Origin of the sequence: Streptomyces sp. NPDC050617 (assembly GCF_040654795.1) — a bacterium.
Taxonomy (GTDB): domain Bacteria; phylum Actinomycetota; class Actinomycetes; order Streptomycetales; family Streptomycetaceae; genus Streptomyces.
In genome coordinates this window covers 1-56,144 of the sequence record NZ_JBFAIS010000039.1, presented here as the reverse complement: position 1 = coordinate 56,144, position 56,144 = coordinate 1, and the positions used below count along the sequence as shown (strand labels likewise).

At 72.0% G+C, this 56,144-nt stretch carries 49 protein-coding genes, 2 pseudogenes and 1 riboswitch (1 of these 52 running past the window's edge); of the genes and pseudogenes, 20 read left to right on the top strand and 31 right to left on the bottom strand.

Annotated elements, in window-relative coordinates; all coding sequences use genetic code 11:
* Positions 1-116 carry the 5' portion of a decaprenyl-phosphate phosphoribosyltransferase gene (locus AB0I49_RS34665; RefSeq protein ID WP_363231178.1) on the bottom strand. Its footprint begins 841 nt before the window's first position, so only the first 116 of its 957 coding nucleotides appear in the window; it begins with the start codon at positions 114-116; the stop codon falls past the left edge of the window.
* Complete coding sequence (locus tag AB0I49_RS34660; RefSeq protein WP_363231177.1) at positions 109-762, bottom strand: phosphatase PAP2 family protein; 654 nt, start codon at positions 760-762, stop codon at positions 109-111. The genes AB0I49_RS34665 and AB0I49_RS34660 overlap by 8 nt, the downstream gene beginning before the upstream one ends.
* A gap of 132 nt (positions 763-894) precedes the next feature.
* On the opposite strand from AB0I49_RS34660, the gene AB0I49_RS34655 reads away from it, so the two are divergent.
* Both AB0I49_RS34655 and AB0I49_RS34650 read left to right on the top strand, forming a co-directional pair.
* A complete protein-coding gene (locus AB0I49_RS34655) occupies positions 895-2,286 on the top strand; it encodes an FAD-binding oxidoreductase (RefSeq protein ID WP_363231176.1) in 1,392 nt (463 codons plus the stop codon).
* Between the two features lie 66 nt (positions 2,287-2,352).
* Positions 2,353-3,108, top strand: a complete 756-nt coding sequence (locus tag AB0I49_RS34650) for a decaprenylphospho-beta-D-erythro-pentofuranosid-2-ulose 2-reductase (protein WP_363231199.1) — start codon at positions 2,353-2,355, stop codon at positions 3,106-3,108.
* A gap of 14 nt (positions 3,109-3,122) precedes the next feature.
* Here the strand turns inward: AB0I49_RS34650 and AB0I49_RS34645 are convergent, their stop codons facing one another.
* From AB0I49_RS34645 to AB0I49_RS34635, 3 genes are all read right to left on the bottom strand, one after another.
* Positions 3,123-3,707 (bottom strand): 2'-5' RNA ligase family protein, encoded by a 585-nt coding sequence (locus AB0I49_RS34645; RefSeq protein WP_363231175.1) that lies wholly within the window; start codon positions 3,705-3,707, stop codon positions 3,123-3,125.
* Between the two features lie 167 nt (positions 3,708-3,874).
* Positions 3,875-4,888 (bottom strand): tryptophan--tRNA ligase, encoded by a 1,014-nt coding sequence (gene trpS / locus AB0I49_RS34640; RefSeq protein WP_363231174.1) that lies wholly within the window; start codon positions 4,886-4,888, stop codon positions 3,875-3,877.
* 227 nt (positions 4,889-5,115) lie between these two features.
* Positions 5,116-5,502 (bottom strand): ATP-binding protein, encoded by a 387-nt coding sequence (locus AB0I49_RS34635; RefSeq protein ID WP_363231173.1) that lies wholly within the window; start codon positions 5,500-5,502, stop codon positions 5,116-5,118.
* A 353-nt stretch (positions 5,503-5,855) separates the two neighbouring features.
* On the opposite strand from AB0I49_RS34635, the gene AB0I49_RS34630 reads away from it, so the two are divergent.
* The 3 genes from AB0I49_RS34630 (at position 5,856) to AB0I49_RS34620 (ending at position 8,211) form a co-directional block, all read left to right on the top strand.
* The gene (locus AB0I49_RS34630; RefSeq protein ID WP_363231172.1) at positions 5,856-7,208 is read left to right on the top strand and encodes a transcriptional regulator; all 1,353 of its coding nucleotides are present in this window, start codon (positions 5,856-5,858) and stop codon (positions 7,206-7,208) included.
* An 85-nt stretch (positions 7,209-7,293) separates the two neighbouring features.
* A complete protein-coding gene (locus AB0I49_RS34625) occupies positions 7,294-7,512 on the top strand; it encodes a DUF397 domain-containing protein (protein ID WP_363231171.1) in 219 nt (72 codons plus the stop codon).
* Positions 7,513-7,635: 123 nt separating this feature from the next.
* Positions 7,636-8,211 (top strand): HD domain-containing protein, encoded by a 576-nt coding sequence (locus tag AB0I49_RS34620; protein ID WP_363231170.1) that lies wholly within the window; start codon positions 7,636-7,638, stop codon positions 8,209-8,211.
* Between the two features lie 105 nt (positions 8,212-8,316).
* Here AB0I49_RS34620 and AB0I49_RS34615 read toward each other — a convergent pair whose 3' ends face one another.
* The 4 genes from AB0I49_RS34615 to AB0I49_RS34600 all read right to left on the bottom strand — a co-directional run bounded on the left by AB0I49_RS34615 (position 8,317) and on the right by AB0I49_RS34600 (position 12,194).
* Entirely contained in the window at positions 8,317-8,715 is a 399-nt protein-coding gene (locus AB0I49_RS34615; protein WP_363231169.1) for a phage holin family protein, read from the bottom strand.
* Between the two features lie 96 nt (positions 8,716-8,811).
* A complete protein-coding gene (glyA, locus tag AB0I49_RS34610; RefSeq protein WP_363231168.1) occupies positions 8,812-10,119 on the bottom strand; it encodes a serine hydroxymethyltransferase in 1,308 nt (435 codons plus the stop codon).
* Between the two features lie 37 nt (positions 10,120-10,156).
* A riboswitch (ZMP/ZTP riboswitch) is annotated at positions 10,157-10,247 on the bottom strand.
* A 115-nt stretch (positions 10,248-10,362) separates the two neighbouring features.
* Positions 10,363-10,698 carry an inner-membrane translocator gene (locus AB0I49_RS34605; protein WP_363231167.1) on the bottom strand — a complete coding sequence of 112 codons (336 nt, stop codon included), beginning with the start codon at positions 10,696-10,698 and terminating at the stop codon, positions 10,363-10,365.
* Positions 10,699-10,880: 182 nt separating this feature from the next.
* Entirely contained in the window at positions 10,881-12,194 is a 1,314-nt protein-coding gene (locus AB0I49_RS34600; RefSeq protein WP_363231166.1) for a hypothetical protein, read from the bottom strand.
* A 137-nt stretch (positions 12,195-12,331) separates the two neighbouring features.
* Between AB0I49_RS34600 and rocD the strand changes: the two genes are divergently transcribed.
* Positions 12,332-13,543, top strand: a complete 1,212-nt coding sequence (gene rocD, locus AB0I49_RS34595; RefSeq protein WP_363231165.1) for an ornithine--oxo-acid transaminase — start codon at positions 12,332-12,334, stop codon at positions 13,541-13,543.
* Between the two features lie 135 nt (positions 13,544-13,678).
* Here the strand turns inward: rocD and AB0I49_RS34590 are convergent, their stop codons facing one another.
* Positions 13,679-14,803 carry a questin oxidase family protein gene (locus AB0I49_RS34590; protein WP_363231164.1) on the bottom strand — a complete coding sequence of 375 codons (1,125 nt, stop codon included), beginning with the start codon at positions 14,801-14,803 and terminating at the stop codon, positions 13,679-13,681.
* Positions 14,804-14,862: 59 nt separating this feature from the next.
* Between AB0I49_RS34590 and AB0I49_RS34585 the strand changes: the two genes are divergently transcribed.
* Both AB0I49_RS34585 and AB0I49_RS34580 read left to right on the top strand, forming a co-directional pair.
* A complete protein-coding gene (locus AB0I49_RS34585) occupies positions 14,863-15,354 on the top strand; it encodes a MarR family transcriptional regulator (protein ID WP_363231163.1) in 492 nt (163 codons plus the stop codon).
* Between the two features lie 121 nt (positions 15,355-15,475).
* Positions 15,476-16,315 carry a hypothetical protein gene (locus AB0I49_RS34580; protein ID WP_363231198.1) on the top strand — a complete coding sequence of 280 codons (840 nt, stop codon included), beginning with the start codon at positions 15,476-15,478 and terminating at the stop codon, positions 16,313-16,315.
* A 142-nt stretch (positions 16,316-16,457) separates the two neighbouring features.
* On the opposite strand, the gene AB0I49_RS34575 is transcribed toward AB0I49_RS34580, so the two are convergent.
* Positions 16,458-17,912 (bottom strand): PLP-dependent aminotransferase family protein, encoded by a 1,455-nt coding sequence (locus AB0I49_RS34575; protein WP_363231162.1) that lies wholly within the window; start codon positions 17,910-17,912, stop codon positions 16,458-16,460.
* A 47-nt stretch (positions 17,913-17,959) separates the two neighbouring features.
* On the opposite strand from AB0I49_RS34575, the gene AB0I49_RS34570 reads away from it, so the two are divergent.
* The gene (locus tag AB0I49_RS34570) at positions 17,960-18,433 is read left to right on the top strand and encodes a carboxymuconolactone decarboxylase family protein (RefSeq protein WP_363231161.1); all 474 of its coding nucleotides are present in this window, start codon (positions 17,960-17,962) and stop codon (positions 18,431-18,433) included.
* Positions 18,434-18,492: 59 nt separating this feature from the next.
* On the opposite strand, the gene AB0I49_RS34565 is transcribed toward AB0I49_RS34570, so the two are convergent.
* Together AB0I49_RS34565 and AB0I49_RS34560 are read right to left on the bottom strand one after the other, a co-directional pair.
* A complete protein-coding gene (locus AB0I49_RS34565; RefSeq protein ID WP_363231197.1) occupies positions 18,493-19,542 on the bottom strand; it encodes a chitinase in 1,050 nt (349 codons plus the stop codon).
* A 157-nt stretch (positions 19,543-19,699) separates the two neighbouring features.
* A complete protein-coding gene (locus AB0I49_RS34560) occupies positions 19,700-20,695 on the bottom strand; it encodes an SDR family oxidoreductase (protein WP_363231160.1) in 996 nt (331 codons plus the stop codon).
* Between the two features lie 572 nt (positions 20,696-21,267).
* Between AB0I49_RS34560 and asnB the strand changes: the two genes are divergently transcribed.
* Positions 21,268-23,118: an asparagine synthase (glutamine-hydrolyzing) gene (asnB, locus tag AB0I49_RS34555; protein WP_363231159.1), complete on the top strand. Its 1,851-nt coding sequence runs from the start codon at positions 21,268-21,270 to the stop codon at positions 23,116-23,118.
* Between the two features lie 369 nt (positions 23,119-23,487).
* Here the strand turns inward: asnB and AB0I49_RS34550 are convergent, their stop codons facing one another.
* The 6 genes from AB0I49_RS34550 to AB0I49_RS34525 form a co-directional block, all read right to left on the bottom strand.
* Positions 23,488-24,471 (bottom strand): ABC transporter substrate-binding protein, encoded by a 984-nt coding sequence (locus AB0I49_RS34550; protein WP_363231158.1) that lies wholly within the window; start codon positions 24,469-24,471, stop codon positions 23,488-23,490.
* Positions 24,472-24,487: 16 nt separating this feature from the next.
* Positions 24,488-26,461, bottom strand: a complete 1,974-nt coding sequence (locus AB0I49_RS34545) for an ABC transporter permease subunit (RefSeq protein ID WP_363231157.1) — start codon at positions 26,459-26,461, stop codon at positions 24,488-24,490.
* Positions 26,458-26,889, bottom strand: coding sequence for a hypothetical protein (locus tag AB0I49_RS34540; protein ID WP_363231156.1), 432 nt, complete (start codon positions 26,887-26,889; stop codon positions 26,458-26,460). Before AB0I49_RS34540 ends, AB0I49_RS34545 begins: the two co-directional genes overlap by 4 nt.
* Positions 26,886-27,980, bottom strand: a complete 1,095-nt coding sequence (locus AB0I49_RS34535) for a betaine/proline/choline family ABC transporter ATP-binding protein (RefSeq protein ID WP_363231155.1) — start codon at positions 27,978-27,980, stop codon at positions 26,886-26,888. Before AB0I49_RS34535 ends, AB0I49_RS34540 begins: the two co-directional genes overlap by 4 nt.
* Positions 27,977-29,512 carry a GMC oxidoreductase gene (locus tag AB0I49_RS34530; protein WP_363231154.1) on the bottom strand — a complete coding sequence of 512 codons (1,536 nt, stop codon included), beginning with the start codon at positions 29,510-29,512 and terminating at the stop codon, positions 27,977-27,979. The genes AB0I49_RS34535 and AB0I49_RS34530 overlap by 4 nt, the downstream gene beginning before the upstream one ends.
* Positions 29,513-29,627: 115 nt before the next feature.
* Positions 29,628-31,130 carry an aldehyde dehydrogenase family protein gene (locus tag AB0I49_RS34525; protein WP_363231153.1) on the bottom strand — a complete coding sequence of 501 codons (1,503 nt, stop codon included), beginning with the start codon at positions 31,128-31,130 and terminating at the stop codon, positions 29,628-29,630.
* Positions 31,131-31,300: 170 nt separating this feature from the next.
* Here AB0I49_RS34525 and AB0I49_RS34520 point away from each other — a divergent pair, with 170 nt between their 5' ends.
* Positions 31,301-32,074 carry a hypothetical protein gene (locus tag AB0I49_RS34520; protein WP_363231152.1) on the top strand — a complete coding sequence of 258 codons (774 nt, stop codon included), beginning with the start codon at positions 31,301-31,303 and terminating at the stop codon, positions 32,072-32,074.
* Here the strand turns inward: AB0I49_RS34520 and AB0I49_RS34515 are convergent.
* On the bottom strand, positions 32,049-32,342 hold the full coding sequence (locus tag AB0I49_RS34515; protein ID WP_363231151.1) for a hypothetical protein: 294 nt from the start codon (positions 32,340-32,342) through the stop codon (positions 32,049-32,051). The two genes, AB0I49_RS34520 and AB0I49_RS34515, sit on opposite strands and share 26 nt — an antisense overlap.
* A gap of 70 nt (positions 32,343-32,412) precedes the next feature.
* Between AB0I49_RS34515 and AB0I49_RS34510 the strand changes: the two genes are divergently transcribed.
* A complete protein-coding gene (locus tag AB0I49_RS34510) occupies positions 32,413-34,449 on the top strand; it encodes a hypothetical protein (protein ID WP_363231150.1) in 2,037 nt (678 codons plus the stop codon).
* Positions 34,450-34,541: 92 nt separating this feature from the next.
* Positions 34,542-34,892, top strand: coding sequence for a hypothetical protein (locus tag AB0I49_RS34505; RefSeq protein WP_363231149.1), 351 nt, complete (start codon positions 34,542-34,544; stop codon positions 34,890-34,892).
* Between the two features lie 39 nt (positions 34,893-34,931).
* Here AB0I49_RS34505 and AB0I49_RS34500 read toward each other — a convergent pair whose 3' ends face one another.
* Positions 34,932-35,762 (bottom strand): alpha/beta hydrolase, encoded by an 831-nt coding sequence (locus AB0I49_RS34500; protein WP_363231148.1) that lies wholly within the window; start codon positions 35,760-35,762, stop codon positions 34,932-34,934.
* A gap of 69 nt (positions 35,763-35,831) precedes the next feature.
* Here AB0I49_RS34500 and AB0I49_RS34495 point away from each other — a divergent pair, with 69 nt between their 5' ends.
* Positions 35,832-36,305 carry a MarR family winged helix-turn-helix transcriptional regulator gene (locus AB0I49_RS34495; protein WP_363231147.1) on the top strand — a complete coding sequence of 158 codons (474 nt, stop codon included), beginning with the start codon at positions 35,832-35,834 and terminating at the stop codon, positions 36,303-36,305.
* A 281-nt stretch (positions 36,306-36,586) separates the two neighbouring features.
* Here the strand turns inward: AB0I49_RS34495 and AB0I49_RS34490 are convergent, their stop codons facing one another.
* From AB0I49_RS34490 to AB0I49_RS34475, 4 genes are all read right to left on the bottom strand, one after another.
* Positions 36,587-37,576 carry a malate dehydrogenase gene (locus AB0I49_RS34490; RefSeq protein WP_363231146.1) on the bottom strand — a complete coding sequence of 330 codons (990 nt, stop codon included), beginning with the start codon at positions 37,574-37,576 and terminating at the stop codon, positions 36,587-36,589.
* 355 nt (positions 37,577-37,931) lie between these two features.
* A complete protein-coding gene (locus AB0I49_RS34485) occupies positions 37,932-39,263 on the bottom strand; it encodes a DUF2690 domain-containing protein (protein WP_363231145.1) in 1,332 nt (443 codons plus the stop codon).
* Between the two features lie 227 nt (positions 39,264-39,490).
* The gene (locus AB0I49_RS34480) at positions 39,491-40,678 is read right to left on the bottom strand and encodes a helix-turn-helix domain-containing protein (RefSeq protein ID WP_363231144.1); all 1,188 of its coding nucleotides are present in this window, start codon (positions 40,676-40,678) and stop codon (positions 39,491-39,493) included.
* Positions 40,675-41,484 (bottom strand): peptidoglycan-binding protein, encoded by an 810-nt coding sequence (locus tag AB0I49_RS34475; RefSeq protein WP_363231143.1) that lies wholly within the window; start codon positions 41,482-41,484, stop codon positions 40,675-40,677. The genes AB0I49_RS34480 and AB0I49_RS34475 overlap by 4 nt, the downstream gene beginning before the upstream one ends.
* Before the next feature lie 347 nt (positions 41,485-41,831).
* Here AB0I49_RS34475 and AB0I49_RS34470 point away from each other — a divergent pair, with 347 nt between their 5' ends.
* A complete protein-coding gene (locus AB0I49_RS34470; RefSeq protein ID WP_363231142.1) occupies positions 41,832-42,227 on the top strand; it encodes a hypothetical protein in 396 nt (131 codons plus the stop codon).
* 80 nt (positions 42,228-42,307) lie between these two features.
* Here the strand turns inward: AB0I49_RS34470 and AB0I49_RS34465 are convergent, their stop codons facing one another.
* The 3 genes from AB0I49_RS34465 to AB0I49_RS34455 all read right to left on the bottom strand — a co-directional run bounded on the left by AB0I49_RS34465 (position 42,308) and on the right by AB0I49_RS34455 (position 45,486).
* Complete coding sequence (locus AB0I49_RS34465) at positions 42,308-43,525, bottom strand: NADP-dependent isocitrate dehydrogenase (protein WP_363231141.1); 1,218 nt, start codon at positions 43,523-43,525, stop codon at positions 42,308-42,310.
* Between the two features lie 219 nt (positions 43,526-43,744).
* Positions 43,745-44,329 carry a DUF3017 domain-containing protein gene (locus AB0I49_RS34460; RefSeq protein ID WP_363231196.1) on the bottom strand — a complete coding sequence of 195 codons (585 nt, stop codon included), beginning with the start codon at positions 44,327-44,329 and terminating at the stop codon, positions 43,745-43,747.
* 272 nt (positions 44,330-44,601) lie between these two features.
* Positions 44,602-45,486 (bottom strand): bifunctional methylenetetrahydrofolate dehydrogenase/methenyltetrahydrofolate cyclohydrolase, encoded by an 885-nt coding sequence (locus AB0I49_RS34455; protein WP_363231140.1) that lies wholly within the window; start codon positions 45,484-45,486, stop codon positions 44,602-44,604.
* Positions 45,487-45,642: 156 nt separating this feature from the next.
* Between AB0I49_RS34455 and AB0I49_RS34450 the strand changes: the two genes are divergently transcribed.
* Positions 45,643-46,362 carry an FHA domain-containing protein gene (locus AB0I49_RS34450; RefSeq protein WP_363231139.1) on the top strand — a complete coding sequence of 240 codons (720 nt, stop codon included), beginning with the start codon at positions 45,643-45,645 and terminating at the stop codon, positions 46,360-46,362.
* Complete coding sequence (locus AB0I49_RS34445) at positions 46,362-47,948, top strand: protein kinase (RefSeq protein WP_363231138.1); 1,587 nt, start codon at positions 46,362-46,364, stop codon at positions 47,946-47,948. The genes AB0I49_RS34450 and AB0I49_RS34445 overlap by 1 nt, the downstream gene beginning before the upstream one ends.
* A 405-nt stretch (positions 47,949-48,353) precedes the next feature.
* On the opposite strand, the gene purH is transcribed toward AB0I49_RS34445, so the two are convergent.
* Entirely contained in the window at positions 48,354-49,913 is a 1,560-nt protein-coding gene (gene purH, locus AB0I49_RS34440; RefSeq protein WP_363231137.1) for a bifunctional phosphoribosylaminoimidazolecarboxamide formyltransferase/IMP cyclohydrolase, read from the bottom strand.
* The gene (gene purN, locus AB0I49_RS34435) at positions 49,910-50,533 is read right to left on the bottom strand and encodes a phosphoribosylglycinamide formyltransferase (RefSeq protein WP_363231136.1); all 624 of its coding nucleotides are present in this window, start codon (positions 50,531-50,533) and stop codon (positions 49,910-49,912) included. Before purN ends, purH begins: the two co-directional genes overlap by 4 nt.
* Before the next feature lie 365 nt (positions 50,534-50,898).
* On the opposite strand from purN, the gene AB0I49_RS34430 reads away from it, so the two are divergent.
* Complete coding sequence (locus tag AB0I49_RS34430) at positions 50,899-51,702, top strand: hypothetical protein (RefSeq protein ID WP_363231135.1); 804 nt, start codon at positions 50,899-50,901, stop codon at positions 51,700-51,702.
* Positions 51,703-51,784: 82 nt separating this feature from the next.
* Here the strand turns inward: AB0I49_RS34430 and AB0I49_RS34425 are convergent, their stop codons facing one another.
* Positions 51,785-53,887, bottom strand: coding sequence for a DUF6350 family protein (locus AB0I49_RS34425; RefSeq protein WP_363231134.1), 2,103 nt, complete (start codon positions 53,885-53,887; stop codon positions 51,785-51,787).
* Between the two features lie 124 nt (positions 53,888-54,011).
* Here AB0I49_RS34425 and AB0I49_RS34420 point away from each other — a divergent pair.
* Positions 54,012-54,257: pseudogene (locus AB0I49_RS34420) on the top strand (helix-turn-helix transcriptional regulator); the annotation flags it as partial.
* 849 nt (positions 54,258-55,106) lie between these two features.
* A pseudogene (locus tag AB0I49_RS34415) lies at positions 55,107-55,745 on the top strand (hypothetical protein); the annotation flags it as partial.
* Positions 55,746-56,144 lie beyond the last annotated feature (399 nt).

The following is a 56,144-nucleotide window of genomic DNA, read 5'->3' as shown; positions in this document are numbered from 1 at the left end:
CGGGGGCGGGCGGTCTTCACGAGCCCGACCGGCAACCCGGCCGCCCGCGCCCGGCCGGTCGGGGCGGCGGCGGGGGGCGGCTGGGGTTCTTCGAGGACCGCGGCGGGTTCACCCATACCGGCGGCTCCCCAGGCCGGTACGCACCGGCCTCGTACGTCCCGGCCCGCTACGCACCGGCCTCGTACGCATCAGGCCCGCACCCTCCCCGGCCCCGCTTCCGTCCCCGCCTCCGACCCCGTCCCCGACCGCCCACCGCCGTCCCGCCCCCGCCGTGAGCCCGCCCAGGAGCGCGCCCGCCGCCACGTCCGTCGGGTAGTGGACGCCCACCAGGAGCCGGGACGCGCACATCGCCGCCGCCGTCACCCGCACGTACCGCCTGGTCATGGGCGGGGCGAGGGCGGCGAAGGCCACGGCTGCCGCGACCGACGACGCGGCGTGCGAGCTGGGGAAGGAGTGGCGGCCCGCGGTCCGTACGAGCGGGGCGCGGCGGCCCGTGAGCGGCGGCCGGGGGCGTCGTACGACGCGCTTGGCGCCCATGCTGGCCAGGTGCGCGGCGGCTATCAGGGCGGTGCCGCGCAGCCAGGCGGCGCGGCGTACGGGGTCGGCGGCAGCGGCGGCGGCTCCGGCGGCGAGCCACAGCGCGCCGTGTTCGCCGCCGCGGGACAGGGCGCGGGCGGCTGCGGCCACGCGGGGGTCGGCGGCGCGGTCGCGGACCGCGGTGAGCAGGCGGAAGTCCAGCTCTTCGGGGGACAGCGGGGCCACCTCGTTCCGTTCTCCGTCGGCGTCCGGTCGTACGGCTCCCCGCCCCTCTCCCTCACACCATTAATCACTTTTTTCCGGGCAATGCGCGACATTTAACCCATAGGGGGCCTTCCTGGCGATACGGTCGCGCCCATGGCTGCCGAGACCGTCCCCGCACCGGCTCACCCCGCACCGGCCTCCCCCGCCCTCGTCCCCCTCACCGGCTGGGGCCGGACCGCGCCCACCGCCGCCCGCACGCTGCGGCCCCGCAGCGACGAGGAGGCGGCGCGGGCGGTGCGGGAGTGCGGAGCGCGCGGCGCCATCGCCCGCGGCCTCGGCCGCGCCTACGGCGACGCCGCGCAGAACGCCGGCGGCGCCGTCCTCGACATGACTGGCCTCGACCGCGTCCGCGCCATCGACGCCGTCGCGGGCCTGGTCGTCTGCGACGCGGGCGTGAGCCTGCACCGGCTGATGCGGGTGCTGCTGCCGCTCGGCTGGTTCGTGCCCGTCACCCCCGGCACCCGCTATGTCACCGTCGGCGGGGCCATCGGCGCGGACATCCACGGCAAGAACCACCACGGCGCCGGTTCTTTCTGCCGCCACGTGCGCTCCCTCGACCTCCTCACGGCCGACGGCGAGATCCGCACGCTCACCCCCGGCGACGACCTCTTCCAGGCCACCGCGGGCGGCATGGGGCTCACCGGGGTCGTGCTGCGCGCGAGCGTGGAGCTGCTGCCGGTGGAGACCTCGCTGATGTCCGTGGACACCGAGCGCGCCCGCGACCTCGACGACCTCATGGCCCGGATGGCCGAGGCGGACCACCGCTACCGCTACTCCGTCGCCTGGATCGACCTCCTCGCCCGCGGCGCCGCCATCGGCCGGTCGGTCCTGACCCGCGGCGACCACGCGCCGCCGGCCGCGCTGGGCGCGCGCGCCGCCCGTACGCCCCTGGAGTTCCGCCCCGGCAGCCTCCCGGCGGCCCCCCGCGCCGTGCCGCCGGGGCTGCTGGGACGCGGCTCGGTCGGCCTCTTCAACGAGCTCTGGTACCGCAGGGCGCCCCGCCGCCGCACCGGCGAGCTCCAGAAGCTCTCCGCGTTCTTCCATCCGCTGGACGGCCTGCCGCACTGGAACCGGATCTACGGGCCGCGCGGCTTCGTGCAGTACCAGTTCGTCGTCGGGCACGGGCAGGAGCACACCCTGCGCCGCATCGTGGAACGCATCTCGCGGCGCGGCTGCCCGTCCTTCCTCGCCGTGCTCAAGCGGTTCGGCGCGGGCGACCCGGGGTGGCTGTCCTTCCCGATGCCCGGCTGGACCCTCGCGCTGGACATCCCGGCCGCCCTGCCGGGGCTCGGCGCGTTCCTGGACGGGCTCGACGAGGAGGTCGCGGCGGCCGGCGGCCGGGTGTACCTCGCGAAGGACTCCCGGCTGCGGCCGGAGCTGGCGGCGGCGATGTATCCGCGGCTGGCGGAGTTCCGGGCGCTGCGCGCCGCGACCGATCCGCGCGGCGTGTTCGTCTCCGACCTGGCCCGCCGCTTGTCGCTGTGAGGCCGACGCCCGGCCTCGATCCGTCCCGTCCCCGTCCCCGTCCCCGTCCCGTGAATGGAGCACCCCGTGAAGGACGCCTTCGGCTCCCCCCAGTCCCTGCTGATCCTCGGCGGCACGTCCGAGATCGCCCTCGCCACCGCCCGCCGCCTGATCGCCCGCCGCGCCCGTACGGTCTGGCTGGCGGGCCGCCCCTCCCCCGCCCTGGAGGCGGCCGCGGACCACCTGCGGGAGCTGGGCGCGGAGGTCCGTACGGTCCCCTTCGACGCCCTCGCCCCGGAGCGGCACGAGGAGGTGCTGGGCAAGGTGTTCGCGGAGGGCGACATCGACCTGGTGCTGCTCGCCTTCGGGGTGCTCGGCGACCAGGCGCGCGCCGAGGAGGAGCCGCTGACCGCCGTGCGCGTCGCGCAGACCAACTACACGGGCGCGGTCTGCGCCGGGCTGGTGTGCGCCAAGGCGCTGCGCGCGCAGGGGCACGGCTCGCTCGTCGTGCTCTCCTCGGTGGCCGGGGAGCGGGCGCGGCGCGCCAATTTCGTCTACGGGTCCAGCAAGGCGGGGCTGGACGCCTTCGCGCAGGGCCTCGGCGACGCGCTGCACGGTACGGGCGTCCATGTGCTGGTCGTCCGCCCCGGCTTCGTACGGACCCGGATGACGGCGCACCTGAAGGAGGCGCCGCTGGCGGCGGACCCGGAGGCGGTCGCGGAGGCGGTCGAGACGGGGCTGCGGCGGCGCGACGAGATCGTGTGGGTGCCGGGTTCGCTACGGGCGGTGATGGCGGTGCTGCGGCACGTACCGCGCGGGGTGTTCAGGCGGCTGCCGGTCTGATCCGGGCGCCTGATCTATCGGGAGGCGGCGGGCGGCCGGGAGAGGCCGGCCTGGCGCGGCAGCGAGGCGGCGCGGCCCTCGCCGAAGGGGTACTCGCGGTCGAGCCGCCAGACGGCGTCCGCGCCCTGCTCGTACAGCGCGAAGCCGTTGATCGTCCAGGCCGCCTCGAAGTCCGCCAGCTCCTCGTACGCCCGGTCCATGGCCTCCTCGGAGATGCCGTGGGCGACGGTGACGTGCGGGTGGTACGGGAACTGGAGCTCGCGCGCCACGGGCCCGGAGGCGTCCCGCACCCGCTTCTGGAGCCAGGCGCAGGCGGAGCTGCCCTCGACCACGTTGACGAAGACGACGGGCGACAGCGGGCGGAACGTGCCGGTGCCGCTGAGCCGCATGGGGAAGGGGCGGCCGGCGGCCGCGACCTCCGCGAGGTGCTCCTCGATCTCCGGCAGCACCGCGGCGTCCACCTCGGTGGGCGGCAGCAGGGTGATGTGCGTGGGGATGGCGTGCGCGGCCGGGTCCCCGAAGCTCGCGCGCCGCCCCTGGAGGAAGCTGCCGTACGGCTCCGGGACCGCGATCGAAACGCCGAGCGTTACGGTCCCCACTGCGTTCTCCCTCCGGTGCGTCTGCGATGCCAGTGTGGCGTCCGGGCCGTCCTCGCGGCCAGGTTCCACGGTCCTGTGCGCACGGGCCGTAGGGCCCCCGTGCGGGGGCCTGGGCGGCTGTGCCGGCTGTGTCACGTTCGGTATGCGGCGTTCGGTGTCGGCGGCGTTCAGTGCTTGGCGGGCAGGAAGCCCACCCTCTCGTACGCCTGGGCCAGGGTCTCCGCGGCGACCGTACGGGCCTTCTCCGCGCCCTTGGCCAGGATCGAGTCCAGCGTCTCGGGGTCGTCCAGATATTCCTGGGTGCGCTCGCGGAACGGGGTCGCCCAGTCGACCAGGATCTCCGCGAGCTCGGTCTTCAGCGCACCGTAGCCCTTGCCCTCGTACCGCCGCTCCAGTTCCGGGATGTCGGTGCCGGTGAGCGTGGAGTGGATGGTGAGGAGGTTGCTGACGCCCGGCTTCTTCTCGGCGTCGAAGCGGATCACCGTGTCCGTGTCGGTGACGGCGCTCTTGATCTTCTTCGCGGAGACCTTCGGCTCGTCCAGCAGGTTGACCAGGCCCTTGGGGCTGGCGGCCGACTTGCTCATCTTCGCCGTCGGGTCCTGGAGGTCGTAGATCTTCGCCGTCTCCTTGAGGATGTACGGCGCGGGGACCGTGAACGTCTCGCCGAAACGGGCGTTGAACCGGTCCGCGAGGTCGCGGGTCAGCTCGATGTGCTGGCGCTGGTCCTCCCCGACGGGGACCTGGTGGGCCTGGTACAGCAGGATGTCCGCGACCTGGAGGATCGGGTACGTGAAGAGGCCGACGGTCGCGCGGTCGGCGCCCTGCTTGGCCGATTTGTCCTTGAACTGCGTCATCCGCGACGCCTCGCCGAAGCCCGTCACGCAGTTCATCACCCAGGCGAGCTGCGCGTGCTCGGGCACGTGGCTCTGCACGAAGAGCGTGCACCGCGCCGGGTCCAGCCCAGCCGCCAGCAGCTGAGCCGCCGCGAGCCGGGTGTTGGCGCGCAGCTCCGCGGGGTCCTGCGGCACGGTGATCGCGTGCAGGTCGACAACCATGTAGAAGGCGTCGTGCGTCTCCTGCAGCGCCACCCACTGGCGCACCGCGCCGAGGTAGTTGCCGAGGTGGAAGGAGCCTGCGGTGGGCTGGATGCCGGAGAGAACGCGGGGACGATCGAGGGCCATGGCCCCATTGTCTCAGGTACCGGAGTGTTCTCGGTCCGGCGGCGTCACCACCGCAAGAAGCTCCCAGGAGCCGGGGGCTCATTCCCCCGGCCACAACGCGCCCCACCCGCACGCCGCACGAGCGGGGCCTCCCCCTGCCCCCTCACAACCGTGACGCAGACCTCACCGCCCGCCGTGGCCGCGCCGCTCCCTGCCGAGTACGGCCACGGCTTCCGCCTCGACCGAGGTCACCACCGCACGACCGCCCACACGACCTTGCCCATCGGACGCTCCCCGACGCCCCACTCCGCGAGCGCCTCGACGATGAGCAGACCGTGGCCGCGCCGGCGTTCCACCGACTCCGGCCGCCGGCGCGGCGGCCGCCGCCGGGTGTCGTGCACCTCGATACGCACCCGCCCCGGCTCGGCGTCGAGGACGACGAGGAGCGAGTCGCCCGGTTCCGTGCCGTACCGGACGGCGTTCGTGACCAGCTCGGAAACGACGAGCAGCACGTCATCGAGACGGTCCCGCTCCACCTCGGGCACGTGGAAACCGACGAACTCACGGGCGTACGCCCTGGCGGCGTGCACGGATTCCGGGGTGCCGGCGAGCATGAGCTGTGGAGGCGGCCCCATCGGTCGACAGCACAGCTCGTCATCCGGACGCTCATGAACGATCGCGGCTGCATCTCGCGCCCCCGGCTCCGGAGGCGTGGACGTGTCGTCGAGGAGTACCCGAGCACCAGGTATTCCCGGGGCATGGGAAGGGAGAGCAGCGGCGGCCTGGCAATTCGGCCCGGTGAATTCGGAGTCGAGGGTGTTGCGGATCGCCTTGTCGCTTGCGGCGCTGTTCGCCATCGTCGCGTACTTCCCGCCCATGCCGGTTCAGTTCGTTCGTCCAGCCAACAGTCGCGCCATCTCCGGCGCTACCGTCTGAGGGGGTGTCGAAGGGTGTCCCTTTCCCCCCTCCCGCGGCGGAAGGCAGAGGGATGAAGAAGCCGAATGACAAGCTCGCCGAGTACCTGCAACGCTCCAGGATGACCAACGGGGAGCTGGCACGGTGCGTACGTTCCAAGGCCCTGGAGTGGAACCAGCCGCACGTCATGCCGGACAAGACCGGTATCCGCCGTTGGCTCGAAGGCGATATGCCACGACTGCCCATCCCGGACATCATCGCCGACGTGTTCTCGGAACACTTCGGCTACCGGATCACGACGTACGACCTCGGGTACGGCGACAGCAGTAGGGCGGGCGAACTGCTCATGTACAACGCATCGTTCGCGGCTACCGTTGAAACCGTCGCCGACTTGGGGAGAGCTGACGTGGACCGACGCGCATTCCTTGCAGCAGCGCCGTTCGCTGCGGTCGCGGGTGTAGGACCCTCCCGCGACTGGTTGCTGAGCGTCCTGGACCAAGAACCTGCACCAGGCCCGCGGGTCCGACTGGAAGACGTCACCGCCGTACGGAACATGTTCGGCGAGTTTCAGAAGATGGACATCTTCCAAGGCGGCGGGTCCGGTCGGCTGAGCCTCGCCGCGTACATGAACGCCCATGTCTACCCACTGCTGCGCAGGACGCACACCGACACCGTGCGCCGCGCCCTGTGCGAAGCGGCGGCCGAGCAGACGTATCTGCTCGGGTGGATGGCCTACGACAACGGAGAGAACAGCACCGCGCAGAAGTACCTCATTCAGTCGCTGAGGCTTGCGGAGGAATCACATAACACGGCGCTCGGGGCGCACGTGCTCGCGGGGATGGCGGACCAGGCAACGCTGCTCGGCAACCCGGCCGAGGGACGGCGACTGGCGCAAGCGGGGCGGGCGGGGCTGGCCAAGGGGGCCTCGAACGCCTGCATGGCCGACCTCTGGTGCCTGGAAGCCCGAGCCCTCGCCAAGCTCGGTGACAAGCGCTCGGCAGCTGGTGCCGTAGCCAGGTCCGAAGCCTCGTTCGAGCAGGTACAGCCGGATCGGGAACAGGAGTGGGCGCTGTTCATCGACCCCGCCTACCTGCACGGAGAGCACGCGAACACCTTCCGGGACCTGGGCGACGCCGAGCTGGCGGACGTACATGCCCGCCGGTCCATCGAGCACGCGAAGATGCAGAAGCGAGCGCGTCGGGGGGCGATGTCGCACGCCGCGTTGGCCGCATCCCACTTGCAGCGCAACGACCTGGAAGCCGCTCACGCAGCCGGAGTGCGCACCCTGTCCCTCTCCCGGCAGGTGAAGTCCTCGCGCTGCGTCGAAGCCGTACAAGATCTTCAGCGCCGGATGAAACCCTTCGGCACGCACAGGCTCGTCGCCGACTTCAACGAACGAGCACGGCAACTCGTGGCTGCCGCCTGAACCAGAGGCGCTCCTGTTCCCCATGCGACAGCGTGCCGACGTGTCGGAAACGCAAACGGATCGCAGAGATAAGGGGCCAAGCATCATGGGCCATATCGAAGACGCCTCGGCTCTTCCCGTGACGTGGTGGAAGTCGTCGGCGTCCGGCGCTCAGTCCGACTGCGTCGAGTTCGGCGTGGTCGACAGGCGACAGCAGGTCGTCGCGGTGCGAGACAGCAAGAACCCCTCCGGTCCGGCCCTGCTGTTGAGTTACGCACAGACCGGCGAACTGATCGACGCGGTGCGCCGCGGCGGGCTCCAGTAGAGCGACTGTTCGACAGCGGCGTGGTGTCACAACAGTCCCGACGCGAGCTCGACGCCGCGCAATGACGCAGTGCAATACGGTCTGGGACTCAGCTATCCATGTTCCTTCCGGAAGGACGGCCGCATGAGTGACGATCAGCACGCCAAGGGCTCCATGAGCTACCTCATGGAAATGGGAGCGCTGAAGCGCGCTAAGCGGTCGGGCTGGTGGATCGTCGGTGTCAAGGACCCGGAAACGATCGCGGAGCACAGTTTCCGTACCGCGGTCATCGGGTCGGTTCTGGCCATGCTGGAAGGCGCGGACCCCGCGCAGGTGGCGCTGCTGTGCACGTTCCACGACACACAGGAAACACGTATCGGCGACATTCCCTGGGTCGGCCGCCGCTACCTGAAGGCGGCGAGGAACGAGGACGTCACGGCCGACCAGGTCGCGAACGCGCACCCGTCGGTCGCCGCGGGTATCCGAGCCGTCGTCGAGGAGTACGAGACCGGCAACTCGCTGGAGGTCATGGTCGCTCATGACGCGGACAAGCTGGAATGCATGATCCAGGGGATCGAGTACCTCGAACAGGGCTACAGCAACGCGCAGGAGTGGGTCGACACCACGCGGGCGAAACTCAAGACCGCGTCGGCGATCGAACTCGCCGACGCGGCCCAGGACATGAGGTCCGCCGATTGGCAGCGTGTGTACTTGCGCTGATCTTCCGAGAGCGCGCCGTCGTACTCGTCCAGCCCCGCCCGGCCTATGCCCCCCCGACAAGCGCTCTGCCGGCTCGGCGCTTTCCTGAAGAAGAGTTACACCCGACTACGAATCACTCGTCTGCTTCGCCTTCCGCGTCGGGATCGCGAGGCAGGCCAAGGCTGCGGCCCGGACAACAACACCGCCCAACAAAGCTCCTCCAAAGCCGTCGACGTGAAGACCGGCCTCCAACTGGGTGCCCACCAGCCAAGAGGCGAGCAGCCAGATCAGGCTGTCCTGGACGATTCCTACGAGACCGAGGATGAGCAGCGTGATGGGCGGCGCGCTCCTGATCTCGCTCGGGTAGGTCAAGATCAGCTTGTTGACGATCGAGAAAACTATGCCGCCGACGAACAGCGACACGATCGGCCGTTCCCCCAGGGTGATGCCAGTCGGTAAGTAGGCCGCGAGGACCATCCCCAAGAGCGTGCCGAAGAATATTCGCTTCTGTCTGCCTTCATCCATGATCGTAATCATTGCACTGGGAGCGCCGGCCGGGTCCGCTCCGGTCCCGAGCGGTCCCCCGGAACCCCCGGGGGACCGCCAAGGCGTCAGCCCCCGTCAGCCCTCGTCGGCGAGCGGCAGGCCAGGGGCCGGATACGCGGCCATCAGTTCCCCGACCTCGGATCGGATCGCGGCGAGAGCCGCCTCGTCACCGGCGCGCGCCGCGCGCACTCCGCGGTCGATCCATTCCGCGACCGCCGGCATGTGGTCGGCGGTGAGGCCGCGGGAGGTGAGGGAGGGGGTGCCGATACGCATGCCGGAGGGGTCGAAGGGCTTGCGCGGGTCGTACGGGACGGTGTTGTAGTTCACGACGATCCCGGCCCGGTCCAGGGCCTTGGCGGCGACCTTGCCCGGCACGTCGCGGGAGGTGAGGTCGAGCAGGATGAGGTGGTTGTCCGTACCGCCGGAGACCAGGTCGAAGCCGCGGGCGAGGAGCGCCTCGGCGAGGGCCTTGGCGTTGGCGACGACGGCGTGCGCGTAGTCGCGGAAGGCGGGTTGGGCCGCCTCGTGGAGGGCGACGGCGATGGCGGCGGTGGTGTGGTTGTGGGGGCCGCCCTGGAGGCCGGGGAAGACGGCCTTGTCGAGGGCCTTGGCGCGGGCGGACCGGGACATGAGCATCGCGCCGCGCGGGCCGCGCAGGGTCTTGTGGGTGGTGGTGGAGATGACGTCGGCGTACGGCGCCGGGGAGGGGTGCGCGCCGCCCGCCACCAGCCCGGCGATGTGGGCGATGTCGGCGACGAGGACGGCATCCACCTCGCGGGCGATCTCCGCGAAGGCGGCGAAGTCGATGGTGCGGGGCACGGCCGTGCCGCCGCAGAAGATGATCTTCGGGCGTTCCTTGCGGGCGAGGTCGCGGACCTCGTCGAGGTCGGTGCGCCCGGTGTCGGCGCGTACGCCGTAGCTCACGCCCTTGAACCACTTGCCGGTGGCCGAGACGCCCCAGCCGTGCGTGAGGTGGCCGCCCATCGGCAGCGACATGCCGAGCACCGTGTCGCCGGGCGCGGCGAAGGCGAGGTAGACGGCGAGGTTCGCGGGCGAGCCCGAGTACGGCTGGACGTTGGCGTGTTCGACGCCGAAGAGCCGCTTGGCGCGATCGACGGCGAGGTTCTCGACGAGGTCGATGTTCTGCTGGCCCTCGTAGTACCGCTTGCCGCTGTAGCCCTCGCTGTACTTGTTCTGGAGGACGGTGCCGGTGGCTTCGAGCACGGCCGCCGACACGTAGTTCTCGCTGGCGATCATGCGCAGGGTGTCGGCCTGCAACCGCTCCTCCGCGCCGACGAGCGCCGCGAGTTCGGGGTCGGCGGCGGCCAGGGCGGGGTGCGATGCGGACTGCTGCGGTACGGATGAGTGCGCGGGCGTGGTCATGGCGTCCTCCGGGGCGATCGGTGTTCCGGTCGGTCTCCCGGGGTGCCCAGGCGGGCGGCACCTCGTGGCGGTTGCCGCACACCGTTCCCTCGTGGTCTCTTCCACGCGCGCCAGTCGCGATGTGCCCCGCCATTCTACGGGGCGGGGCACGAGCACGTACGGCGTGAAGAGGTCGAAGAGGTCGAAGAGGTCCGTGCCCGCACCAGGTCCTTCGATGCCAAGGCGTCTTTGATGGCGCCTGCCTCAGGACAAGGACCCCAGCGTTCGGACTGTCAGGAGAACGCAGAGCGTCAGCAGCACGTACCCGATTCGGCGGCCGCCCCGCAGCAGCAGGACCGCCGTTACGCCGGCCGCCAGGGCCAGAGAGCCGGAGCCCAGCACCGGCCCCCAGTCCAGGGCCGGCTCGCCGGTCGTCGCCGTCTTCCCGCCGCCGGTGTCCCGGCCCAACCGCCGGGCGGCGGCCACGAGGAAGACCAACAGCCCGGCCGCCACCACCGCCACCAGTACGAGAAACAGGAGACAGCCTGCGGTGAGGGCGCGCTCTACGCCGGAGGACTGCTTGTCGGCACGTTCTGGCATGACTCGACGATCGCCCGGAATCCAACCTTCCGACCCCTCAGAAGGGTTCGTGGCCGAATCGCAACCCAGACGCACTCCGCTCTTCACGGGCCTCGCCAGTCCCGACGAGCTCACGCCGCCCACTGCGTTCGGCAGCAGCGACGGGTGAGCGCGGCCGGGCCCGCGCCTCGTGGCGGCGCGTACTACCGCGTGGTCTTGATGGAGAAGACGACCGTCTTGCCCGGCCGCTCGTTCAGGCCCCACAGGCGCTTGGCGTTCGGGTCCCAGGACAGGTTCTGGGTGTAGATGGGGCCCTTGGTGAGCGTACGGACCTCACCGCCCGGCGCCGCGTACTGGAGGCACGAGTACTGGGCGTCCTTCTCCGGGTCGTCGCCGGGGCACAGGCCCGCCATGTAGAAGGTTTCGCCGTCGGAGGCGACGCCCTGCATGTCGGAGACGGGAGAGACGTACGAGACCGACGCCTGCGCGGTGCCGACGTTGTCGGAGGTGGTGGACTTCGGCATGGCGGTCGCCTCGTCCAGCGACCAGCGGGCGATGCGGCCGCCGCCGTGGTGCTTGGTGAACTCGCCGGAGACCAGGGTGCCGGAGGCGCGGTCCAGGCTCAGCGAGCTGAGGCAGATGGTGCCGGGGCCGCCGGGCTCGCACGCGCCCGGCGCTCCGTCGCGCGGGCCGGTCGTGTAGCGGGCGACCATGGGCAGCGCCCAGTCGTGCCAGCGGGCGGACGCTTTGCCGCCCGACATGCCGACCCGCTCCTCGCGGCTGTCCATCTTCCACAGGTGACGCATGTCGTAGACCTCCAGCTCGTTGCCGTTGGCGACGAGGAGCTTGCTGCCGTACCAGACGACGCCGTCGGCGTGCCGGCCGTCCACCGGCGCGAAGCCCTGCGCCCCGCCGGTCGGGCGGACGAGAAGGACGTGGCCGTACGTCATCTTGGTGCCGTCGGACTCCGCGATGGAGACCCGGTGCCCCTTGTTGCCGCCCGCGCCGTGCCAGCTGGCGACGTACAGGTGGTGGCCGTCGATGGTGCCGGTCCGGTTGGCGTCGTGCGAACCGGTCAGCCCCTGGGGCGTCCAGTCCTTGCCCGCGTCGTCCTTCGGGTCCCAGCAGAACCCGTCCCACTTGAGCGTTCCGTCGAGCTCGGTGTTGTGGCAGAGCCCCTTGCGTCCGGTGTGCTGCGCGGACTGGGCCACGCTCAGCGCGCTCGCGGTCTTGACGGCCCCCGACTTCTCCAGCCCGGTGACGGCCTTGCCGAGGTTGTCGTAGTCGTTCTTCCAGTCGATGTTGAGGTGGTACGTCCTGGTCCGATCCTGGCTTTCCTTCACCAGCTTGGGCGCGGCGGCTTCGGGCGCGGCAGCCGCGTCGGCCGCGGCCGGCTGGGCGGCGGCGAATCCCCCGACGAGCGTGAGTCCGGTCAGCAGCGCCGTGGCGGTGCGACGGCCCGAGCCCTCGCGCGCGGTCGGCGCCCCCCTGAGCTTCGCAAACAGTTTCGATCGCATCCGGGGAAAATAACGGAGCATATAGGCCGGATCAACTCCTCCTGTGCGGCGCCCGCATTCGCGAAGGATCTCCCTTTTCCGGGCGCGCGGCGATACAAATGAGCACAGGACGGGCCCCGATACGAACGGAGCACACATTGACTTCCGCGACCTCCACGGAACGCAGCATCGCCGCCGCCGAGCAGCACAGCGCGCACAACTACCACCCGCTGCCGGTCGTCGTCGCGACCGCCGACGGCGCCTGGATGACCGACGTCGAGGGCCGCCGCTACCTCGACATGCTCGCCGGGTACTCGGCGCTCAACTTCGGCCACGGGAACCGGCGGTTGATCGACGCCGCCAAGGCCCAGCTGGAGCGGGTGACCCTCACCTCGCGCGCGTTCCACCACGACCGGTTCGCGGAATTCTGCACCGAACTCGCCGCGCTGTGCGGCAAGGAGATGGTGCTGCCGATGAACACGGGCGCGGAGGCCGTCGAGACGGCCGTCAAGACCGCGCGCAAGTGGGGCTACCGGGTGAAGGGCGTACCGGACGGCCGGGCGAAAATCGTCGTCGCCGACAACAACTTCCACGGCCGCACCACCACCATCGTCAGCTTCTCCACCGACGAGGAGGCCCGCGCGGACTTCGGCCCGTACACGCCGGGCTTCGAGATCGTCCCGTACGGCGACCTGGCCGCGCTGGAGGCGGCCGTCGACGACGACACGGTGGCCGTGCTCCTGGAGCCGATCCAGGGCGAGGCCGGCGTGCTCGTACCGCCGCCGGGCTATCTCGCGGGCGTCCGCGAGCTGACCCGGTCGCGCAACGTCCTGTTCATCGCCGACGAGATCCAGTCCGGCCTCGGCCGCACGGGCCGGACCTTCGCCTGCGAGCACGAGGACGTCGTCCCCGACATGTACGTCCTCGGCAAGGCGCTCGGCGGCGGCGTCGTCCCCGTCTCGGCGGTGGTCGCCTCGCACGAGATCCTGGGCGTCTACCGCCCCGGCGAGCACGGCTCGACGTTCGGCGGCAACCCGCTGGCCTGCGCCGTCGCCCTCGAAGTCATCGCGATGCTGCGGACCGGCGAGTACCAGCAGCGCGCCACCGAGCTCGGCGACCACCTGCACCGCGAGCTCGGGCTGCTGGTCGGCGGCGGCAAGGTCGACGCGGTGCGCGGGCGCGGGCTGTGGGCGGGCGTCGACATCAGCCCGGCGCTGGGCACCGGCCGCGAGATCTCCGAGAAGCTGATGGCGCGCGGCGTCCTGGTCAAGGACACGCACGGTTCGACCATCCGCATCGCCCCGCCGCTGGTGATCAGCAAGGAGGACCTGGACTGGGGGCTGGAGCAGCTGCGGGAGGTGCTGGCCTGACGGCTGCGCGTACGCGAGCTGGGCCGGCGCCTCGTGGTGAGGCGTCGGCCCGCCCGGCTCACCCGGCTCATCCAGTCGCACCCCGGCCCGTACGCCCCCGACGCCGCCCCGGACCCGTACGTTCGCGAACCCGCCTCAGGCCCGTATGCCCTTGATGCCTCCCCCCTCGTCCAGCGGGGTAATGCGGCGCTGGGCCGCGAACGCCGCGGCCGGGTAGCGGGGGTCCGGGCGCAGCGCGTACTCGCGCAGGCACGCCTCGGTGAACTTGATGACGTGCTCGTCGCCGTGCTCGGCCGCCCGCGCGCCCAGTTCGTCCAGCGGCGGCGGTTCGGCCCCCTCGGACCGCCACGCCTCGGTTCCCTCGTCGCGCCGGTCCGTGGTGAAGGCCACCAGGAAGGCCGCGTGCACCTGCCAGAGCGCGGCCAGCGTCGGCTCGTACAGCGGGTGCGGCAGGTGCGGGAGGACGATGCGGGCGGCGGCGGGGGCGGTGACTCCGTGGATCAGCGGGACGGGGGCGACCTCGGGGTGGCCGAGGTAGACGTCGGCGAACTGCGCCGTCATCTCGCTCAGCAGCCGCGGCGCCTGCTCGGGGGCCAGCCACTCCAGCGCCTCGCCGTAGGCGGGCTGCCGGTCCAGGGTGTCGAGGCGGCGCCGGACGGCGGCGGGCCCCATCGGGCTGTCCGCCGCCGTGCGCGGCAGGGCGGCGACGGCGGCGGAGAGGCTGTACGGGCCGCGCAGCCGCGGTGTGCCGGGCAGTTCCGCGTAGCGGGCCGCCCAGTAGGCCAGTCCGCGGGCGAGTTCGTTGAGTTGGAGGGCGGTCGGCGCGTCGCCGGCGGCGTAGAGGCCGCGTACGGCGTGGGCGGTGCGGATGAGGCCGTGGGTGAGTCCGGCGAACAGGCCGGGGAGCAGCCGGGGCCACCACCGCGCGAGCACCTCGCGCCAGGGGTCGTCGGAGAGCTGGCGGGCGAAGAGCGCTTCCCAGTCCCCGGCCCGGTGGAACTCGCCGAGCGCCGGCCGCCAGGAGGACTCGTCGGCGGGGTCTATGGAGAAGCGGGCGGCGGGCGGTTCGTGGTGGGCCATGGCGCGGCGGTAGCGCTCCACCCAGCGGGCCACCTCGTCCCCCTGCCCGAGCAGGGCCAGCGCCTCGGCGCCCATCGGGCCGTGATTGGCGAGGTCGACGCCTTGGCCGCGCTCGTATCCGAGGTCGTTCATGCGTTCCAGGGCTTCGTTCAACGCGTCGCTGTAGCTGACCGCAGGCATGGGCAACACCCTTCGGAAAGTCGAATAGTTAGAAAATCCGAACCATCTAGACTCGCAGTATGCCGCACACCCCCGACGCCGGACGGGCGACCCGGTCGCCGACGCCCGCAGAGCTCCAACTCGTCGGCCTCGTACCGCTCCTGGAACCCTTCTACCGCGGCACGGCCGTACGCGAGCTCATGCCGGAACGGCTGCGCGAGGTGATGGACACGCGCGGGCTCACAGCACGCCATGGCGCCGTGCTCCCCCAGCTGCTGGCCGGGCAGCCGCTGACCGTCAGCGAGATCGCCCGCAGGCTCCACGTCTCGCTGCCCACCGCCAGCGAACTGGTCGGTGGCCTGAGCCGGGCCGGGGTCGTCGAGCGCACCGAGGACCCGGCCAACCGGCGCCGCGTCCTGGTGTCCGTGTCCGAGGAGTACCGCCCGCTGCTCGAAGACTTCGTCGCCCGGCGCGGGGAACCGCTGCTGCGCGCGCTGGACGGCCTGTCGCCGGCCGAGCGCGCGGGGTTCGAGGCGGGGCTGACGGCGTGGGTGCGCGAGGTGCAGCGGTAGGCCCTGCCGTCGGACTCCCGCCTGCTCCGCGACGCTCAGCGCGCCCTCGCGGCGGAGCCGCCCCGAGGGCCCCGGCCAGGCGTCCGGGCGCGGGCCCTAGAGTCGGGGCGTGCTCCTGGGAATGATCTGTGCGCTCGGCTCGGCGGTCTGCTTCGGCACCGCGTCCGTCCTCCAGGCCGTCGCCGCCCGCGCGACCGCGCCCGGCACCGGCTCGGGCGTCGACGCGCGGCTGCTGCTGCGCGCGCTCGGCCAGTGGCGGTACGTGGCGGGCCTCGGCCTCGACGGGCTCGGCTTCCTCCTCGAACTCGTCGCCCTGCGCTCCCTGCCCATCTACGCCGTCGGCGCGGCCCTCGCCGCCAGTCTCGCCGTAACGGCGGTGGTGGCCGCGCGGGTGCTGCGCGTCCGCCTCAGCGGCGTGGAGTGGGCGGCCGTCGCCGTGGTCTGCGGCGGCCTCGCCATGCTGGGCCTCGCCTCGGGCGCGGAGGGCGACCGTACGGGCTCCACGGCGCTACGCGTCGGCGTGCTGTGCGTCGCGGCGGCGGTGCTGGGCATCGGGGCGCTGGCCGGCCGGCTGCCGGGCCGGGCCCGCGCGGCGGTCCTGGGGCTCGGCTCGGGCATCGGCTTCGGCGTGGTGGAGGTCGCGGTCCGCCTCATCGACGGCCTCACGCCCGAGGCGCTGCTGGCCAACCCGGCCTCGTACGCCCTGCTGGTCGGCGGCGGCGCGGCCTTCCTCCTGCTCACCTCCGCCCTCCAACGCGGCTCGGTGACGGCGGCGACCGCAGGCATGGTCATCGGCGAGACCGTCGGCCCGGCGCTGGTGGGGGTGGCCTGGCTCGGCGACCGTACGCGCGCGGGCCTGACCCCGCTGGCCGTCGCGGGCTTCGTCCTCGCGATCCTCGGCGCGCTGGCCTTGGCGCGGTTCGGCGAGGCCCCGGCGGATACCACCCGAACGGGGGCCTGAGCCCCGGAGGGCCCTTGGCCTGCTGTCCGGTGGCCGGCCGGATTGACGCGAACTCCTTCACGCGGCGCCGATCGGCCCTGCGGGCGCGCCCGTTCCAGGCGGCTTCAGAAGCAGCCGGAAGCCGCCTGAACGGCTATCGCCGCTAGACCGGCCCCGGCAACGACCGCAGCAGCGCTTCCAGCACCCCCGGAAAGGCGTGTTCGGACGGAGTGCCGTAGGCGATGACCAGCGCGTCGGGCCCGTCGGCTGGAGCGCCCGGCGGAGCGTGCGGCGGAGCGCCCGGCGGAGTGTTCGGCGCGCGGTAGCGGAAGCGGTTCAGGCCCTCTACGGCCAGGCCCTGCCAGGCGGCGGCCTGGATGGCGGACTGTTCGGTGCCGGGCGGGAGTTCGAGAACGGCGTGAAGGCCGGCGGCGATGCCGGTGGCGCGGATGTGCGGGGCGCGGTCGGTCAGCGCCGCGACGAGCCGGTCGCGGCGGCGCCGGTAGCGCAGCCGCATCGCGCGTACGTGGCGGTCGTACGCGCCGGAGGCGATGAACTCCGCGAGGGTGAGCTGTTCGAGGGCGCCCGTCCCCCACTCCCCCGCGCCCTTGACCTCGGCGACCTCGTCCGCCAACCGTCCCGGCAGCGCCATCCACGCCAGCCGCAGCGCGGGCGCCAGGCTCTTGCTGGCGGTGCCGAAGTAGACGACGTGCTCCGGGTCCAGCCCTTGCAGGGCGCCCACCGGCTGCCGGTCGTAGCGAAATTCGCCGTCGTAGTCGTCCTCCAGGATCAGCGCGCCCGTGCGCGACGCCCAGTCGACGACGGCCGCGCGCCGGTCCGGGTGCAGCGAGGCCCCGGTCGGGTACTGGTGCGCGGGGGTGAGCAGGGCGGCCCGTACGCCCTTGTGCGCGGCCAGTTCCTCCGTACGCGCCCCGCGCCCGTCCACCGTCACCGGTACGGTCCGCAGCCCGGCCCGGCGCAGTACGTCGCGGTGGAGCCAGAGCCCGTACGACTCGACGCCCGCCTCCCGCACCCCGCGCGCCCGCAGCACCCTCCCCAGCACCGCCAGCCCCTGCATGAAGCCCGCGCACACCACGATGCGCGCGGGGTCGGTCCGTACGCCCCTGGCGCGGGCCAGATAGTCGGCGAGCGCGGCGCGCAGCGCGGGGTGGCCGCAGGGGTCGCCGTAGCCGAAGGCGTCGTTCGGCGCGGCGGAGATCGCGCGGCGGCCGGCGGCGAGCCACGCCGAGCGGGGGAAGGCGGACGCGTCGGCGGTGCCGACGCGCAGGTCGTGGGCGGGGCGCCGGTCCCGCTCCGGCGGCGCGGCCCGGACCGCGCCCGGCCGCGGCACGGTGCGGTGCGCGACGCGCGTCCCGGAGCCCTGGCGGGCGGTGAGCCAGCCCTCGGCGACGAGGTCGCCGTACGCGTCGGCGACCGTGTTGCGGGCCAGGGCCAGGTCGGCGGCGAGGGAGCGGGAGGACGGCAGCCGGGTGCCGGGCGCCAGCCTCCCGGTGCGTACGGCGTCGCGCAGGGCGCGGGTGAGCGCGGCGCGCACGCCGCCCGGACCGGTCAGGTCGAGGTGCAGGTCCCGGCCGAAAGTGGCCCACGATTCCGCCATGGAAATGGACCATACCGCTGGACCAGTGAGGTCGTAGCGTCGTACCCATGACGACGAACGAGAACACCCACGGCCACGCCCCGCGCATCGATCTGGCCGAGGCCATGCCCTCCGCCACCTACAAGGCGGTCATCGCCCTCGACGCCGCCGCCCGCAAGGGCGTCGACCCGGTCATCGCGGAGCTGGTCAAGATCCGCGCCTCGCAGCTCAACCACTGCGCGTTCTGCCTGGACATGCACATCAAGGAGGCCCGCAAGGCCGGGGAGACGGAGGAGCGGGTCTACCTCCTGAACGCCTGGGAGGAGGCCGCGAGCTACTACACCGAGAAGGAGCAGGCGGCGCTCGCGCTCACCGAGGCGGTGACCGTCCTGACGGACGGCTTCGTGCCGGACGCGGTGTACGCGCGCGCGGCGGCCCACTTCGACGACGAGGAGCTGGCCCAGCTCATCGCCCTGATCGCCACCATCAACGTCTGGAACCGCTTCAGCGTGACCACCCGCAAGACGCCGGGCGCGGTCTGAGGCCCGCGGATCGCCCCTGAACCCTTCGACGGGGGCTCAGGGGCGGCGTCCGTGCTCCGTCACCGCCCTTGCAGGGCCTTGACGTTGTTGCCGAAGCTCCAGCTGCGCGAGCCGTCCCAGTTGAGGGACCAGGTCATGAGGCCCTTGAGGGCGCCGCTGTACTTGTTCCACGCCTGCGACACCAGGCCCGTCGACATGTAGCCGCCGCCGGCGCCGGGCTGCGCGGGCAGGCCCGGGGCCTGCTTGTCGTAGGGCACCTTGATGGTGGTGCCCTGGACGACGAGGCCCTTGTTGAGGCAGTCCGTCTGGGCGGTGAAGCCCTGGACGGTGCCGGCCTGGTACGAGTCGCCGGAGCAGCCGTACATGCTGCCGTTGTAGTACTGCATGTTCAGCCACCAGAGCCGGCCGTTGTCCGCGTACTTCTTCACGATGGGGAGGTACGCGCCCCAGATCGAGCCGTAGGTGACGCTGCCGCCGGTGACGTAGGCCGTCTCCGGGGCCATGGTCAGGCCGAAGTTGGACGGCATCTTGGCGAGCACGCCGTCGATGATGCGGATGAGGTTCGACTGCGAGGCGGAGAGCTGCTTGATGCTGCCGCCGCCGGTGAGCCCGGTCTCCAGGTCGATGTCGATGCCGTCGAAGTTGTACTTCTTGAGGATCGGCACGATCGTCTCGACGAACCGGTCGGCCACGGAGGCCGAGTTGAGGTCGATGCCGGCCGCCGCCCCGCCGATGGACATCAGGATCGTCTGTCCCGCCGCCTTGGCCGAACACATCTCGGCCGGGGTCGAGACCTTCACCGTGGAGTCCATCCCGTCCTCCCACAGGACGGTGCCGTCGGAGCGGATGACGGGGAAGGCCGCGTTGATGACGTTGTAGCCGTGCTGCTGGATGCGGGGATCGTTGATCGGCGTCCAGCCGAACGGCGGGTGCACGCCGTTGGCGGCGCCGTCCCAGTTCTCCCAGTACCCCTGGAGCACCTTGCCCGCGGGCTTCGACTTCACCGCGCAGGTGTCCTCGCGCGGCGTTCCGCTCGCCGCGGCGGCCGGCACCTGCGACACCAGCGCCAAGGCGAGACCGGCCCCCAGCAGACGCACCATCCGAGCCATTCGACCGATCATGACGTGCTCCTTTCCGGCCACGACTGACGGCCTGAACCTAGAGTGAGCATGTCAACCAGTCAATAGGTCTGGACCAAAGAAGCCACGGCACGTCACCGCAGGACGCCGACCACTCCAGCCCGTCCGGCCCGTCCGGCCCGCGGCCTCACCCGGTCCGTTGGTTGTAGGCGTCCGCCGCCTTGTCGTTCATGGCGCTGCCCCAGGCCCGCAGCCGCCTGGCGACGAAGCCCTCGGGAGGCGCGAGAGTCCCGCCCTCACGCAGCGGCTCCCGCGTGCCGGTGCCCTGGGGCAGAAGTCTGGCCGCGAGGCCGCTGAGCCGGACCGTCGCGGCGGGGGCGATGCCGTGGGCGAGGCTCGCGGCACGCGCCGCCGGGGTCAGCACGATCCTGGCCCGCCGGCGGACCACGCCGGACACGATGCGCTCGGCCGCGCGCTGGGCGTTCATCGAGATCAGCGGGGCCCCGGCCAACGCCGAGAACCAGGCGAACTCCTTCGTCCGGTCACCGCCGAACTGGGCGTGCAGATGCGAACCGGTGCGCATCAGTCCGGGGTGGACCGCCGTCACACTCAACCGGTCGGCGGCCAGCTCGGTCAGCAGCCCCTCCGCGAGCACGCTCGTGGCCGCCTTCGCGCACGCGTACGGCAGCAGATGCGGCACGCCGAGGAGGCCGCCCACCGAGGAGATGAGCGCCAGCCGCCCGCCGTACGGGCTCTGCCGGAGGTAGGGCAGGGCCTCCAGGGCGGTGTGCAGAGCCCCGGTGAACATGGTGTCCATGGCGGCCCGGAACTCCTCGGCCCCGATCGAGTCCAGCGGCGCGACCTGGATGATCCCGGCGTTGGCGACGACGATGTCGGGCCCGCCCGCCGTCTCGTGCGTCCGGCGCATCAGGGCCCGTACGGACTCCTGGTCGCGGACGTCGCAGACGACGCTGCGCACGCTCGCCCGCGGGTGGCGGCGGAGCAGCAGCGCCTCGGCGTTCCCCAGCTCGTCGCCGTTGCGGGCGGCCAGGGTGACGGCGCAGCCGCGGGCGGCCAGCCGGTCGGCGATCAGCAGGCCGAGCCCGCGCGACCCGCCGGTGACGCAGGCCGAGTGGTTCGACAGGTCCCTCGACTGGTCCGGGGAAGCGGCGAAGGTACGCATGGGCGGGATCGGTCCTCTCGTGGGGAGTGCGACGGGGACGGGAGGGGGCGGAACGGGCCGGAACGGGGCGAGGGCGGGCCGGGGCGGGCGGTGGTCGGGTCCTGTGCCGCCGTGGCCGATACCTGTCTCCACGATCTGCTGATTCACCCCTTTTCACCACCCAGATGGCTACAGGGCGTGACCGGGGTGCTGGCCAGCCCAGCCCCAAGGCCCAGGAGGACGCGCGGAACACCTGAGATGCGAGGGGCCGAGCGTAAATCTCGGGCAGTGACGAAATTCCCCGCGCCTGACCGTCTGACCGGGTGCGCGCGGCCCAGCGCTATTCGACGCTTCTGACGATGCCGTGCATTTCCCTTCGCCGCCGCCCCAGGCAGCATGGCACCCTCATTCCTGCTTCCCTTCACCCGACCCTTAACCCGAATGCGCAGAAACTCAATACAGTCAATACGCACGTGAGAAACGCGTTCCGGAAACCGGATGTATCCAGTCGGGACCAATTGACGCGATACGTTCTGCTCGACGGCGCAGCAGCTATCTGACTGCCCGCGGGCGACGGAAGGACCGGAATTCCTATGTGCGGACTGGCCGGGTGGGTGAGCTACGGACGAAATCTGAGCGGAGCGGCCGGGGTCATCTCGGCGATGACCGAGACCATGGTCTGCCGGGGGCCGGACGCGGGCGGCCTGTGGACGTCGGAACACGCGGTCCTCGGCCACCGCCGGCTCGCGGTCATCGACCCGGAGGGCGGCCGGCAGCCGATGGCCGCCGCGGCCGACGGCAGCCTCCCGGTGATCACGTACACCGGCGAGGTGTACAACTTCCAGGAACTGCGCGAAGAACTGCTCGCGCTGGGGCACGAGTTCCGCACCTCCAGCGACACCGAGGTGGTGCTGCGGGCATACCTGGAATGGGGAGCCTCGTTCGCCGAGCGCCTCACCGGCATCTACGCCTTCGCCATCTGGGACCCGCGCACCGAGGAACTCCTCCTGGTCCGCGACCGGATGGGCGTCAAGCCCCTCTACTACCGCACGACCGGGGACGGGGTGATCTTCGGCTCCGAGCCCAAGGCCGTCCTCGCCCACGACGAGGTCGAGGCGGTCGTCGACGCCGAGGGCCTGCGGGAGATCTTCAGCATCGTCAAGACCCCGGGCCACGCGGTGTTCAAAGGCATGCGCGAGGTGCTGCCGGCCACCACGATCCGGTTCTCGCGCAGCGGCGCCGACACCCGGACGTACTGGAGGCTGGAAGCCCGCGAGCACACCGACGACCTGGAGACCACGGTGGCCCGCGTGCGGTCCCTGCTGGAGGACGTCGTCGAGCAGCAACTGGTCGCCGACGTCACCGTCGGCACCCTCCTCTCCGGCGGGCTGGACTCCAGCGCCATCACCGCGCTCGCCGCGGCCGCCCGCGAACGGCGCGGCGTCACCGAGCCGATCCGCGCCTTCTCCGTGGACTTCGTGGGACACGAGCAGCGCTTCGAGGCCAACGTCCAGTGGGAGGACCCGGACACGCCGTTCGCCGTCGAGGTGGCCGAGCGGGTCGGCGCCGAGCACATCATCGTCGAGCTGAACAACGACGAGATCCTCGACCCCGAGGTCCGCGGCGCGGTCCTGCGAGCGCAGGACCTGCCGGTATCCACCGGTGACATGGAGTACTCCCTGCTCCTGCTGTGCCGCGCGCTCAAGGAGCGCATGACGGTGGCCCTCTCCGGTGAGGCCGCCGACGAACTGTTCGGCGGCTACACCTGGTTCCACGACAGAGAAGCCGTAGAGCTCGACAGCTTCCCCTGGTACCACCCCTTCGAGAAGGCCGGCGGCATCGGCGCGCTGCGCGACATCGGGCTGTGGGACCGCCTGGACCTCACCCGCTACGTCAAGCAGCGCTACGAGGAAGCACTGGCGGAGGTCCCGCGCCTGCCCGGCGAGAGCGGACACGAAGCCCGGATGCGGGAGCTGACCTACCTCAACCTCACCCGGTGGGAGAACTTCCTGCTGGACCGCAAGGACCGCGTCAGCATGGCGGCCAGTCTGGAAGTCCGGGTCCCCTTCACCGACCACCGGCTGGTCGAGTACGTCTACAACACCCCCTGGGCGATGAAGACCTTCGACGGCCGGGAGAAGAGCCTGCTGCGCGCGGCGATGCGCGGCGTCCTCCCCGACTCGGTCCTGGACCGGAAGAAGAATCCGTACCCCTCCACCCAGGACGCCGGCTATGAACGCGCGCTGCGCCGGAAGGCCGAGGACATCCTCGCTGACGACGCTCCGGTTCTGCGCATCGTCTCCGCGGACGAAGTGCGCCGGCTGCTCGCCCGCCCCCTGGGCTCCTTCGGCGTCGGCGGCCCGTGGAGCGCCCGCGCCGTCCTCGAACGCCTCGTCGAGTTCAACGACTGGGCCTCCGCCTACAACGTCCGCATCGAACTCTGACAAGCGCCGCACCCGGCACCCCACCCGAAACCCGAAGGCCGAGCCACTCCAGCCCGTCCGACGCCTGAGAACACCCGAAAGCCCAGCCCATTCCAGCCCGTCCGGCGTTTGAGGACCGGGGCCCGGGGCAGCGCCCCGATCTCGAAGCCCAGCCCACCCCAGCCCGTCCGGCATTCGAGGACACCCGAAAGTCCAGCCCATTCCAGCCCGTCCGGCGCTTGAGGACACCCAAAACCCCAGCCCCTCCAGCCCGTCCGGCGATTGAGAACCGGGGCCCGGGGCAGCGCCCCGAAAAAGGGCCCGGCCCCAGGGGTGGCCGCAACCACCCCCGAAGCCGAGCCCCTCAAGGACCCCAGCCGCCCGCCAGGGCTACGGCATCCACGCCTTCCACACAGAAGGGTTCTTCTCCACCCACTTCTTGGCGGCGACCTCCGGCGAGAGCTTCTCCGAGGCGATCATCTCCGACACCTCGTTCTGCTCGTCCTTCGACCACTTGAACTTCTTCAAGAACGTCGCCGCGTCCCCGCCGTGCTTCACGAAGTCCGTGTTCAGGTACTTCTGAAGCGGCGTGGTCGGGTATTCGCAGTCCACCGTCGTCGGATCGGCCGCCCCCTTGTCCCCGCACTCGTCGGTGTACTTGGGCAGCTTCACCTCCACCATCGGCACCTCGTTGAAGAGCCACTGCGGCTCGTACCAGTACGTGAGGAACGGCTTCTTCTGTTTCGCGAACTGCTGGATCTGGGTGATCTGCGCCGCCTCCGACCCCGCGAAGACGACCTGGTAGTCCAGGTCGAGGTTCTTCACGAGGGCCTTGTCGTTGGTGACGTACGACGGCGACCCGTCGAGCAGCTGGCCCTTGCTGCCGCTCTCCGGGGTGCGCAGCTGCTGCGCGTACTTGTTGAGGTTCTTCCAGTCGGTGACCTCGGGGTGCTGGTCCGCCCAGTACTTCGGCACCCACCAGCCGATGTGGCCGATGACGCCGACCCCGCCGGCCGGGGTGATCGTCTTCTTGTCCTTGACGTACCGCTGCTCCTGCTCGGGGTGGCCCCAGTCCTCCATGATGGCGTCGACGCGGCCCTGGCTGAGCGCGTCCCACGCGGGGACCTCGTCCACCTGCACGGTGTCGACGCGGTAGTCGAGCTTCTTCTCCAGCAGGTACTTCGCGACCGCGACGTCCGCCTGGGCGCCGACCCAGGTCTGCACGGAGAGGGTCACGGTCTTCGCGCCCTGGGCGTTCACGTACGGCGAGGCCTGCTTGGTCATGTCGGCGGCGCCGCAGCCGGTGGCGGCGAGCAGTCCGAGCCCGGAGGCGGCGACGAGCAGGGTCCGCCGGCGCGTGTTCGTACGACCCATGAAATGACGAGCCACGTCAGGCCCCCTTCCGTGCGCGGCGCGCCGTCGGCTGCGTCACCCGGTCGAGCATCAGGCCCAGGCAGACGATCGCGACGCCCGCGGGCAGGCCGGTGGCGAGGTCGCCCTTGGCGAGGCCGGTGACGACGTCGTAGCCGAGGGCGCCGGAGCCGACGAGGGCGGCGATGGTGACGACGGCGAGTACGAGCACCACGCCCTGGTTGGCGGCGAGCAGCAACGCGGGGCGCGCGAGCGGCAGTTGGACCTGCCACAGCTGCTGGCCGCTGGTCGCGCCGAGCGAGCGGGCGGACTCCATGGCGGAGGGGTCGACCTGCTTGATGCCCTGGGTGGTGATGCGGATGACGGCCGGCAGCGCGTAGATCACGGCGGCGGCGACGCCCGGCGCGCGGCCGACGCTGAACAGCGCGACCACGGGGATGAGGTAGACGAACTGCGGCATCGTCTGGAACACGTCCAGGACCGGCCGCAGCACCGTCTCCAGCCTGCGGCTGCGGGCGGCGGCGACGCCGACGGCGAAGCCGACGACCAGCGTCACGACGAGCGCGGCCAGCACCTGGGACAGCGTGTCCATGGACGACTGCCACAGACCCAGCACGCCGATCGCCGCCATCGCGAGGACGGAGGTGAGGGCGGTGGCCCAGGTGCCGATCAGCCAGGCCAGCGCGGCGACGACGAGCAGCACGCCCCACCACGGCGCGTCCTGGAGGCCGTCGCGGATGGGGTCGAGCACCCAGGTGGTGAAGTGCCCGGCCCAGTCGTTGGTGCCGCCGACGACGGGGACGCCGGAGTAGAGGTGGTCGACCATCCAGTTCTTGGCGTCGTTGACGGGTCCGGCGATGGCCACGGTCCAGCTCGCGGGCCAGATCTGCGAACCGGCGAGCCGGCCGGCTATGGCCACCACGGCCGTAGCGACCACGACGCCCGCCCAGGCGGCCTTGCCGCGCAGCCACTTGGGGCCGCTCGGCTCGGTGCCCATGCGCTCGCCGGCGGCGCCGGTCGTGCGGTCCATGACGATGGCGAGGAGGACGATCGGGATGCCCGCGGCGAGCGCCGCGCCGACGTCGACGGAGGACAGCGCCTGGTAGACGCGGTCGCCGAGGCCGGCCGCGCCGATCATCGAGGCGATCACGGCCATGGACAGCGCCATCATGATGGTCTGGTTGAGGCCGAGCAGCAGTTCCTTGCGGGCCAGCGGCAGCCGGGCGGTCAGCAGCCGCTGCCGGCCGGTGGCGCCGAGCGATTCGACGGCCTCCAGTACGCCCTTGTCGGCGCCGCGCAGCCCGAGGGCGGTGAGCCGGGCCATGGGCGGCGCGGCGTAGATGACGGTCGCGATGACCGCGGAGGGCACGCCGATGCCGAAGACCATCACGACGGGCAGCAGGTACGCGAAGGCGGGCAGCACCTGCATGGTGTCCAGTACGGGGCGCAGCATGCGGAACGTACGGTCCGAGAGTCCGCCCGCGAGCCCGAGCAGTCCGCCGAGCACGACGGAGGCGAGGACGGCGACGACCATCAGGGCGAGCGTCTGCATGCCCGGCACCCACATGTCGAGGAGGCCGGTCACCGCGAAGGAGACGAGGGCGGTGACGGCGATCCGCACGCCGGCGACGCGCCAGGCGAGGAGGGTGGCGGCGGCGGTCACGCCGGCCCAGCCGAGGGCGAGGAGCACGAGGTAGACGGCGCGCACCGAGATGACGATGGCGTTGCTGACGTGGCCGAAGAAGTAGAGGAACAGCCAGTGGCTGTCGCGGTTGTCGATGATCCAGTCGCTGGCCTTGCCGAGCGGGCCGGACGCGTCGACGGTCAGCGCGTGGGGCCAACTGCCGCTCGCCCACTTGGCGTTGACGATGGGGACGAGGATCGCCGCGAGGACGGCGAGCAGCAGGAGCTTGCGGACGGCGGGGTGCCGCAGGGCCGATCTGAGGACCGGCGTCGGGGCCGCTTCGGGGGCGGCGGAGGTGGCGACGCTCACACGCGCCTCCCGCGGGCGGCGCGGCCGGGCGGACCGGCTGTCGCGGCCGTGCGGCCGGTCGCGGTGGACCAGCCGCCGACGGGGCGCACCACGGGCAGCGGCGCGGTGCGGGCGGCGCTGCCGACGGTGGCGACCTCGGGGCGCAGCGCGTCGGCGACGGCGGACCCGGCGCGCGCGGCCCAGGCCGCGAACCTGCGCCCGGCGGAGGGCTGTTCGGGGTCCGTGCCCCGGCGGGACGCGATGCCCGCGCGCAGCGCGGCGCTCGCGAGGGCGCCGACGGCCGCCGCCCCGGAGCGCGGGGCCGCGCCGACGGCGCCAGCCGCGGCCTTCCCGACCCGGTCCGTGACGGCGCCGGAAGCCGCCCTGGCCTCCTCGTTCGCGACGGCGACGCTCGCCGCCGACACCGTGCTGTCGTACATCGCGCTCATGCCGCCGCTACCTCTCCCCGGTCCAGTCCCGCCACTACGCCCAGCAGGCACTCGTAGTCGATGACGCCCACGCAGCGTCCGTCGTCGACGACCCGCACCGGGCCGCCGCTGCGCGCCACGGCCTCGATCGCGTCGGAGACGGTGGTGTCGGGCGCGAGCGTCGCGCAGTCCTTCGCGTCGGTCTTCGCGACCGGCCGCATGGCGCGGCGCACGGTCAGCACCTGCTCGCGCGGCACGTCGCGGACGAAGTCGCGCACGTAGTCGTCGGCGGGCGAGCCGACGATCTCCTCGGGGGTGCCGCACTGCACGATGCGCCCGTCGCGCATCAGCGCGATGCGGTCGCCGACGCGCAGCGCCTCGCTGAGGTCGTGGGTGATGAAGACCATGGTGCGGCCCTCGTCGCGGTGCAGCCGGACGACCTCTTCCTGCATGTCGCGGCGGATCAGCGGGTCCAGGGCGCTGAACGGCTCGTCGAACAGCAGGACTTCGGGGTCGGCGGCGAGGGCGCGGGCGAGGCCGACGCGCTGCTGCTGGCCGCCGGAGAGCTGGCCGGGGCGGCGCGCTTCCATTCCGGCGAGGCCGACCTTGGTGACGATCTCCTGGGCCTTGGCGCGCCGCTCGGCCTTGCCCATGCCCTGGATTTCGAGCCCGTAGGCGACGTTGTCGAGCACGGTGCGGTGCGGGAGCAGCCCGAAGTGCTGGAAGACCATGGCGGCGCGGTGCCGGCGCAGGTCCCGCAGCCGGCCGCGGTCCATGCCGCAGACGTCCTCGCCGTCGATGGCTATCTCGCCGCTGGTCGGCTCGATGAGCCGGGTCAGGCAGCGGACCAGGGTGGACTTGCCGGAGCCGGAGAGGCCCATGACGACGAAGACCTCGCCCTGACGGACGTCGAAGGAGACGTCGCGGACGGCGACGGTGCAGCCGGACTCGCGGCGCAGTTCGTCGGCGGGGAGTTCGGCGAGCGGGCTGCCGGGGACGCGCTCCGGCTTGGGGCCGAAGACCTTCCAGAGGTTGCGTACGGAGAAGACGGGCGCGCCGTCGGGTTTCGGGCCGTCCGCCGCTTCGCGGGGCGCGGGTGCGGTGCTGGTCACGCGCGATCACCCCCGCGTGTCGAGGCCGCGGCAAGCATGTCGGCGCACTTCTCCCCCACCATCAGGACTCCGATCATCGGGTTCACGGCGGGCATCGTCGGGAAGACCGATGCGTCGGCGATACGAATGTTCTGCATGCCACGGATGTTCAAGTCGGGATCCACGACCGCGAGTTCATCATCGGAAGCGCCCATTCGGCAGGTGCCCGCCGGGTGGTAGACGGTGTGGGCGACCTTGCGCGCGTACTCGCTGATGTCCTCGTCGGAGGTGACCTCCGGCCCCGGGCAGACCTCGCGCTTGAGCCAGCCGGCGAGCGGCTCGGTCTTGGCGATCTCGCGGGCGATGCGGATGCCGTCGACGAGGGTGCGGCCGTCGTAGTCGTCCTCGTCGGTGAAGTACCGGAAGTCGAGGGCGGGCTTGACCTCGGGGTCGGCGCTGGTCAGGTAGAGCCGGCCGCGGCTGTGCGGCTTGGGGATGTTGGGCGTCATCGACACGCCGTGCTCGGGCTTCTCGTAGCCGAGCCGCTCCGGGTTGTCGGTGAACGGGATTTGGTAGAAGTGGAACATCAGGTCCGGGCCGTTCGCCGCGGGGTCCCGCTGGATGAACAGGCCGGCGTCGGAGTCCATCGCCGAGTTCTCCGGGATGGGCCCGTCGGTCTCCCAGACGATGACCGACTCGGGGTGGTCGAGGAGGTTCTCGCCGACGCCCGGCAGGTCGTGGACGACGGGGATGCCGAGGGCTTCGAGGTCCTTGCGCGGGCCGATGCCGGAGTGCATCAGCAGCCGCGGCGTGTCGACCGCGCCCGCGCAGACCAGCACCTCGGTGGAGGCCTCGACGAGGATCTCCTCGCCGTCCTTGGTGCGCACGTGGACGCCCTTGGCGCGGGTGCCGTCCAGCTCCAGCTTGTACGCCCAGGTCTCCAGCATGATGTGCAGGTTCGGCCGGTCGAGGAACGGGTGCAGGTAGGCGACCGACGCCGAGGAGCGCTTGTTGTTCTCGGGGTGGTACGAGAGGTCGAAGAAGCCCACGCCCTCGTGGAACGGCTTCTTGTTGAAGCCCTCCACGCGCGGCACGCCGGTGGCCGCCTTCGCGGCCTGCACGAAGTCGCTCGCGATGGCGTTGCGGTCCTTCTCGTCCACCGCGACGATGTTGTTGCGCAGCCGGTAGAAGTACGGGTCCATGGACTCGGCGTCCCAGCCCTCGGCCCCGGCCGTCGCCCACTCGTCCCAGTCGCCGGGCAGCGGCTTGAAGGAGATCAGGGTGTTGTGCGAGGAGCACCCGCCCAGCACGCGCGCCCGGCTGTGCCGGATGTGGGAGTTGCCGCGCGGCTGCTCGACCGTCGGGTAGTCGTAGTCCAGGTCGCCGCCCAGCAGCCCCAGCCATCTGCGCAGCGTGAGGACGTCCTCCCGGTCGATGTCCGTGGGCCCGCCCTCGATGACGGCGACCGTGATGTCGGGGTTCTCGGTGAGGCGGGACGCGATGACGGAACCGGCGGTGCCGCCGCCGATCACGACGTAGTCGTACACGGGCATGGGGGGTGCTCCTCTGCTGCTACTGCTGAAGGTTCTGCGCGTGAAGAGTGGGCTGGTTGAACCGAAGGTCGAACGGGCCGGGGAACGCGCTGTACGGGGACGGGTACGGGCGCGGTCAGCCCGCGAACCAGCGCACCGCCTTCGGTTCGAGGTTCTGGTAGATGTGCTTGGACTCGCGGTACTCGGCGAGCCCCGCGGGGCCCAGCTCCCGGCCGATGCCGGACTTCCCGAAGCCGCCCCACTCCGCCTGCGGCAGGTAGGGGTGGTAGTCGTTGATCCATACGGTGCCGTGGCGCAGCCGCCCGGCGACGCGCCGCGCGCGCCCCGCGTCGGAGGTCCACACGGCGCCAGCGAGCCCGTACTCGGTGTCGTTCGCGAGCTCGACGGCCTCGTCCTCGGTGCGGAACGTCTCGACGGTCACGATGGGCCCGAACGTCTCCTCCCGCACCACGCGCATCCCCCGGTGGCACTGGTCGAGGACGGTCGGCGAGTAGAAGTAGCCGGTCTCGGGGCGGACCTTCGACGGCTTGGGGCGGGAGCCGCCGCAGCGCAGCGCGGCGCCCTCGGCCAGCGCGGAGGTGACGTACGCCTCGACCTTGGCGAGCTGCTGCTCGGAGACGAGCGGGCCGCACTCGACGCCCTTCTCGGTGCCCCGGCCCAGCTTGATCTTCTCGGCGCGGCGGGCCAGCTCGGCGACGAACCGGTCGCTGACCGACTCCTCGATGATCAGCCGGGCGCCGGCCGAGCAGACCTGGCCGCTGTGCGCGAAACCGGCGTTCAGCGCCTGGTCGACGGCGGTGTCGAAGCCCTCTTCGGTGGCGCAGGCGTCGGCGAAGACGACGTTGGGGTTCTTGCCGCCCAGCTCCAGGGCGATCTTCTTGGCCCCGGCGACGGCGGCGGCGCCCGCCTTGGTGCCGCTGGCCAGGCCGCCGGTGAAGGAGAACAGGTCCACGTCGGGGTGCTCGGCGAGGCGCTGGCCGACCGGCACGCCCGCGCCGGTGACGATGTTCGCGACGCCCGCCGGCAGCCCGGCCTCCACCAGCAGCTTGATCAGGTACACGGTGGAGAGCGGGGTCACCTCGCTCGGCTTGATCACGAAGGTGTTGCCCGCGGCGAGCGCCGGAGCCACCTTCCAGCTGGCCTGGAGCAGCGGGTAGTTCCAGGGCGTGATCAGCGCGCACACGCCGACCGGCTCGTGCACGACGACGCTGTGCACCTCGGCGCTGCCGGCGTCCACGACCCGGCCGCCGCTCTCGTTCATGACGAGGTCGGCGAAGTAGCGGAAGGCGCTGGTCACGTCATCGACGTCGACCCGGCCCTCTTCCACGGTCTTGCCGGTGTCCCGGCTCTCGATGAGCGCGATCTCCTCGCGGTCGCGCTGGAGCAGGTCCGCGACGCGGCGCAGCAGCGCCGCCCGCTCGGCCACGGGCGTACCGGGCCACGGACCGGAGTCGAAGGCCCGCCGGGCCGCCGCGACGGCCGCGTCCGTGTCGTCCGCCCCGCCCTCGGCCACGGTCGCGAGGGGCCGGGCGTCTGCGGGGTCGAGGACCTCCCGCTGCGCGCCGGATGCGGCGTCGCGCCACACCCCGTCCACATGAATGGTCTCGACTGCCGACACGTCGCTACTGCCTTCCGATCACTGAAAAGTTCCGCTGGTCACGCCAGCAACAAGGACCCCTAACCGGAACTTTCGAACGTATTCCTCATCCGTCACCAAGAGTGGTCCGGGTCACTGTCGCTCGCCGTTCTGTCCCATTTGTTGGCTTCGGCTTTGTTAGCGTGAGCTGAATGACCAAGCGATACGGCATGTGGGCCGCAGCGATCTGCACGGCCGCGACAGTGGGCCTCGTCGGCTGCGGATCCGGAAGCTCCGACAACGCGAAGGGCAAGGGGGGACTGGACGGGCTCTCCGCCCAGGAGATTTCCAAGAAGGCGCGCGCCGAACTGAGCTCCGCCTCCGCGCTGCGCATGAAGATGGACGCGGCCTCGGGCTCGGCGTCCGCGAAGATGGACATCGCCGCGGACGACAAGGACAACTGCGCGGGCACCACCACCCCCGCGAGCGGCAAGGGCTCCGTCGAGGTCGTCAAGCGCGGCGACGAGGTGTGGCTGAAGCCGGACGCCGCCGTGTGGACCGCCATGACCAACGACCCGAAGAAGGGCGCGCTCGCCACCAAGGCCGCCAAGGGCCGCTACCTCCACGGCAAGACCAGCGAGGCGGTCCTGAAGCAGATGGCGTCCTCCTGCGAGGACCTCAAGACCTTCCAGAAGAAGATCGCCGAGGACGACGCGGGCGACGAGAAGCTCAAGAAGGGCAAGGAGACGACCGAGGGCGGCAAGCGGGGCGTGCCGCTCACCGCGAAGGGCAAGGACGGCACGGAGACCACGATCTACGTGGCCGCCGAGGGCAAGCCGCAGCTCCTGAAGATCGCCTCGAAGCAGAACGGCAAGACGAGCACCATGGAATTCACCGACTACGGCAAGCCGGTCGCGGTGAACCCGCCTTCGGAGAAGCAGTCCATGAGCGTCGACGAGTTCAAGAAGGCGGTGCAGAAGGGCTGACGCCGCGGGCCGTCCGCGGCGGGTGCGCCTCGGCCAGGTCTCCGGCCGGCGGGCCGTTTCCGACGAGCGGGCCGATTCTGCCGAGCGGGCCGTTGCCGACGAGCAGGCCGATTCTGCCGAGCGGGCCGTTTCCGAGGAGCGGGCAGTTTCCGACGAGCGGGCCGATTCTGCCGAGCGGGCAGTTTCCGACGAGCGGGCCGTTTCCGACCAGCGGGTCGGGGGCGGCCCGCTCGCCGTTTCCGGTGTTTGGCTTTCGCTCCGCGGACAAGCCTCCTAACTTGCTTCCAGGGGTCCGGCTTCCAAGGCCGGACACGGGGCCGTGGGCAAGGGGGAACCTCATGGGCCATCCCATGGACCGGCAGACCGCTCCGCTCATCGTCGTCAACCCCGGATTCGAGGACGGCACGAAGGGGTGGACCTTCAAAGGGGCCCCGGTCGGCGGGGGCGGCGAGGCGCGGAGCGGCGTCGCGGGCACCAAGCCGTTCAGCGGCGCCCGGCACGCCTTCCTCGACGCCCGGATCGGCCAGCGCGGGATCACCTCGGCGGCCCAGACCGTGACCGCCCCCGCGAACGGCGTCCACTCCCTGTCCGCCTGGATCGCCGGGGAGGACGCGAACGCCCGCTTCGTCTTGCGCCGCAACGGCAGGACGGTCGCCGAGGCGTCCCCCGTCTTCGACGGCGACTACCGCCGCTGGACCCTCACGGACGTGGAGCTGCGCGCCGGGGACCGGCTGGAGATCGCGTTCGAGGCGTCCGGCGGCGGTACGGACTCGGGGTGGGTCGCCGTCGACGGCGTCATGGTGTCCCCCGCGCTGCCGGCCCGCCCGAGGGTCTCCTCGTCCAGCCGCGAACTGGTCGAGATCTTCGACTGGGCGAAGGAGAAGGCCGCGGGCTGGGTGCAGCAGCCCGGCGCGCCGGGCCCGCTGGACATGGACGAGAACCACCGCCCGCCCACCGCCGAGGCCCCGTACGCCGCCTCGTACTGGGCGGGCTACCCGGACCGTACGGGCTATTACGCGCGCGACACCGCCCACCAGGTCGCCGGGGCCCACCTCCTCGGCCTGGACGCCGAGAACCTCACGATGCTGCGCTCCTTCGCGGCGTCGGCGACCCCGGAGCACCGGCACTGGCCGGTGTGGGCCGTCAACTTCGACGCGCGGACGCCGCTCGCCATCGACTACCACGGCCCGCGGGAGTTCGTACGGGAGCTGCCGGCCCCCTTCGAGCTGGTCGAGAAGTGCGCCGAGGCGTTCCGCTGGAGCGGGGACCGGCGCTATCTCGACGGGGAGCTGTGGGAGTTCTGCCGCCGTACGGTCGAGGGCTTCGTCACCCAGCAGGCGGGGCGGCTGGAGGGCAGACCGGTGCCGGTCGCGGGGGCGGCGGGCACGCACATCTTCGACGAGGTGGCCACGTACAACGAGGGCGGCGAGCGGCTGGTCGAGGCCGGGGACGCGGTCGCGACGCAGTACCGGGCCTACCTCGCGGTCGCCGCGCTCGCCGACGCTCGCGACGACACCGAGCTGGTACGCGCGTGCCGGGCCCGCGCCGCGAGGCTGCGCGCGTACGTCAACCACGGCTGGACCGGGCCGGGTTCGGGTGCGGCGGCGATCCGCGGCTACCACGCCGACGGGACGGCGGTCAGCGGCTGGGGGAAGGAGAACAGCTGGTTCATGCCGCTGAAGGGCGTCCTGGAGAGCGGCGAGCGCAACGACGCCTATCTCGACTACGTGCAGAGCCAGGCGGTGTCCGCCGAGGGGCGGCCCGTGAACGCGGAGGCCCTCACCTATCTGCCCGACGCCTTCTTCCGGCACGGCCGGAACGAGACGGCGTGGCAGTGGATGCGCCACATCTACCGCGAGCGCGACAAGCGGCACGCCACCCGGCGGTTCGTCAACGGCGACTACCCCGAACTGTCCTTCACTCTGATCTCGCAGCTCGTCGAGGGGCTGATGGGCGTGGATCCGGACGCCGCGCGGCACGCCTTGACCACGCTGCCGCGACTGCCGGGCCCGTCGGGACCGTCGGGTCCGTCGAGCCTGTCGGGTCCGTCGGGTCCGTCGCGCTTGGGACCGTCCGTCGTCGTCGGCGGCGGCTGGGACGAGGGCGTCGAGTGGGTGGAGGCGGCGGATGTCCCCATCGGCGACGACCGCTTCACGCTGCGCCACGACGGCAACACCAGCACCACCCTCACCCTGCACGCCGCACCCCGGACGCAGTACCGGTGGGAGGCGCGGTTCCCCGGTACGTACGGCCGGATGCTGGTCGACGGCGCGGCCCTCCCGGGGGACCGGTTCGAGGCGGCGGGCGGGGTCACCGGCACGACGCTGACGGTGCGTTCGGGGGAGCCGAGGACGGTGCGGGTGGAGAGGGAGTGATGCAGTGATGCTGTCGGACGAGCGAGGAGACGGGCGGCCGGATGGGCGGAGGGAGGGCCCGGCGGGCGAAGCAATCTGAGTAATCTGACCAAATGCCTTCAGTTCTTGTGCTTGGTTTCGATCCCCAGGTGGTCCCCGGCGTCGACGCGGCGGCCTTCCACACAGTCCTGGACAACGAATTGGTCCGCTTCGGAGAACGCGGCGTCGACGCGTCCATGACGCTGCTGGAGCTGGACGAGTCGGCCGAATCGACGGCCGCCGAGGCGCTGGCCGCGCGCGAGTGGGACGTCGTGGTGATCGGGGGCGGCATCCGCAAGCCGGAGCAGTTGCTGACGTTCTTCGAGAAGATCGTGAACCTGGTCCGGGAGCACGCCCCGCAGGCCGCCATCGCCTTCAACACCAGCGGCGGTACGAGCGTGGAGGCGGCGGAACGCTGGCTGTGAGGGAGCCCGCGCGGGGGCGGAACCCCGTCCCCCGCGCTGTCACCCGCGCTCGGTGAAGAGGTTGCAGAGGAAGTCCCAGAGGAACTCGTTGAAGAGGTCGGGCCGCTCCATGTTCGGGTAGTGGCCGGTGCCTTCGACGGTGGTCGTACGGCCGTCGGGGACGGAGGCGACGAGGCGTTCGGCCATGCCGACGCAGTCGTCGGAGTCGAGGCCGCCGTTGATGGCCAGCACCGGAACCGCGATCTTCGCGGCGCGCGCCCAGGTGTCGGTCACGGGCGTGGGCAGCACGGGCACCGTGCCGACGTGCTTGGCGACCGTACGCTCCCCCATCTCCCTTATCCGCCGCAGGACTTCGCCGTCGACGTCGTCGAGGGTGCGGTGCGGCCCGGTGGTGTACCGGACGAACGCGTCCACGAAGCCGCGGGCGTCGCTCTCGGCCGTCGCGCGGGCCAGCTCGGCCTGGATTCCGGTGACCCAGGGGTCCTGGAACTCGGCCTCGCTGGTCCCGACGCCGCTGACGACCAGCGCGCGCACCAGCTCGGGGTGTTCGAGCGCGGTGTCGACGGCGATGCCGCCGCCCATCGAGAGGCCGACGAGGACGGCGGGCCCGGTGCCCAGGTCGCGCAGCAGGTCGGCGAGGTCGTCGGTCTGCCGGTAGGGGCGGCTCGCGTTGGCGGACAGCCCGTGGCCGCGTACGTCCGGCACGATCACCCGGCATACGGGTGAGAGGACCGCGACCTGCTCGTCCCACATGCGGTGGTCGAGGAACCCTCCGTGCAGCAGCACCACCGGCGTGCCGGAACCGATGTCGCGGTAGGCGAGGCGGCCGTCCCCGGACTCGAAGTAGTTCACGTCAGAAGCCTGAGTCATGACAACCAAGGTGTCACTTTCGGGTCGGGTTGGCAACCAAGGTGTCATTCCGGATGTCATCCTGGAGACGTGAACGACATCGACACCCCGCTGGCCCCCGACGCCCTGGGCCCCCGCCTCATGGAGGTATTCGCCCTGGTGGGCCCCCTCTACCGCCGCGTACAGCGAAAGGTGGAGCAGACCGCGCCGGCCGAGGGCCTGTCCGTGGGCGTACGCGCCGTCCTGGACCTGCTGCGCGAGCACGGCCCCATGACCGTCCCCCAGATGGGCCGCGCCCAGGCGCTGAGCCGCCAGTTCGTCCAGCGCATGGTCAACGACGCCACCGCCCAGCACCTGGTCGAACCCACCCCCAACCCCGCGCACCGCCGCTCCTCCCTCATCGAACTGACGGAAAAGGGCGAGGCCGCCATCACCGCCGTGACGGAGCGCGAACACGAATTGCTACGCCAGGTCGGAGGGGACCTCACGGACGCGGATATCGCCGCGTGCGTAAGAGTACTGACGCGAATGCTGGACCTCTTCGAGGACGTGGACGTCAACTGACGCTCCCTCGCCGCCAGTTTCCTCGCGTGAAAGGCTCCCCCCGGTCCTTCCACCCCCCGTCGCCCGACGGTACCCCGCCGCCCGCCGCGGCAAGCCGCCATTCCGAGGGCGTCCAGAACCGCAACGGCTGTGAGCGGGCCTTCCGTTCGTCCTCGTCCGGTCGTTGCCGTTACTGCCGCGGGGGCGGCTGGCGGGTGTAGGCGAGCGCATGCGAATGGGCTCCGCCCCGCAGGAAGACCTGCCGGACGGAGCCCATTCAGCGGCTCACGCGCACGCGCTGATCAGATGAGGCCGAGACCCTTCACGGCCTCGCGCTCCTCGACCAGTTCGGCGACCGAGGCGTCGATGCGCTGACGCGAGAAGTCGTTGATCTCCAGGCCCTGGACGATCTCGTACTTGCCGTCCTTCGTGGTGACGGGGAAGGAGGAGATGATGCCCTCCGGCACGCCGTACGAGCCGTCGGACGGGATGCCCATCGAGGTCCAGTCGCCGGCGGCGGTGCCGTTGACCCAGGTGTGGACGTGGTCGATGGCGGCGTTGGCGGCGGAGGCGGCCGAGGACGCGCCGCGCGCCTCGATGATCGCCGCGCCGCGCTTGGCCACGGTCGGGATGAACGTGTCGGCCAGCCACGCCTCGTCGTTGACGGCCTCGGCGGCGTTCTTGCCCGCGACCTCGGCGTGGAAGATGTCCGGGTACTGCGTGGCGGAGTGGTTGCCCCAGATCGTCAGCTTCTTCACGTCGGCGACCGTGACGCCGGTCTTCTTCGCGAGTTGCGTGACGGCGCGGTTGTGGTCGAGGCGCGTCATGGCGGTGAAGCGCTCGATCGGCACGTCCGGCGCGGCGGCCTGGGCGATGCGGGCGTTGGTGTTGGCCGGGTTGCCGACGACGAGGACCTTGATGTCGTCGGCGGCGTGCGCGTTGATGGCCGCGCCCTGCGGCTTGAAGATGCCGCCGTTCGCCTCCAGCAGGTCGCCGCGCTCCATGCCCTTGGTGCGGGGGCGGGCGCCTACGAGCAGGGCGACGTTCGCACCGTCGAACGCGACGTTCGGGTCGTCGGAGATGTCGATGCCCTGAAGCAGCGGGAAGGCACAGTCGTCGAGCTCCATGGCGGTGCCCTCGGCGGCCTTGAGTCCCTGCGGGATCTCCAGCAGGCGCAGCTTGACCGGCACGTCCGCGCCGAGCAGGTGGCCCGAGGCGATGCGGAACAGCAGTGCGTAGCCGATCTGGCCGGCCGCGCCGGTGACGGTGACGTTGACGGGAGTGCGGGTCATGGCGATCTCCTGCGCAGTGTTTGCCGGGGGCGGGCCCCCAGACCCCCAAGGCGGCGGTGGGCGTCCCTGCCCTTTTTTATCCGAGATCTCTCGTTGTCAAGAGACCTTGCGTCAGGCTATCGGACCCCGCCCCGCGCGGGACGCCGCCCCTGTGTGTGACTGCTCACCGGCTGCTCACCCGCACTGCCACCCGCCCGGCTCGGGCGATATCGGAAAGGCTCCTGACGCAGCACCGGGCGGGTACCCGCTCTAGGAGGGGGAGCGCGGGTACCCGCCCGGTGTGCGCCACACCCGTGGGGGGTTGAATGTCACTTGCCCGCCCTCGCTACGGGCATGCCACGACTTTCCCCAGTCTTTACCCAACCGGGGAACCCGCAGGTGAGGGCGGTGCCGCAGTGGCCGGAGTGCACCCCTTCTCCCCCGTCGCGAGCGTCGCGCACGCCGTGATCCTGAGCGGCGCGCTCGCGGCGACCATGGGCGTGTAGGCATCGGCGTCGCGGTCGACCTTGCCGTTCTCGGTACGGGCCGCCCCCGCGGTACCGGCCGCCGCGACCTGCACCGCGTCCCCCGGCGCCGCCTGCGTGATGCGGGCCCAGTACGCCCCGCACACCTTGCTGTAGCGGACCTCCACGTAGGCGGAGCCGATCGTCGCGGCGGCGGGCGAGGTGGCGGACGCGCCGCCGCACCCCATGGCCTCCGGGTCCTTCCCCGTGCAGTCCTGGCCGACGCACTTCACCCCGGCAGGCAGTTTCGGCTTGCTGGTCGCGCTCGGCGAACCGGCGGATTCGGCTGATTTCGTACCGTCGCCGCTGTCCCCGCCCACACCGACCAGGAGCACGGCGGCGGCTATGACGAGCAGCGTGCCGACCAGCCCGGCGAGGAACATCGAGACGCGACGGCGGCGTCGCTGCGCGTCGGTGGCGGCTGCGGGGGTTGCGGATGCAGGGGTGGAAGCGGAGGCCGGGGGCGGGCCGCTGCCGCGGGGGCCGTCCGGCGGCGGTCCGCTTGAGCGGCCGAGCCCCGATGACGGGCCTGAGGGCGGGCCGGATGGGGAACCGGGCGGGGGGCCGGATCGCGGGCCCGGCGGGCTGCTCGCGTCGTCCGAGTAGCCGGGGCGGGGGGTGCCCGAGCGAGGCGTGTACCCCGAGTGACCGGAGTAGCCAGTAGGTCCGGATTGGCCGGTGGGGCCGGATGGACTGGTGGGGCCGGTAGGGCCAGAGCCTGCCGTGGGGTCGGAGCGGCCCGCTGGGCCGGAGGGCGGCGCGGGTGGTTGCGGACGCGGGGGCGGCGGCGACTCCTGCCGCTTCCCGCTCCCCCCGTTCTTGGCCGATTTAGGCGGCGGCGGGCCGAACTCCCCCAGCGCGGCACGGGCCTGGGCGACCCGCATCGCCTCCATCGTCACGTCGTGCCGCATCTCCGAACGGGACCAGGCCCGCTCCGCCAGCTCCCACATCGTCCCCAGGTGAACGGCGCTGGTCCCGGTCGCCTCGGCCAGCGCCTCGGCCGCTCCGCGGGGCGGCAGCAGCCGCCCGTTCAGATAGCGCTCCCAGGACGTCTTGCTGTAGCCCGTACGGTCCGCGAGGGCGGACAGGCTCAGCCCGCTCCGCTCGACCAGCCTGCGCAACTGGTTCGCGAACTCCCTTAATTGCGGATCGAGTTCCTCCGGAAGCGCTTTCCAACGAGGCATTGCCTCCCCCTGTCCCCCCGAACGGACTGCGGTCGTCCCTCATGGTTACCAAGCACTGGACACCCGGCGCAGCACCACACCACCCCCGCTACAGCCAGTACCGGCTACCCATGGGGATGCCTCAAGTCAGCTTGTCAGTTCCCGAGTTGACGGCGCATGGGTGCATCCGTGGTGCGCACGCGCCCCCTCGCGCGCTCCCCCACCTCCCGAGTACCGCGAAACCGCCCTCACCGGCCGAAACACTCCTTCGGGCCACCCCCGGCGGGTTCCAGGCAGAGCCGCAGATCGGAAGGCGCATCGGTGGCGACCATGGGAGTGGACAGATAATCCAATGAGTCCAACTCGTCACGTACCAGGGCACTCTGAGCGCCCCCCTTCGACCGGCCCTCCGCGAGACTTCCGTGCCCCACGGACCGGCCCGCCAAGGAGATCGAGATCCCGTCCCCGACGTGCGACTTCGAGATCTTGGCCCACCCCGCGCGGCACACCGCGCTGTAGCGGATCTCCACGCGCTGGCCGTTCTCGGCCCGCCAGGAACCGATCGTGCTGGGGTCCAGGCACGCCATCGTTTCCGGACTCCGGCCGGTGCACTCCGCACCATGGCACCTCGCCGCCGCCGTCGGATCGGGAAAGGCGTCCGAGTACGGGAGCGTGCTCACGGGCGACGCCTTGCCGCTCGCCCCGCTCGCCCCCTCCTTCTGCGCCGTCGGCCACGCGGCGACGGCCGTAAAGCCGAGCACGCCGCAGGCAGCCGCCCCCAGGAGCAGGCGCACCGTCCGGCGTCGGCGGCGCGCGGCGGGCGACTCGGTCGCCGGGGCCGTGGACTCCGAGGCCGTGGACTGCGGGGCCGTGGACTGCGGGGCGGGGGCCGGGCGCACGGCCCGGCTCACCGGCTCCGCACGCGCGGCCCGGCCGCTCCACTCCAGCTCCGCCAGTTCCCACAGCGCGACCGTCCGCCCCAGGGGCTCGCCCGCCAGCCGGCACAGCGCCTCCACGGCCTGCCGGGGCGGAAGCTTCTTGCCGTTGAGGTAGCGCTCCCACGAAGAACGGCTGTATGCCGTCTTCGCCGCGAGCCCGGCCAGGCTCAGGCCCGTACGCGACTTGAGCCGCCGCAGCGACTCCGCGAGCCGCGCGCACTCGGGGGCGGGTGGGGCAGGGGCGGTGGCCCCGCCCGTAGCCCCGCCGGCGTCCGTACGTACGCCGGAGCCGATTCCTGTACGTGCGTCCGCACCCGGTAAACCAGGCCCGGACCCCGCCCCCGATCCAGATCCCGGTGTCGTCCCCGATCCCGGTGTCGTCCCCGATCCCGATGTCGTCCCCGATCCCGGTGTCGTCCCCGATCCCGGTGTCGTCCCCGATCCCGGTGTCGTCCCCGGCCCCGATGTCGTCCCCGGCCCCCGCTCCGGCCCGGTCATCGGCGCAGCACCGGCCAGGTGTCAGGGCCGACCTTGCCGTCGGCCACGACGCCGCCCTTCTTCTGGGCGCGCTTGACGGCCCGTTCGGTCATATTGCCGAACCTGCCGTCGACAGCCCCGAATTCGTAACCCGAGTGCTTCAGCAGGCACTGCGCCTCGGCGACCTCCGGTCCGACCATGCCCAGTTGGATGATGGCGACGCTGGTCCGGCTGTTGCCCGCGTACAGCCTGCCGTCCTCGCGCTTCACCTTGCAGTCGTAGTGCGGCGCGTCGTCCGTGGCTGCGGGCGCGGTCGTGGCGGCGGCGCCGCTCGCGTGCGAACTGCTCCCGTCCGACCAGGGTTCGGTGACGACGAGCACCACGGCGAGTACGGCCACGAGGGCGATCCCGGCGGCGATCAGCGCCCCGGCCCGGCGTCGGCGGCGGGGCGGAGGGCCGACCGCGACCGCGTCCGGGTCCGCGACCGCGTCCGGGTCCAGCACGGATTCCGGGGCAGGCGCCGCGTCCGGGGCCTCGCCGGAGGTGGCGGGCGCGTCCGGCCTTCCCCACGCCTCCTCCGCCAGTTCGTGCAGGACCAGTAATCGCGTCGGATCGGTCTCCGCTATCTGCGCCAGCTCCACCACCGCCTGCCGTGGCGGAAGCTTTTTCCCGTTGAGATAGCGCTCCCATGACGAGCTGCTGTACGCGGTGCGAGCGGCGAGCGCCTCCAGGCTCAGCCCGCTGTGATCCTTCAATCTCCGCATCTGTACGACGAGTTGCCGAACCCGTTGGTCGAGCGGTTCCGGCAGCTTTTTCCAACGCGACATGTCCACCCCATCCGCGTCCTGTTTGTCCCCCGAGGCATCGCGGCCTCCCTGAGAGCCATGATGGGCCGATTCCCGGTGCCGGTTCCCGGTCATTCACGAACTTCGTTGACATCTTCACGGACTCGTACCTCACCCGGATCGCCCCGTTCCGCACCGGCCACCCTCCCAGCACATCCCACGATCCCCGGCGTCCCAGCAGGTCGGAGCGGGGGCCGTCCCAGGGTCTCCCCGACTGCCCGATCTTTCTGGCGGACCCGGCAGGCACGCCAGCAACCTGTGGTGCAGCACCAACGGGCGGCGCGGTCCACCCCGCGCCGCCCGCCATCCACTGGGAAGGACTGAGGACTGTGAACGCACACAAGCGCATCGGTCTCGCCACGAGCACCGCACTCCTGGGCGCCGGCCTGGCGCTCGCACCGGCGGCGGGAGCCTTCGCGGCTCCGGCGAATTCGGCCACCGCCTCCGTGGCCCAGACCTGCAAGAAGCACAGCATCACCGTCCCCTCCGACCGGGGCGCCGTCGCGTACAACGAGTGCCACCGCACGTACAAGGGCAAGAAGCAGGCCAGCACCCAGATCTGGGTGTACGACAAGAAGTCCGACGGCAAGTGCGTCTACGGCAAGGTGAAGATCGCCAAGTGGAGTCACACCTACAAGGCGTGCCCCAAGAACCACAACGTCAACGGGGCCCGTTCCGGGTGGCACAACGGGGTTGACGCCCAAGTGACCATGTCGATCCGCTGATCCGCCGCACATTCCCGGTGATCCGTCCTCTCACGGGGGAGAGGGCGGGTCACCGTCATGCGCGCATACCGGACGGGGCGTCAGATTGCCATCGCAGCACGGAGGTTGTCCTCCACCGCCCCCAGGAATTCCTCCGTCGTCAGCCACGGCGCGTCGGCCGAGATGAGGCGCGCCAGGTCCTTCGTCATCCGGCCGCTCTCCACGGTCTCGACGCAGACCCGTTCCAGCGTCTCCGCGAACCGGGTGACCTCCGGAGTGCCGTCGAGCCGGCCCCGGTGGGCGAGGCCGCGGGTCCAGGCGAAGATCGAGGCGAGCGGGTTGGTCGAGGTGGCCTCGCCCCGCTGGTGCTGCCGGTAGTGGCGGGTGACCGTGCCGTGCGCGGCCTCGGCCTCCACGGTCCGGCCGTCGGGCGATATGAGGACCGAGGTCATCAGGCCGAGCGAGCCGAAGCCCTGGGCGACGATGTCGGACTGGACGTCGCCGTCGTAGTTCTTGCAGGCCCAGACGTAGCCGCCGGACCACTTGAGGGCCGAGGCGACCATGTCGTCGATGAGGCGATGCTCGTACGTCAGCCCCTTGGCCTCGAAGTCCGCCCGGAACTCGGCGTCGAAGACCTCCTGGAAGAGCTCCTTGAAGCGGCCGTCGTACGTCTTGAGAACCGTGTTCTTCGTGGCCAGGTACACCGGGTACGCGCGGGCCAGCCCGTACCGGAACGAGGCGCGCGCGAAGTCGCGGATCGACTCGTCGTGGTTGTACATGGACAGCGCCACCCCGGCGCCCGGGAACTCGTGGACCTCCAGCTCGACGGGGTCCGCGCCGTCCTTCGGGGTGAACGTCATGGTGAGCGTGCCCGGCCCCGGCACCTTCATCTCGGTCGCCCGGTACTGGTCGCCGAAGGCGTGGCGGCCGACGACGATCGGCTCGGTCCAGCCGGGGATGAGACGCGGCACGTTGGAGATCATGATCGGCTCGCGGAAGGCGACGCCGCCGAGGATGTTGCGGATGGTGCCGTTCGGCGAGCGGTACATCTTCTTGAGGCCGAACTCCTGGACGCGCCCCTCGTCGGGGGTGATCGTGGCGCACTTGACGCCCACGCCGTACTTCTTGATCGCGTCGGCGGCGTCCACGGTGACCTGGTCGTTCGTGGCGTCGCGGTGCTCGATGCCCAGGTCGAAGTACTTCAGCTCGACATCGAGGTACGGAAGGATCAGCTTGTCCTTGATGAGGGACCAGATGACGCGGGTCATCTCGTCGCCGTCGAGCTCGACGACGGGGTTGACTGCCTTGATCTTGACCATGAGGTGGAACATCCCTCTCGCGAAATCGGAGCCTCCCCATCCGCATATGGACGGAACCGCTTTCGGGCAGGGGAGGACGGCGACATGCCGCACCGATATATCTCGACATCAAGATAGTTGAATTTATCTCGACGTCAAGATATTTGGTCGGTCCGGGTCCGCGAGAGGGAAGGGACGTGCGGGGCGAGGCATACGGGACACAAAGGCGCCCCGCCGCCCTTACTTCACCGTGAAGTGGAGCAAATCCTCCAGGAACGGAATCTTCAGCCATGGATGCGGCTGCGCCATCATCGACAGCAGCACGATCGCCGCGCCGAGCGCCCCGTAGATCACCATGTCCGTGAAGCGCGACCGTACGGCCAGCATGCCGACGGACGGCAGCGCCCAGCGCAACACCGCGCCCGCGATCAGGGCCAGCCCGATGATGATCGTCCCCGCCCGGAAGGCGTCGAACGCGACGATCAGCAGCCCGAGGCCCGTGCCGCCGAGCACGGAGAGCAACGGCCACTGCCGCGCCGGGGCCGGAGCGCTCCCGGCGGCGGCCCGCCCGCCGCCTTCCGGGCGGGCGATGCCCCGCGTCAGGGAGGGGAAGCGCTGCGTTATGCGCGAGACGCGCGTCGAGCCCTGCCGGGGCTCGGTCTTCACCGGCGAGGACTCACCGGAAGCCGCGCCTTCCGAAGCCGCTGAATCCCCGGGAGCCGCTGAAGCCGCTGACCCCTCCGAAGCCCCGGAAGCCGCCGAAGCCTCTGAAACCTCGGGAGCCTCGGGAGCCTCGGGAGCCGCCGAAGCCCCCGAAGCCTCCACAGTCCCCGAAGCCTCGTGGGCCGCCTCGGCCGCCTCGGCCTCCTCAGCCTCCGAGACCGCAGCCGCCTTCGCCGCAGCCGCCTCCGGCCCCTTCCCCGCGCCCGAGTGGGTCTCAGCGCCCATGACCAGCCGTCCTCTCACAAGCGGTTCCGCCGGCCGCCGCCGCGGTCCGGGTTTCGACGAACGCGACCCCAGGTCGTACGAGAACGAGCACGCCGGCGCGGGCCCGAGCACTGGCGGACGACACAGGGACAGCCCTTCCCACTCGGCGCTCAGCCCGCGGCGGCGTCGGCGTCGGCGGCGGCATCAGCAGCGAGTTCGGCGGCCTCGACCACGTTGACCAGCAGCTGCGCCCGCGTCATCGGGCCGACGCCGCCCGGGTTCGGCGAGAGCCAGCCCGCGACCTCGGCCACGCCCGGGTGCACATCCCCGACGATCTTGCCGTTCTCGTCCCGGCTGACGCCCACGTCGAGCACGGCCGCGCCCGGCTTCACGTCCTCCGGCTTGATGATGTGCGGCACGCCCGCCGCGGCCACGACGATGTCGGCCTGGCGCAGCTGCGCGGCCAGGTCGCGGGTGCCGGTGTGACACTGCGTGACCGTGGCGTTCTCGGACTTGCGCGTCAGCAGCAGCGGGATGGAGCGGCCGACGGTGATGCCGCGGCCGACCACGACCACATGCGCGCCGTTGATCTCCACGCCATGGTGGCGGAGCAGCTGGATGATGCCGTACGGGGTGCAGGGCAGCGGGCCGCGCTCGTTGAGCACGAGCCGGCCGAGGCTCACCGGGTGCAGTCCGTCGGCGTCCTTGGCCGGGTCCATCAGCTCCAGGACGCGGTTGGTGTCGATGCCCTTGGGGAGCGGCAGTTGGACGATGTACCCCGTGCACTCGGGGTTGTCGTTGAGCTCCCGTACGACCGCCTCGATCTCCTCCTGCGTGGCGGTGTCGGGCAGCTCGCGCTGGATGGAGCCGATGCCGACCTGGGCGCAGTCGCGGTGCTTGCCCGCGACGTACCACTTGCTGCCGGGGTCGTCGCCGACGAGGAGAGTGCCCAGGCCGGGCGTGATGCCCTTGGCCTTCAGCGCCTCCACGCGGACGGCGAGTTCGGACTTGATCGCGGCTGCGGTGGCCTTGCCATCGAGAATCTGGGCGGTCATGGGCCCATCCTCGCGGATGGGGCGGCCCGCATTCCAATCAGGTCCCCGGCCGCGCCGCCTGTTGCCGCGGTAGTTGCCGCTCCGTTGCGGAGCGCTACATTCCGTACGTAGCCTGAACGCGGTCGATTCTGGTCGGTCCTGGGGGAGGAACAGCAAGTGTTCAGCGTCATCGTGGTACCCGCCGACTGCCGTGGTCCGGACGGGCAGTTCCGTCTGGAACCCGGCCAGAGCCTGCGCTTCGGCCGTACGGGGCCGGGCCTCGCCATCGAACACCCCGGAGTCTCACGCTCCGCGGGACAGATCACCGCCACCGCGACATTCTGGACGCTGACCAACCTCAGCCGTCACCAGACGTACGTGGTGGAGAACCCCGAAGGCGCGGGCGAGCACATCAAGATCGCGCCCGGCCGGGTCGACGCGCCCGTACCGTTCGAGTTCTCGCGCCTGGTGATACCGGCCGGCGACGAGCTCCTGGGCTTCGACGTCTGGGCGCCGCGCCACGACTATCTCGACGACCACGAGGCCGACGCCGGGGAGCCGACCGCGCTCTCCTTCCCGCTCGACCGCTCCAAGCGCTACTTCCTGGTCCTGGCCGCCCTCTGCGAACCGCGGCTGCGCGGCGAACCGCACGCCCCGCTGCCCACCGTCGAACAGGTCATAGACCGCCTGCGCCCCATCTGGCCGGCCATCAGCCGCACCTCCGTGCAGTGGAACATCGACTACCTCGCGGTCAAGCTCCGGCTCAAACCACCCCCTGAAGTCGCCCTGTCCGGCGCGAGGTTGAACGGCAAGAAGGAATCCCTGGTCTCTCTCGCGCTACGCTTCGATCTCGTACGGGAAGACGAACTCGACGTCATCGACAAGGGGCCGCAGTAGTGACTGAAGAGGGGCCACGGCCCTTCACCGTTCAAGTGAGCCGCGGCTACCGGGTCGGCCGTTGGGAGGTGCGCGAACCGCTCGCCACGGGCGCGTTCGGCAGCGTGTACGAGGCCCGGCGCGCCGGGCCGCCCGAACCGGGCGGCCCCGAGGACCTGCCCGAGCGCGCGGCGCTCAAATTCCTCCCCACGGGCACCCGCACGCCCCGCCAGCTCCGCCACCTCAAGGACCTCGCCCACCGCGAGCTGAACCTGCACCGCAAGCTGAGCCGACCGCGCCTGATCCGCATGTACGAGGCCGTGACGGTCGACGACCCGGACAACCCGGCGCTCGACGGCGCCACCGTGCTCGTACTCGAACGCGCCGAGGGCTCCCTGGACCAGCTCATCGAGCGGTCCGCGCCCGGCCCCGTCCCCGGCGCCCCGGCCTTCCTCGCCCAGATCTGCGAGGGGCTCGCCCAGCTCCACCACGCGGGCTGGGTGCACGGCGACCTCAAGCCCGCGAACGTCCTGCTCATGCCCGACGGCAGCGTCCGGCTCGGCGACTTCAACCTCGCCGCCGAGATGGAGGGCACCCACGCCTACTCCCCCGCCTTCTCCACCCCGGACTACACACCGCCCGAGCTGCTGTGGTCCGAGGTCGGCGAGCGCGGCCAGCTCATCCGCCCCACCGCCGACATCTGGGCCTTCGGCACCGTCGCCCACCTGCTGCTCACCGGCGCCCTCCCGCTCCCCGGCACCAGCCGCGCCGCCCGCCGCGAAACACTGCTGCGGTACGCGCGCGGCGACGAGGAGCTGCGCCTGTCCCCCGAACTCCCCGCCGCCTGGCGCGAGATCATCGCCGACTGCCTCGCCCGTACGCACGAGGAGCGCGCCGAACACAGCGGCACCGCGCTGCTGCGGCGGGTGGAGGCGGCGGCCGGGTCGGAGCCGGCGCCGCGCCTGCCGCGGCTGCGGCCGCGCCGCAAGCCCGGCCGGATCCTCAGCGCCGTCGCGGCGGCGGCCGTCGTCGCCGCAGTCGGCTACGGCATCACCCTGATCGACACCGGACCACCGTCCGACGGTAACGACAGCAAACCCGTCACGCCCGCCTCGTACGGCGCGAGCGAACTCCGCACGGACAAGGGCGTTCCGGTCGAGTACCGCAAGCTGATCGTGGACTCCGCCCATGACTGCTCCGAATCCGCCGTCACCCCGGCGCTGATCGCCGCGCTCCTCAAGGTCGAGAGCGACTTCGACCCGAACCTCTCCGACCCCGCGAAGGACGAGTACGGGATCGCCCGCTGGACCCCGCGCGTCCTGCGCTACTACCTGCCGGACGCCCAGCGCCCCAAGACGGGCAACCCGCGCCCGCCGTTCCCGCCGGACGTCTCGATCCCCGCGGTCGGCCGCTACCTCTGCTACATCTCGCCGCAGCTGTGGTCCACCCTTCCCGGCGACCGCCGAGTGCTCGTCGCCGCCGCCTATCTCTCGTCGTTCGCGAAGGTGAACAACGCGGGCGGCGTCCCGCCCAAGCAGCGACCCGTCGCGGACCGGATCGCGCACTACTTGAAGGAGTACACGCCCAAGGCGAGTCCGTCACCCTGAGAAGTGTGAGGTTCCGGCTCTCGGCACCCTGAGAGTTCCGAGGTATGCGGAGTGGGGACGAGGGGCCAAAGTAGAGCCATCACCTGCTGAACGGGGGAAGCAGGCGAATAGGCGGACGCCCCCAGGCCACAACGGGGGAGCCTGGGGCCGTCCGTCCAACAGCACGAACCAGCACGAACCAGAGAGGCCGCTGCCCACGTGGATGGGGGCAGCGGCCTCCTGTGATGACTCAGTCGGTCGCCCGGTCAAGCGGGTCCGGCGCTTGAGGACGAGCCCCGGCTCAATCCAGCCCGCCCGGCGATTGAGGACACAGCCCGTCCGGCGCTTGAGGACGGACCCCGGCCCACTCCAGCCCGTCCGGCGTTTGAGGACACAGCCCGCCCGGCGATTGAGGGCGCGGAACCGTCAGTGGAAGAAGTGCCGCGTACCGGTCAGGTACATCGTCACGCCGGCAGCCTTGGCCGCGGCGATCACCGACTCGTCCCGCACCGACCCCCCCGGCTGCACCACAGCCTTCACACCGGCCTCAAGCAGCACCTCCAACCCATCCGGGAACGGGAAGAAGGCGTCAGAAGCGGCGTACGAGCCGCGCGCCCGCTCCTCCCCCGCCCGCTGCACCGCCAGCTTCGCGGAGTCCACGCGGTTGACCTGCCCCATCCCGACGCCCACCGTGGCCCCGCCCTGCGCCAGCAGAATGGCGTTGGACTTCACGGCGCGCGAGGCGCGCCACGCGAAGGCGAGTTCGGCGAGTTCGGCGGCGGACAGCGCCTCGCCCGCGGCCAATGTCCAGTTGGCCGGGTCGTCGCCCTCCGCCTGGAGGACGTCCTTGACCTGCGCGAGCCCGCCGCCGTCGATCGGCTTGAACTCGGCCGGCGCCTGCGGCGCGTCGGCACAGCGCAGCACCCGGATGTTCTTCTTGCGGGCCAGCACCTCGACCGCGCCGTCCTCGTAGGCAGGCGCGACGATGACCTCGGTGAAGATCTCCGCGACCTGCTCGGCCAGCTCCACCGAGACCGGCCGGTTGACGGCGATGACGCCGCCGAAGGCGGAGAGCGAGTCGCACGCGTGCGCCTTGCGGTGCGCCTCGGCGACGTCCGAACCGATCGCGATGCCGCAGGGGTTGGCGTGCTTGATGATCGCGACGCACGGCTCGTCGTGGTCGTACGCGGCCCGGCGCGCGGCGTCGGTGTCGGTGTAGTTGTTGTACGACATCTCCTTGCCGTGCAGCTGCTCGGCCTCGGCCAGGCCCCCGCTGCCGCCGGTGTAGAGGGCGGCGCCCTGGTGCGGGTTCTCGCCGTAGCGCAGGACGTTCTTGCGCTCGTACGTCACTCCGATGAACTCGGGGAAGTCCGCGCCGTCACCGGCGTACGCGTCGGCGAACCAGCCCGCGACGGCCACGTCGTACGCGGCGGTGTGCCGGAACGCCTCGGCGGCCAGCCGCTTGCGCTCGGCGAGGTCGAACCCGCCGTCCGCGGCGGCCTTGAGGACGTCGTCGTAACGGTCGGGGCTGACGACGACCGCGACGGAGGGGTGGTTCTTGGCGGCGGCGCGGACCATCGACGGGCCGCCGATGTCGATCTGCTCCACGCACTCGTCGGGGGACGCGCCGGAGGCGACGGTCTCGCTGAACGGGTAGAGGTTGACGACCACCAGCTCGAAGGGGTCCACGCCCAGTTCGGCGAGCTGGGCGCGGTGGTCGTCGAGGCGCTGGTCGGCGAGGATGCCGGCGTGCACGCGGGGGTGCAGGGTCTTCACGCGCCCGTCGAGACACTCGGGGAAGCCGGTCAGCTCCTCCACCTTGGTCACCGGCACGCCCGCGGCGGCGATCCGACCGGCCGTCGAACCGGTGGAGACGAGCTGGACGCCCGCCGCGTGCAGGCCCTGGGCCAGCTCCTCAAGACCCGTCTTGTCGTAGACGCTGATGAGAGCGCGGCGGATGGGCCGCTTCGTACCTTCGGCGGTCACGGGATCAGTACCTTTCTTCCCTCGATGCGATAGCCGTCGCGCGCGAGGCGCCCCACGACATCGACGAGCAGCGTTCGCTCGACTTCCTTGATCCGCTCGTGCAGGGCGGATTCGTCGTCCTCGTCCCGCACCTCGACCACGCCCTGGGCGATGATCGGGCCGGTGTCGACCCCGTCGTCGACGAAGTGGACTGTGCAACCGGTCACCTTCGCGCCGTACGCGAGCGCGTCGCGTACGCCATGGGTGCCCGGAAAACTGGGCAGCAAGGCGGGGTGCGTATTGATCAGGCGCCCCCCGAAGCGGGCCAGGAACTCCTTGCCCACGATCTTCATGAACCCGGCGGAGACCACCAGGTCCGGCTCGTACGCGGCCGTCGCCTCGGCCAGCGCGCGGTCCCACTCCTCGCGCCGGGCATGGTCCTTGACCCGGCACACGAAGGTCGGCAGCCCGGCGCGCTCGGCGCGCTCCAGCCCCGCGATGCCGGTCCGGTCGGCGCCCACGGCCACGATCCGGGCCCCGTAGCCGTCCGGGTCGGCGTCGATGGCGTCGAGGAGGGCCTGCAGGTTCGTACCGGAGCCGGAGACGAGCGCGACGATGCGGGCGGGGGGTGGGGAGGCCACGGCGGGACCCTTTCTGGCGGCAGACCCGGGCTCGCGGGCGGTGCGAGTTTGTATGGTCGTACGAATGACCGGCGCCCTCGGAACCGGGGAACTCTACGAAGCCGCCGACCGTCAGCAACGATACCGGCACACCGGACGGCCCCCACGGGACGGGGGCACACGCGGGAGGTAGCGTCTGGACACAGCGCATCCATGGCCGGGTTCCGGGCACGACTCATGAAGTGGCACGACACTTGGTGGGGGACCTGCCGGAAGACGACACAAGGGGAAGACACACTCCACATGCCGGACCGACGCCGCACCGCGGCTCACCGCCTCCTGTTGCCCGCCGCGTCCACCGGAGGGCAGCGATGAGGCACGCCCGCATGTCGGAGCGGAAGTCGCCGTCGTCCTCGCCGCAGGACGACAACCCCTTCGCGCCGCCGCCCGACGGCCACGCGGACCAGCCGTGGCAGCCCCGCCGCCAGTCCTCCCCCTCGGACGGTTCGACCGAGGCCGAGGGCTCCTCCGCGGAAGGTTCACGGGACGGCGCCGGAGAGGGCTCCGAGGACGGCTCCAAGGGAGAGGAGCAGCCCCCGGCGTGGGGCAGCCAGTGGAGCAGCCGGCAGCCGGGCCGCCAGGGCGGCGGCTTCGGCGGCAGCCCGCAGCAGCGGCCCAGCGGCGGCCCGGAAGGACCGGGCGGACCCGGCGGCGACCAGGACGGTCCGGGCCGCGGCCCCGGCGGGCTGCGCTGGGACCCCACCGACCCGGCGCAGCGGCGCGCGCGGTATTCGCTGCTCGCCGGCATGTGGGCGTTCTTCTTCGCCCTCTTCAGCATTCCGCAGGTCGCGCTGTTGCTCGGGGCGCTGTCGGTCTACTGGGCGATCAGCTCACTCCGGGCGAAGCCCAAGCCGCGCACCTCCGACCCCGACGCCCCTCAACCCGCCGCCGGGACCGGGGCCGGTGCCGGGCAGCAGGACCCCGCCCGCAAGCCGCAGACGACGGCCGCGGTCAGCGGCCTGATCGCGGGGGCCGTCGCCCTGGCCATCGTCGCCGCGACCTTCGCGTTCCAGGCCGTCTACAGCGACTACTACACATGCGTGGACGACGCCCTGACCCAGACCTCCCGCCACTCCTGCGAGGACCTGCTGCCCAAGCAGCTCCGTCCGCTGCTGAGCACGCAGAACTGAGAGCGGTACGGACCCGTGCTGAGGGGCGCGTAACTGAGAGGCGCGTGTAACTGAGGGGCGCGTATGGGCCGGGCCCGACGGCCTAGCCGGAGTCGGAGCCGGAATCTGAGTCGTCGGGTTTGGTGAAGTCGCGCGGCTCGAAGTCCGGCATCAGGCCGCCGCCGGAGTCCTTGAGGACCGCCCAGCGGGCCTGGCGGGCGCCGGTGTCGTGCCAGGACGCCTGGGGCCGCGCCACGGGAGGCGGGCTCCAGGCTGTACGGACCGTCAGCTTCCAGCGGTCCGAGCAGCCGTGCTCCCGGTCGGGGCGCGGGCGGCGGCGCTTGCGCCACCACTGTTTGGGGGCCTCGGCCTGAGCGGCGGTCGGGGTGGTCGCGGCGGCCTGAGCGGTCCGGCGGTGCCGGGCCTTCGGGGTCGTTTCGGCGGGGGCGTGGCCTGGGGCGTGGCCTGGGGCGTGGCCTGCGCCGTGACCTGGGGCGCGGCCATCGCGTGAGCGCTGCACCGCCGCCCAGCCCTCCGCTCGGGCCCGCCGCCGCCGACCGGCGGGCGTGGAGGGCGCTGCGGTCGTTGCAGGTGTTGCGGGCGCTGCGGTCGTCCCGGACGCGCGTCGTGCGCTCGCGGCGCGCTCAGTACTCCCGCCATCGCCGGCCTTGGCTGTCTTGGCGGCCCTGGCCGCCTTGGCCGCCTTGGCCGCGGCCCGTGCCGCCTCCCGCAGCCGCCACCAGCGGAGCACCAGGGCGAGCGGGGGTGCGATCGCGGCGCTCCAGGCGGTCGCCGTGAGGCCGGTGAGCGGCCAGGCGGGGCCGAAGTCGGCGAGGGCGTCGTTGCCCAGAGGGCCCGACGCGGCACCGGTGAGGACGGCCGTCGCGATGCCGCAGGCGACGGCGGCGAGGACCGCGGTCAGGGCGGTGTCCCACCAGGGCCAGGGGGACGCGGCGCCGGAACCGGGCGCTTCTTCGTCTCCGCCCTTGCCCACACCTCTGCCCGCTCCTTCGTCCGTGCCTCTGCCCGTGCCTCTGTCCGTGCCTCTGCCCGCTCCTTCGTCCGTGCCTCTGCCCGTGCCTCTGCCCGTTCCTCTCTCCGCGGCTGCTTCGGGGCGTCGGCGCGGCAGCGAAGCCCCCGCCACGAACCACGCCACCGCCAGCCCCGCGCCCACCGGCACGGCGCCCGCCACGAGCGACGTCATCACCCCGGCGCCGCCCTCGCCCGGAAGCGCGGCGAGGAGCGGGAAGCGCGGGAGTACGGGGTAGCCGGAGGCGCCCTGGGTGCTCACCGCGCTGGCCGCGCCGACCGTGAAGCCGGGCCCGAGCCCGTAGGCGGCGCCCCAGACGGCGGCGTTCGGCAGCAGCGCCAGGCTGACGAGCAGGACCGCGAACTGCCCCGACGCCACGTCCGCGAGCTGGCCGAAAGACGCCTGCGCAGCGCCCAGGTGCCCGATCAGGGACACCGTGACGAGCAGCGCGCCGCCGCCGAGCAGCACGGCGGTCGCGGCGGCCCCGGCCCGTAGCGCGGGGCCGGGGCGGAGGCGGGCGAGCCCGGCTCGTACGCGCGGCGGGACTCCGGCCGCCACGCGGGCGGCGACGGCGGCGGGCAACGGGCTGTCCGGCCGGTACGAGGCCCGCCAGGCCCCGGCCGCGACGGCGGCTCCGGCGACGAGCGGCAGATGGCACAGCGCCGAGAGCGGCGCGACGCGCAGGTCGCCGTACGAGGAGTACAGGATCGCGCAGACGCCGACCAGGAGGTAGCCGCCGAGCAGCGCTCCGGCGGCGTATCGCGGCAGGTCAGGGGGTGTGGCGGCCGGTTCGTCGGAGCCGGTCGCGGTCTCGCGGCCGGCGAGCAGGTGGGAGGAGGCCCGGTAGAGCAGCCAGCACGGCAGGGCCGCCAGGAGCAGCGGCGTGAGCCCGATGGGGGCGGGGTCGCCGGAGAGCGTTCTGTTCCGTACGAGGTCCGCGCCATGCGCCAGGAGCCACAGGTCGGCGGCGTCGTGGAGGGCGGTGCCGGGGCCGCCGCCGGGGTAGGGCGAGGAGATCCACAGCAGGAGGACGACCACGGCGAGCACCCCGAGCCCGAGGCCGGCCGCGACCGCGCCGCCGAAGACGAGTTCGCCGGCCGAGGGGGAGGGCCGGGCGGTGACGGCGGCCCGTCCGGCGGCCGGGTACGACTCGCTGCGCTCGGTCAATTGCGTCACGTAGTCATGCTGCCAAGAACACGCCATTCCTACCTGTAGCGGGCATTTGGTCGCCGTGTCGCTCAATGTATGTTTACGTGTTTTTTGATGCTGTGTTTGCTGCGTCAGGTGACGCCCGGCATGAATGAGCGGAGAGGCGACAAGAGGCATGACGCGGTTGACGCGGTCCGGTCCCGAGGGGCTCGAGGAATCCGGTGCCACCACCTTGCCGCCGCCGTACGAGGGCCGCGCGCTGCGCGTGGCACGCTCGGTGACCCGCGACCAGCTCGCGGCAGCCGTCGGCGTCACCCCCGCGACCGTACGTTCCTGGGAAACGGGCCGCACCAGCCCGCGCGGCCGCAAGCGCGCGGCGTACGCGCGGATACTCAGGCGCTTGGAGGCGGGGCTTCCGCTGGAGGGGGCGGCCGGGGGTACGCGCTCCGGCGGCTCCGGCGGGGACCCTGCCGGGTCCGAAACCGGCCAGGCCGCGCCGCCCCCGGCCGTCCCGGCCGACGGCTCCGCCGCGACGTACGCGGTCCAACGCCTCCTGATCGAGGCTTTCACCGCACCGACCGTGGACGCCGCCCCCGCCTCGGCCCTCCCGGCGGACGGGAAACGGCCTCCGGACGACGGGAAACGGCCTCCGTCCGCCGACGAGGCAGCGACCCCCGCCCCGAAACTCAACGGCACACAGGCCGAACCGCCCCGGAGCGGGACGATCCGCCGCTCCCAGGACCGGAAGCGGCGGCAACCATCCGGGCACGCGCCGAGCCCGGCGGCGAGCGAGACGAACGGTTCTGGCGGCTCGGCCCCCAGCCCAGACGGCTTGCGGGCCGGGCCCTCCCGTGAGGCGGTCGCGACGACCGCTCCGCTCCCGGAGCTCAGCGCCGCCCAGGCCCGGCCGCCCCGGGAAACGGACGCGACCACCGCACCAGCCCTCGCCCCGAACGGCGCGCAGGCCGCCCCGCCCCCCTTCGACCAACCCCGCAAGCAGCCCCGCAAGCCGCCCAGCTGGGCGCGGAAACAGTCCGCCGATCCCGCGCCGGACCCGGCAGCGGCAGCAGCCCTCGCCCCGAAGATCGCCGAGCGGAGGCGCGGCCACGTGCCGAGTTGGGCGCGGGAGACGGAGGGCGACGACCGCGTCGGTAGCGGGACGACCGTTGCGGCGGCCGGTGCTACGGCCGGTGCGGCGGCCGGTGCGACGGCCGGTGCGACGGCTCCTGTCCGGACCACCCGGACCACCCCCGCAGCGGCCTTCGACGCCCTGTACGAGCGGCACGCCGCGTCGCTCGCCCGGCAGACCTACCTGCTCACCGGGCGGCCCCTGCTGGGTCGGCGCGCCGTCGAACGGGCCTTCCACCTGGCGTGGGAGCGGTGGCCGGAGGTCGCCGTGGACCAGGACCCGGCCGGCTGGGTGCGCGCTGCCGCGTACGAGCACGCGCTGTCCCCCTGGCACCGACTGCGGCCCGGCGGCGAACCTCCGACGCGACCGGAGCGGGACGCCGCGCTCCTGCACGCGATGCTGAGCCTCCCCGCCTCGTACCGCCGCACGCTGCTGCTCCACGACGGCGTCGGGCTCGGCCTCCCCGAGACCGCCGCCGAGACGGAGGCCACGACGCCCGCCGCCGCGAACCGGCTCACGCACGCCCGCGCCGCCGTCGCCGAGCTGCTGCCGGAGCTGCGCGGGCTGGCCCCTGCGGCTCAGCGCGCGGCCCTACGGGAACGCTTCGGCGCACTCGCCGCCGCCCTGCCCGTCACGATGACGGCCGCCCGGCTCGTACGCGCCGACGGGGAGCGCCTCACGCGTCGGACGACGCGCGCGGCGTTCGGGATCACCGCGGTGATCGCGGTGGCGACGGCGTTCACGGTGCTCACCGCAGAGGGTCCCGCGCAGCACCGGCCCCGGCAGGTCCAGCCCGCGGCGACGGCCCCCGCGACGACGCAGAAGCCCGTCACCGGAAAGGCCGCGAAGCGGCAGTCCGAAGCCGAACGCCACGGCCTCCCCCGGTCCGGCCGGTCCGCACCGGCCTCACACTGAGCGACGGCCGGGGAGGGCAGGGGCGGGACGTACGTACGGCCGGGGCGCACCCGTACTGCGGGCAGGACCCGCTCGGGGACAGGCGCGGGGGCGCGCGTACGGCCAGGGCGTACGTACGGCTGAGGCGCACTCGCACCGTACGGCAGGCGGCCCCGCGAACACGGGCGCGGGGGCGCCCCCCCCGAAGGGGGGGGGGGCCCGGCGCGGGGCCGGCAGTAAAAAGAGGGCGGGGCGGCCCGC

What these genes read in the sequence shown, in the direction of transcription:
- AB0I49_RS34480 (WP_363231144.1), bottom strand. Translation starts at nt 40,678, where the DNA reads ATGACCGGGCCGGAGCGGGGGCCGGGGACGACATCGGGGCCGGGGACG.
- AB0I49_RS34590 (WP_363231164.1), bottom strand. Translation starts at nt 14,803, where the DNA reads ATGCCTGCGGTCAGCTACAGCGACGCGTTGAACGAAGCCCTGGAACGC.
- glyA (WP_363231168.1), bottom strand. Translation starts at nt 10,119, where the DNA reads ATGACCACGCCCGCGCACTCATCCGTACCGCAGCAGTCCGCATCGCAC.
- AB0I49_RS34630 (WP_363231172.1), top strand. Translation starts at nt 5,856, where the DNA reads ATGAAGAAGCCGAATGACAAGCTCGCCGAGTACCTGCAACGCTCCAGG.
- AB0I49_RS34575 (WP_363231162.1), bottom strand. Translation starts at nt 17,912, where the DNA reads ATGGCGGAATCGTGGGCCACTTTCGGCCGGGACCTGCACCTCGACCTG.
- AB0I49_RS34585 (WP_363231163.1), top strand. Translation starts at nt 14,863, where the DNA reads ATGCCGCACACCCCCGACGCCGGACGGGCGACCCGGTCGCCGACGCCC.
- AB0I49_RS34605 (WP_363231167.1), bottom strand. Translation starts at nt 10,698, where the DNA reads ATGCCAGAACGTGCCGACAAGCAGTCCTCCGGCGTAGAGCGCGCCCTC.
- AB0I49_RS34430 (WP_363231135.1), top strand. Translation starts at nt 50,899, where the DNA reads ATGTCGGAGCGGAAGTCGCCGTCGTCCTCGCCGCAGGACGACAACCCC.
- AB0I49_RS34580 (WP_363231198.1), top strand. Translation starts at nt 15,476, where the DNA reads ATGATCTGTGCGCTCGGCTCGGCGGTCTGCTTCGGCACCGCGTCCGTC.
- AB0I49_RS34560 (WP_363231160.1), bottom strand. Translation starts at nt 20,695, where the DNA reads ATGCGTACCTTCGCCGCTTCCCCGGACCAGTCGAGGGACCTGTCGAAC.
- AB0I49_RS34570 (WP_363231161.1), top strand. Translation starts at nt 17,960, where the DNA reads ATGACGACGAACGAGAACACCCACGGCCACGCCCCGCGCATCGATCTG.
- AB0I49_RS34655 (WP_363231176.1), top strand. Translation starts at nt 895, where the DNA reads ATGGCTGCCGAGACCGTCCCCGCACCGGCTCACCCCGCACCGGCCTCC.
- AB0I49_RS34550 (WP_363231158.1), bottom strand. Translation starts at nt 24,471, where the DNA reads ATGGGTCGTACGAACACGCGCCGGCGGACCCTGCTCGTCGCCGCCTCC.
- AB0I49_RS34625 (WP_363231171.1), top strand. Translation starts at nt 7,294, where the DNA reads ATGGGCCATATCGAAGACGCCTCGGCTCTTCCCGTGACGTGGTGGAAG.
- AB0I49_RS34500 (WP_363231148.1), bottom strand. Translation starts at nt 35,762, where the DNA reads ATGACTCAGGCTTCTGACGTGAACTACTTCGAGTCCGGGGACGGCCGC.
- AB0I49_RS34455 (WP_363231140.1), bottom strand. Translation starts at nt 45,486, where the DNA reads ATGACCGCCCAGATTCTCGATGGCAAGGCCACCGCAGCCGCGATCAAG.
- AB0I49_RS34635 (WP_363231173.1), bottom strand. Translation starts at nt 5,502, where the DNA reads ATGGGGCCGCCTCCACAGCTCATGCTCGCCGGCACCCCGGAATCCGTG.
- trpS (WP_363231174.1), bottom strand. Translation starts at nt 4,888, where the DNA reads ATGGCCCTCGATCGTCCCCGCGTTCTCTCCGGCATCCAGCCCACCGCA.
- AB0I49_RS34510 (WP_363231150.1), top strand. Translation starts at nt 32,413, where the DNA reads ATGGGCCATCCCATGGACCGGCAGACCGCTCCGCTCATCGTCGTCAAC.
- AB0I49_RS34465 (WP_363231141.1), bottom strand. Translation starts at nt 43,525, where the DNA reads ATGGTCAAGATCAAGGCAGTCAACCCCGTCGTCGAGCTCGACGGCGAC.
- AB0I49_RS34530 (WP_363231154.1), bottom strand. Translation starts at nt 29,512, where the DNA reads ATGCCCGTGTACGACTACGTCGTGATCGGCGGCGGCACCGCCGGTTCC.
- AB0I49_RS34600 (WP_363231166.1), bottom strand. Translation starts at nt 12,194, where the DNA reads ATGCGATCGAAACTGTTTGCGAAGCTCAGGGGGGCGCCGACCGCGCGC.
- AB0I49_RS34540 (WP_363231156.1), bottom strand. Translation starts at nt 26,889, where the DNA reads ATGAGCGCGATGTACGACAGCACGGTGTCGGCGGCGAGCGTCGCCGTC.
- AB0I49_RS34615 (WP_363231169.1), bottom strand. Translation starts at nt 8,715, where the DNA reads ATGGATGAAGGCAGACAGAAGCGAATATTCTTCGGCACGCTCTTGGGG.
- AB0I49_RS34485 (WP_363231145.1), bottom strand. Translation starts at nt 39,263, where the DNA reads ATGCCTCGTTGGAAAGCGCTTCCGGAGGAACTCGATCCGCAATTAAGG.
- AB0I49_RS34620 (WP_363231170.1), top strand. Translation starts at nt 7,636, where the DNA reads ATGAGTGACGATCAGCACGCCAAGGGCTCCATGAGCTACCTCATGGAA.
- AB0I49_RS34490 (WP_363231146.1), bottom strand. Translation starts at nt 37,576, where the DNA reads ATGACCCGCACTCCCGTCAACGTCACCGTCACCGGCGCGGCCGGCCAG.
- asnB (WP_363231159.1), top strand. Translation starts at nt 21,268, where the DNA reads ATGTGCGGACTGGCCGGGTGGGTGAGCTACGGACGAAATCTGAGCGGA.
- AB0I49_RS34505 (WP_363231149.1), top strand. Translation starts at nt 34,542, where the DNA reads ATGCCTTCAGTTCTTGTGCTTGGTTTCGATCCCCAGGTGGTCCCCGGC.
- AB0I49_RS34520 (WP_363231152.1), top strand. Translation starts at nt 31,301, where the DNA reads ATGACCAAGCGATACGGCATGTGGGCCGCAGCGATCTGCACGGCCGCG.
- AB0I49_RS34565 (WP_363231197.1), bottom strand. Translation starts at nt 19,542, where the DNA reads ATGGCTCGGATGGTGCGTCTGCTGGGGGCCGGTCTCGCCTTGGCGCTG.
- AB0I49_RS34475 (WP_363231143.1), bottom strand. Translation starts at nt 41,484, where the DNA reads ATGTCGCGTTGGAAAAAGCTGCCGGAACCGCTCGACCAACGGGTTCGG.